At 58.3% G+C, this 57,671-nt stretch carries 49 protein-coding genes, 2 tRNA genes, 1 other RNA gene and 1 pseudogene (2 of these 53 running past the window's edge); 35 read left to right on the top strand and 18 right to left on the bottom strand.

Annotated elements, in window-relative coordinates; genetic code table 11:
* The 7 genes and pseudogenes from BLW01_RS07860 to argH all read right to left on the bottom strand — a co-directional run.
* Positions 1–259, bottom strand: the 5' end (the start) of a protein-coding gene (locus tag BLW01_RS07860; protein ID WP_092568941.1) for an HAD family hydrolase. The gene continues 476 nt to the left of window position 1, outside the view; the window shows 259 of its 735 coding nt (coding positions 1–259); its start codon is at positions 257–259; the stop codon falls past the left edge of the window.
* A gap of 3 nt (positions 260–262) precedes the next feature.
* Positions 263–1,186 carry a tyrosine recombinase XerC gene (locus tag BLW01_RS07865; protein ID WP_092568942.1) on the bottom strand — a complete coding sequence of 308 codons (924 nt, stop codon included), beginning with the start codon at positions 1,184–1,186 and terminating at the stop codon, positions 263–265.
* Positions 1,176–1,901 carry a DUF484 family protein gene (locus tag BLW01_RS07870; protein WP_092568943.1) on the bottom strand — a complete coding sequence of 242 codons (726 nt, stop codon included), beginning with the start codon at positions 1,899–1,901 and terminating at the stop codon, positions 1,176–1,178. The genes BLW01_RS07865 and BLW01_RS07870 overlap by 11 nt, the downstream gene beginning before the upstream one ends.
* A gap of 34 nt (positions 1,902–1,935) precedes the next feature.
* Positions 1,936–2,769, bottom strand: coding sequence for a diaminopimelate epimerase (gene dapF, locus BLW01_RS07875; RefSeq protein WP_092568944.1), 834 nt, complete (start codon positions 2,767–2,769; stop codon positions 1,936–1,938).
* Positions 2,769–4,046: a diaminopimelate decarboxylase gene (lysA, locus tag BLW01_RS07880; RefSeq protein ID WP_092568945.1), complete on the bottom strand. Its 1,278-nt coding sequence runs from the start codon at positions 4,044–4,046 to the stop codon at positions 2,769–2,771. Before lysA ends, dapF begins: the two co-directional genes overlap by 1 nt.
* A gap of 65 nt (positions 4,047–4,111) precedes the next feature.
* Positions 4,112–4,219 (bottom strand): annotated as a pseudogene (gene lptM / locus BLW01_RS18920) (LPS translocon maturation chaperone LptM); the annotation flags it as partial.
* A 1-nt stretch (position 4,220) separates the two neighbouring features.
* Positions 4,221–5,627, bottom strand: a complete 1,407-nt coding sequence (argH, locus tag BLW01_RS07890) for an argininosuccinate lyase (protein ID WP_092568947.1) — start codon at positions 5,625–5,627, stop codon at positions 4,221–4,223.
* A gap of 225 nt (positions 5,628–5,852) precedes the next feature.
* Here argH and hemC point away from each other — a divergent pair, with 225 nt between their 5' ends.
* The 5 genes from hemC to BLW01_RS07915 all read left to right on the top strand — a co-directional run bounded on the left by hemC (position 5,853) and on the right by BLW01_RS07915 (position 11,972).
* Positions 5,853–6,794 carry a hydroxymethylbilane synthase gene (hemC, locus tag BLW01_RS07895; protein ID WP_092568948.1) on the top strand — a complete coding sequence of 314 codons (942 nt, stop codon included), beginning with the start codon at positions 5,853–5,855 and terminating at the stop codon, positions 6,792–6,794.
* The gene (locus BLW01_RS07900) at positions 6,794–7,585 is read left to right on the top strand and encodes a uroporphyrinogen-III synthase (RefSeq protein WP_092568949.1); all 792 of its coding nucleotides are present in this window, start codon (positions 6,794–6,796) and stop codon (positions 7,583–7,585) included. The genes hemC and BLW01_RS07900 overlap by 1 nt, the downstream gene beginning before the upstream one ends.
* Before the next feature lie 25 nt (positions 7,586–7,610).
* On the top strand, positions 7,611–9,134 hold the full coding sequence (locus BLW01_RS07905) for a uroporphyrinogen-III C-methyltransferase (RefSeq protein WP_092568950.1): 1,524 nt from the start codon (positions 7,611–7,613) through the stop codon (positions 9,132–9,134).
* Positions 9,131–10,354 (top strand): heme biosynthesis HemY N-terminal domain-containing protein, encoded by a 1,224-nt coding sequence (locus BLW01_RS07910; RefSeq protein ID WP_092568951.1) that lies wholly within the window; start codon positions 9,131–9,133, stop codon positions 10,352–10,354. The genes BLW01_RS07905 and BLW01_RS07910 overlap by 4 nt, the downstream gene beginning before the upstream one ends.
* Before the next feature lie 250 nt (positions 10,355–10,604).
* A complete protein-coding gene (locus tag BLW01_RS07915) occupies positions 10,605–11,972 on the top strand; it encodes an NCS2 family permease (RefSeq protein WP_092569035.1) in 1,368 nt (455 codons plus the stop codon).
* A gap of 79 nt (positions 11,973–12,051) precedes the next feature.
* On the opposite strand, the gene ybiO is transcribed toward BLW01_RS07915, so the two are convergent.
* Positions 12,052–14,418 carry a mechanosensitive channel protein gene (gene ybiO, locus BLW01_RS07920; protein WP_092568952.1) on the bottom strand — a complete coding sequence of 789 codons (2,367 nt, stop codon included), beginning with the start codon at positions 14,416–14,418 and terminating at the stop codon, positions 12,052–12,054.
* A 183-nt stretch (positions 14,419–14,601) separates the two neighbouring features.
* Positions 14,602–15,153: a retropepsin-like aspartic peptidase RloA3 gene (gene rloA3, locus BLW01_RS07925; protein WP_092568953.1), complete on the bottom strand. Its 552-nt coding sequence runs from the start codon at positions 15,151–15,153 to the stop codon at positions 14,602–14,604.
* A gap of 147 nt (positions 15,154–15,300) precedes the next feature.
* Between rloA3 and BLW01_RS07930 the strand changes: the two genes are divergently transcribed.
* Together BLW01_RS07930 and BLW01_RS07935 are read left to right on the top strand one after the other, a co-directional pair.
* The gene (locus tag BLW01_RS07930; RefSeq protein ID WP_092568954.1) at positions 15,301–16,290 is read left to right on the top strand and encodes a Bug family tripartite tricarboxylate transporter substrate binding protein; all 990 of its coding nucleotides are present in this window, start codon (positions 15,301–15,303) and stop codon (positions 16,288–16,290) included.
* A gap of 108 nt (positions 16,291–16,398) precedes the next feature.
* The gene (locus BLW01_RS07935; protein WP_092568955.1) at positions 16,399–20,007 is read left to right on the top strand and encodes a putative bifunctional diguanylate cyclase/phosphodiesterase; all 3,609 of its coding nucleotides are present in this window, start codon (positions 16,399–16,401) and stop codon (positions 20,005–20,007) included.
* 147 nt (positions 20,008–20,154) lie between these two features.
* Here the strand turns inward: BLW01_RS07935 and ssrA are convergent.
* Positions 20,155–20,534: a transfer-messenger RNA gene (gene ssrA, locus BLW01_RS07940) on the bottom strand.
* Between the two features lie 54 nt (positions 20,535–20,588).
* Positions 20,589–21,074: an SsrA-binding protein SmpB gene (gene smpB, locus BLW01_RS07945; protein ID WP_092568956.1), complete on the bottom strand. Its 486-nt coding sequence runs from the start codon at positions 21,072–21,074 to the stop codon at positions 20,589–20,591.
* Positions 21,075–21,201: 127 nt separating this feature from the next.
* Between smpB and BLW01_RS07950 the strand changes: the two genes are divergently transcribed.
* Both BLW01_RS07950 and BLW01_RS07955 read left to right on the top strand, forming a co-directional pair.
* Complete coding sequence (locus BLW01_RS07950) at positions 21,202–21,639, top strand: type II toxin-antitoxin system RatA family toxin (RefSeq protein ID WP_092568957.1); 438 nt, start codon at positions 21,202–21,204, stop codon at positions 21,637–21,639.
* On the top strand, positions 21,626–21,979 hold the full coding sequence (locus tag BLW01_RS07955) for an RnfH family protein (protein ID WP_092568958.1): 354 nt from the start codon (positions 21,626–21,628) through the stop codon (positions 21,977–21,979). The genes BLW01_RS07950 and BLW01_RS07955 overlap by 14 nt, the downstream gene beginning before the upstream one ends.
* Here the strand turns inward: BLW01_RS07955 and BLW01_RS07960 are convergent.
* Positions 21,976–22,515: an outer membrane protein assembly factor BamE gene (locus BLW01_RS07960; RefSeq protein WP_092569036.1), complete on the bottom strand. Its 540-nt coding sequence runs from the start codon at positions 22,513–22,515 to the stop codon at positions 21,976–21,978. The genes BLW01_RS07955 and BLW01_RS07960 overlap by 4 nt on opposite strands.
* Before the next feature lie 72 nt (positions 22,516–22,587).
* Here BLW01_RS07960 and fur point away from each other — a divergent pair, with 72 nt between their 5' ends.
* Positions 22,588–23,031 (top strand): ferric iron uptake transcriptional regulator, encoded by a 444-nt coding sequence (gene fur / locus BLW01_RS07965; protein WP_092568959.1) that lies wholly within the window; start codon positions 22,588–22,590, stop codon positions 23,029–23,031.
* 95 nt (positions 23,032–23,126) lie between these two features.
* Here fur and recN read toward each other — a convergent pair whose 3' ends face one another.
* Positions 23,127–24,800, bottom strand: coding sequence for a DNA repair protein RecN (recN, locus tag BLW01_RS07970; protein WP_092568960.1), 1,674 nt, complete (start codon positions 24,798–24,800; stop codon positions 23,127–23,129).
* 205 nt (positions 24,801–25,005) lie between these two features.
* Between recN and grpE the strand changes: the two genes are divergently transcribed.
* The 10 genes from grpE to greA all read left to right on the top strand — a co-directional run bounded on the left by grpE (position 25,006) and on the right by greA (position 37,739).
* Positions 25,006–25,653, top strand: coding sequence for a nucleotide exchange factor GrpE (gene grpE / locus BLW01_RS07975; protein WP_092568961.1), 648 nt, complete (start codon positions 25,006–25,008; stop codon positions 25,651–25,653).
* 146 nt (positions 25,654–25,799) lie between these two features.
* Complete coding sequence (gene dnaK / locus BLW01_RS07980) at positions 25,800–27,731, top strand: molecular chaperone DnaK (RefSeq protein ID WP_092568962.1); 1,932 nt, start codon at positions 25,800–25,802, stop codon at positions 27,729–27,731.
* Between the two features lie 90 nt (positions 27,732–27,821).
* Positions 27,822–28,967, top strand: coding sequence for a molecular chaperone DnaJ (dnaJ, locus tag BLW01_RS07985; RefSeq protein ID WP_092568963.1), 1,146 nt, complete (start codon positions 27,822–27,824; stop codon positions 28,965–28,967).
* 142 nt (positions 28,968–29,109) lie between these two features.
* Entirely contained in the window at positions 29,110–30,366 is a 1,257-nt protein-coding gene (locus BLW01_RS07990) for an NAD(P)/FAD-dependent oxidoreductase (RefSeq protein WP_092568964.1), read from the top strand.
* Positions 30,367–30,447: 81 nt separating this feature from the next.
* Complete coding sequence (locus BLW01_RS07995; protein WP_092568965.1) at positions 30,448–30,729, top strand: DUF2218 domain-containing protein; 282 nt, start codon at positions 30,448–30,450, stop codon at positions 30,727–30,729.
* A 5-nt stretch (positions 30,730–30,734) separates the two neighbouring features.
* Positions 30,735–31,682 carry a DMT family transporter gene (locus BLW01_RS08000; RefSeq protein ID WP_229806504.1) on the top strand — a complete coding sequence of 316 codons (948 nt, stop codon included), beginning with the start codon at positions 30,735–30,737 and terminating at the stop codon, positions 31,680–31,682.
* Positions 31,683–31,738: 56 nt separating this feature from the next.
* A complete protein-coding gene (gene dapB, locus BLW01_RS08005; RefSeq protein ID WP_092568967.1) occupies positions 31,739–32,554 on the top strand; it encodes a 4-hydroxy-tetrahydrodipicolinate reductase in 816 nt (271 codons plus the stop codon).
* A 283-nt stretch (positions 32,555–32,837) separates the two neighbouring features.
* Positions 32,838–33,983: a glutamine-hydrolyzing carbamoyl-phosphate synthase small subunit gene (gene carA, locus BLW01_RS08010; protein ID WP_092568968.1), complete on the top strand. Its 1,146-nt coding sequence runs from the start codon at positions 32,838–32,840 to the stop codon at positions 33,981–33,983.
* A gap of 52 nt (positions 33,984–34,035) precedes the next feature.
* Complete coding sequence (gene carB / locus BLW01_RS08015; RefSeq protein WP_092568969.1) at positions 34,036–37,266, top strand: carbamoyl-phosphate synthase large subunit; 3,231 nt, start codon at positions 34,036–34,038, stop codon at positions 37,264–37,266.
* Complete coding sequence (greA, locus tag BLW01_RS08020) at positions 37,263–37,739, top strand: transcription elongation factor GreA (protein ID WP_092568970.1); 477 nt, start codon at positions 37,263–37,265, stop codon at positions 37,737–37,739. Before carB ends, greA begins: the two co-directional genes overlap by 4 nt.
* A 120-nt stretch (positions 37,740–37,859) precedes the next feature.
* Here greA and yhbY read toward each other — a convergent pair whose 3' ends face one another.
* Positions 37,860–38,186 carry a ribosome assembly RNA-binding protein YhbY gene (yhbY, locus tag BLW01_RS08025; RefSeq protein WP_092568971.1) on the bottom strand — a complete coding sequence of 109 codons (327 nt, stop codon included), beginning with the start codon at positions 38,184–38,186 and terminating at the stop codon, positions 37,860–37,862.
* A 136-nt stretch (positions 38,187–38,322) separates the two neighbouring features.
* On the opposite strand from yhbY, the gene rlmE reads away from it, so the two are divergent.
* The 15 genes from rlmE (at position 38,323) to pnp (ending at position 54,035) form a co-directional block, all read left to right on the top strand.
* Positions 38,323–38,991 carry a 23S rRNA (uridine(2552)-2'-O)-methyltransferase RlmE gene (rlmE, locus tag BLW01_RS08030; RefSeq protein ID WP_092568972.1) on the top strand — a complete coding sequence of 223 codons (669 nt, stop codon included), beginning with the start codon at positions 38,323–38,325 and terminating at the stop codon, positions 38,989–38,991.
* A 212-nt stretch (positions 38,992–39,203) separates the two neighbouring features.
* Entirely contained in the window at positions 39,204–41,183 is a 1,980-nt protein-coding gene (ftsH, locus tag BLW01_RS08035) for an ATP-dependent zinc metalloprotease FtsH (protein WP_092568973.1), read from the top strand.
* 160 nt (positions 41,184–41,343) lie between these two features.
* Positions 41,344–42,207: a dihydropteroate synthase gene (gene folP / locus BLW01_RS08040; protein WP_175529796.1), complete on the top strand. Its 864-nt coding sequence runs from the start codon at positions 41,344–41,346 to the stop codon at positions 42,205–42,207.
* A complete protein-coding gene (gene glmM / locus BLW01_RS08045) occupies positions 42,204–43,550 on the top strand; it encodes a phosphoglucosamine mutase (protein WP_092568974.1) in 1,347 nt (448 codons plus the stop codon). The genes folP and glmM overlap by 4 nt, the downstream gene beginning before the upstream one ends.
* Before the next feature lie 82 nt (positions 43,551–43,632).
* The gene (gene tpiA, locus BLW01_RS08050; RefSeq protein ID WP_092568975.1) at positions 43,633–44,382 is read left to right on the top strand and encodes a triose-phosphate isomerase; all 750 of its coding nucleotides are present in this window, start codon (positions 43,633–43,635) and stop codon (positions 44,380–44,382) included.
* Between the two features lie 5 nt (positions 44,383–44,387).
* Positions 44,388–44,750: a preprotein translocase subunit SecG gene (gene secG / locus BLW01_RS08055; protein ID WP_092568976.1), complete on the top strand. Its 363-nt coding sequence runs from the start codon at positions 44,388–44,390 to the stop codon at positions 44,748–44,750.
* 57 nt (positions 44,751–44,807) lie between these two features.
* Positions 44,808–44,894: transfer RNA gene (locus tag BLW01_RS08060), tRNA-Leu, on the top strand.
* Positions 44,895–44,987: 93 nt separating this feature from the next.
* Positions 44,988–45,064 (top strand) — tRNA-Met (locus BLW01_RS08065).
* A gap of 197 nt (positions 45,065–45,261) precedes the next feature.
* A complete protein-coding gene (gene rimP / locus BLW01_RS08070) occupies positions 45,262–45,720 on the top strand; it encodes a ribosome maturation factor RimP (RefSeq protein WP_092568977.1) in 459 nt (152 codons plus the stop codon).
* Positions 45,721–45,760: 40 nt separating this feature from the next.
* Positions 45,761–47,254 (top strand): transcription termination factor NusA, encoded by a 1,494-nt coding sequence (gene nusA / locus BLW01_RS08075; protein ID WP_092568978.1) that lies wholly within the window; start codon positions 45,761–45,763, stop codon positions 47,252–47,254.
* Between the two features lie 27 nt (positions 47,255–47,281).
* Positions 47,282–49,957, top strand: coding sequence for a translation initiation factor IF-2 (infB, locus tag BLW01_RS08080; protein ID WP_092568979.1), 2,676 nt, complete (start codon positions 47,282–47,284; stop codon positions 49,955–49,957).
* A gap of 11 nt (positions 49,958–49,968) precedes the next feature.
* On the top strand, positions 49,969–50,379 hold the full coding sequence (gene rbfA / locus BLW01_RS08085) for a 30S ribosome-binding factor RbfA (RefSeq protein ID WP_092568980.1): 411 nt from the start codon (positions 49,969–49,971) through the stop codon (positions 50,377–50,379).
* Positions 50,379–51,308, top strand: coding sequence for a tRNA pseudouridine(55) synthase TruB (gene truB, locus BLW01_RS08090; RefSeq protein ID WP_092568981.1), 930 nt, complete (start codon positions 50,379–50,381; stop codon positions 51,306–51,308). The genes rbfA and truB overlap by 1 nt, the downstream gene beginning before the upstream one ends.
* Positions 51,309–51,405: 97 nt before the next feature.
* Positions 51,406–51,675 (top strand): 30S ribosomal protein S15, encoded by a 270-nt coding sequence (gene rpsO / locus BLW01_RS08095; RefSeq protein ID WP_092568982.1) that lies wholly within the window; start codon positions 51,406–51,408, stop codon positions 51,673–51,675.
* Between the two features lie 227 nt (positions 51,676–51,902).
* Entirely contained in the window at positions 51,903–54,035 is a 2,133-nt protein-coding gene (gene pnp / locus BLW01_RS08100) for a polyribonucleotide nucleotidyltransferase (RefSeq protein WP_175529797.1), read from the top strand.
* 140 nt (positions 54,036–54,175) lie between these two features.
* Here pnp and BLW01_RS08105 read toward each other — a convergent pair whose 3' ends face one another.
* The 4 genes from BLW01_RS08105 to folK all read right to left on the bottom strand — a co-directional run.
* Complete coding sequence (locus tag BLW01_RS08105) at positions 54,176–55,354, bottom strand: acetyl-CoA C-acetyltransferase (protein ID WP_092568984.1); 1,179 nt, start codon at positions 55,352–55,354, stop codon at positions 54,176–54,178.
* A gap of 123 nt (positions 55,355–55,477) precedes the next feature.
* Complete coding sequence (gene panC, locus BLW01_RS08110) at positions 55,478–56,341, bottom strand: pantoate--beta-alanine ligase (protein ID WP_092568985.1); 864 nt, start codon at positions 56,339–56,341, stop codon at positions 55,478–55,480.
* A complete protein-coding gene (panB, locus tag BLW01_RS08115) occupies positions 56,341–57,132 on the bottom strand; it encodes a 3-methyl-2-oxobutanoate hydroxymethyltransferase (RefSeq protein ID WP_092568986.1) in 792 nt (263 codons plus the stop codon). Before panB ends, panC begins: the two co-directional genes overlap by 1 nt.
* A gap of 150 nt (positions 57,133–57,282) precedes the next feature.
* Positions 57,283–57,671 carry the 3' portion of a 2-amino-4-hydroxy-6-hydroxymethyldihydropteridine diphosphokinase gene (folK, locus tag BLW01_RS08120; RefSeq protein WP_092568987.1) on the bottom strand. Its footprint extends 109 nt past the window's final position, so the window shows 389 of its 498 coding nt (coding positions 110–498); its start codon lies off the right edge, out of view; it ends in the stop codon at positions 57,283–57,285.

Raw genomic sequence — 57,671 nt, forward strand, 5'->3', positions numbered from 1 at the left:
CGAATAGCGCATGCCGACGAATCCAGGTGAAGTCGCTACGACGGGTGGGATAAAGACGTGCAATGTCCTGACGCCTTGCCAGGTAGCTTTCGAGGGGAAAGTGATCGGCGAAACTCCCCTGCGTCGTGGTCAATTCGGGAAATCGCGCCGACAGGGCCTCGTTGAGCCAGGTGAAGTGACCGAGTTCGGCATGCTCCATGATCGGTTGGTTATCCCAGAGGGTGTCATCAAGGTCGAATGTGAGCGTATCGAGAGTCATGGGTCAATGATCAAGATCGGTGTCTTGTTTCCGGCGTCGGCGTGCTCGTGGGTGCGCTGCGTCATAGCTGGCTGCCAGGTGCTGCCAGTCCAGGCGAGTGTAGACTTGCGTCGTTGACAGATTGGCGTGACCGAGCAGTTCCTGAACGGCACGCAGGTCTTGACTCGATTCGAGTAAATGGCTGGCGAAGGAGTGACGCAAGCGATGCGGATGCAGGTGTTCTGCCAGACCGCGCTCCCTGGCGAGTTTGGCCAGCCGCTGCTGGATGGCTCGATGACCCAGACGATGACCGTGAGTGCCGACGAACAGGGCGCTCTCATCGGTGCGGGCGATACTGCTGCGCAAGGCCAGCCAGGCTGCTAAAGCGCTTTGGGCACGCCGGCCGACCGGGACCTGACGGGGTTTTCCGCCTTTGCCGATCACCCGGACACGCTGTCTTTGCAGGTGATCGAGATCCAGTGCGGCCAATTCGGCCAAACGTAACCCGCTGGAGTAAAGCAGCTCCAGCATGGCCTGATCGCGCCGTGCGAGGGGCGTATCGTCGTGCGGTGTGTCCAGGAATCGCTGCAGCCGGTCCACATCCACTGGATGTGGCAGGTGACGGGGTTGTCGAGGTGCTTGTGTCAGGGTCATCGGGTTATGGCTGAGCTGGCCTTGCTGAACCAGATGATCGGCCAAACGTGAGATGGCGGACCGGCGCCTGGCCAGGCTTCGGGGGGCCAGTCCACGGCTGCGCTCCTGGCCGAGAAAACGGCGCAGCATGCCGGCATCCAGCTCGCTCCAGTCGCTCACATCATGCGCACTCAGGAAGTCGACCAGCGCCGCGATGTCGTGCCGATAGGCCGTCACGGTCGCCGGGCTGGCGCGCTGGGCCAAGGTAGTGAAAAAGGGTGCCAGATCAGTGATCAGTGGCGAGTCATCTGTCATGGGGTTGTCCACCGAGACGTAACATCAACCGTGACAGTATTTCGCCCAGATACTCGATGAACAGGGTGTCCAGGCTGGCGCGGAAATGGTCGGGGTCGGCATCGGCCAGGACCAGGTAGCCTGACGACTCGCCAAGCGGTAAATGCGTGATGGCACATGAGCCGGCCTGACCTGGTGGCTTGATATGTGGCAGCAAACGTTTCCAGTCACTGATCGTTAGTTTGGTACAGCGGCTGGAACGCCCATCGAGCAATGCCGACAGCCGCGGTGCCACGCTATTGTCCAGTATGTGACGGGGGGGCTGCGGTGGCTGCGGTTCGCTGTCGGTCAACGCGGGAGGGCACCAGAGAGCGATCGACGAGATCTGGAATCGCTCACTCAACTGCGTGGCCACTGCCTGGGCCAGGGCGTCATTGTCTTCGGCTTCGAGCAGCGCCAGGACCAGTTCCCGCATGCGGCGATAATGGACTTCATTCTGGCGGGCCGACTCAAGCAACTGTTCCAGGCGTTCTTCCGCGACCTCGGCACGTCGGCGAAGATCATGGACCAGGCGTTCGAGCAACGATGTGGCCCCCTGGGTTTCAGGGTGAGGCACCTTGAGCTGTTGTAACAACCCCTCGCGACCGACGAAAAAGTCGGGGTGACGGGCCAGCCACTGGGCCACTCGGTCGGGGTCCAGGGTTTGCCGCGGTTCAGGAGCCTGGGCACGGGCCATGAATTGTCTCCTCTTGTCGTTAGGCGGTGCGAACTCACGTCAAGTGGACGCGACCGTCGAAAATGCGTTCCGCCGGTCCCGTCATGAAAAGATGCTGACCGGGACCCGCCCAATCGATGGTCAGGTCGCCTCCCAACAGATGTATCGTCACGGGGCTTGCCAGTCGCTCGCGACGGATGCCATGAGCCACAGCGGCACAGGCACCGGTACCGCAGGCCATTGTCTCGCCAGTGCCGCGTTCGAAAACCCGCAGGCGGGCTTCATGTGGGGACATGTACTGCAGAAAACCGACATTGACGCGTGCCGGAAAGCGCGCATGCGACTCGAGGGCCGGCCCCAGCCGGGCGACAGGCGCCGTGTCGACATCATCGACTTCGAGTACGACATGCGGGTTACCCATCGACAGCACCCCGGCCTGAATGCGTGCGTCGTCGACCGTCAGATCATGCACTATGTGGTCGTCAGCCGCATCGAAAGGCACAACCGCAGGATCGAAACTCGGTTCCCCCATATCGACAGTGACTCGGTCATCGTCTTCGACGGTCAAGGTCAAGGCTCCCGTCTGTGTCTCGACGTGGATCTCGCGCTTGTGAGTCAGTCGTTGATCGCGCACGAAGCGGGCGAAACAGCGAGCCCCATTGCCACAGTTCTCGACTTCTCCACCGTCGGCATTGAAGATGCGGTAACGGAAATCCATGTCTGGATTCTGCGGCGGTTCGACAATCAGCAACTGGTCGAATCCGATACCGAAATGGCGATCGGCCAGACGGCGGATCTGGTCGATGGAAAGCCGCGCTCGCTGCGTCACCAGATCGACGACCATGAAGTCGTTCCCCAGGCCGTGCATTTTGGTGAAATGCAGCAACATCAGTATGCCTCCGGTTCATCGGGTGGCAATAGTGACTCACCGGCCCAGAGGGTTTCCAGGCGCTCGCGTTGTCGTACCAGATGGACTTGCCGGCCGTCGACCATGATCTCGGGGGGGCGGGGGCGGCTATTGTAATTCGACGCCATGACAAAACCATAGGCCCCGGCTGAACGGACCGCCAGCAGGTCGTTGGCAGCAATTGCCAGATGGCGGTCTTTACCCAGAAAGTCGCCGGTCTCACAGACCGGTCCGACGATATCATAAGTCTCGGCCTCGCGTTCGAGGGTCGTGTCCACCGGTAGGATGGCCTGCCAGGCTTGGTAGAGCGATGGCCGGATCAGGTCGTTCATGGCCGCATCGACGATCGCGAAGTGGCGCGTTTCCCCGGGTTTGAGAAATTCCACCCGGGTCAGGAGGATGCCGGCATTGGCGGCGATCGAGCGGCCGGGTTCGAATAACAGCGTCATGTGATGACGGCCATGTTCGGCGAGTCGCTCGAGCAGCGCCGACGCGTAGTCGAAAGGGACCGGTGGCTGCTCGTCACGATAAGGGACGCCGAGGCCGCCTCCCAGGTCCAGGTGATCGATGGCGATGCCTTCGGCTTCGAGGCGCTGAAGCAGTACCAGCAGCCGGTCCAGGGCATCGAGAAAGGGTGACAGCTCGGTCAACTGGGAGCCGATGTGACAGTCCAGGCCCACGACATTCAGATGGGGCAGGAACTGTGCTCGCTGATACACGGCAAAGGCATCATCGACCGCGATACCGAACTTGTTGTCCTTGAGCCCGGTGGAAATATAGGGGTGGGTGCCCGCATCCACATCGGGATTGACGCGCAATGAGACAGGGGCTTTCCGGTCAAGGCGTCCCGCGACGGCATTGAGCCGTTCGAGTTCGGCACGGGATTCCACATTGAAGCATTTGATGCCGACCTCCAGCGCCCGCTCCATCTCGGCATCCTGCTTGGCGACACCGGAGAATACGACTTTCGCGGGGTCGCCGCCGGCAGCAAGAACGCGCTCCAGTTCACCCCGGGAAACGATATCGAATCCGGCCCCCAGGCGCGCGAGCAATCCGAGCACGGCGAGGTTGGAGTTGGCCTTGACGGCATAGCAGATCAGGTGTGGATGCGTGCCCAGAGCATCATCGTATGCCCGGAAGTGACGCTCCAGCGTCGCCCGTGAATAGACATAGCAAGGGGTACCGAAACGTTCGGCGATATCGGCCAGGGGGACGTCCTCGGCATATAGCACGCCGCTACGGTAGTCGAAATGGTCCATGCTCAGTTCCCGTCTGCCTCGTCCGTTTCATCAGTGTCATCATCGCTGGTGCCCTGCGGGTCGTAACGCTCGGCCGCCTCGTCGTCATCAGGCAGATAAAGCGGCCCTTTCTGGCCACAACCGGCGATGACGAGCAGCATGACAAGCAACGCGACGATTCCCAGTTGGCGCATGTCAGGTCTCCTGCCGTGTCATCGTGGCAAGGGCATCACGTGCCCGCTGAGCGGCGGCCCGTACCTGGTCCGGTGCCGTACCGCCAATGTGATTGCGAGCGGCTACCGATCCCTCGAGGGTAAGGATGTCGAAGACATCGGCCTCGACGGTGTCGGAGAATTGCTGCAATTCATCAAGCGACATCTCCGACAAATCCTTGTCATGGCGGATACCATGAGCAACCGATTGACCGACGATTTCATGGGCATCGCGGAAGGCCACTCCCTTGCGGACGAGGTAATCGGCCAGGTCGGTGGCGGTCGAGAAACCGCGTCGTGCTGCGGCGTACATGTTGTCCGCCTTGGCTTCGACGGCCGGAATCATGTCGGCAAAGGCGCGCAGTGAGCCCTTGACGGTATCGAGGGTATCGAACAGGGGTTCCTTATCCTCCTGGTTGTCCTTGTTGTAGGCCAACGGCTGGGATTTCATCAGAGTCAACAGGCTCATCAGGTGTCCGTAGACACGGCCGGTCTTGCCTCGCACCAATTCAGGCACATCCGGGTTCTTTTTCTGCGGCATGATCGAACTGCCGGTGCAGAAGCGGTCAGGGAGGTCGATGAAATCGAACTGGGCGCTGGTCCAGAGAACCAGTTCTTCGCTCATGCGAGACAAGTGCATCAGTAGCGTGCTTGCGAACGCCGTGAACTCGATCGCGAAATCCCGGTCACTGACGGCATCCAGGGAGTTTTCTGCGGGACGATCGAAACCCAACAGTTCGGTGCTGACATGGCGGTCGATCGGATAGGTGGTCCCGGCCAATGCGGCAGCACCCAGGGGCATGACGTTGACACGCTTGCGGCAGTCAAGCAGGCGCTCGTGATCCCGGGCCACCATCTCCTGCCAGGCCAGCAGGTGATGACCGAAGGTGACGGGCTGAGCGCTCTGCAGATGGGTGAAGCCCGGCATGATGGTATCCGCGTGATTCGCCGCAAGTTCGATGAGGCCTTCACGCAGGCGAACCAGTTCCGCCTCGATGGCATCGATCTCGTCACGCAGGAACAGGCGGATGTCGGTGGCAATCTGATCGTTGCGTGAGCGACCGGTATGCAATTTCTTGCCGACGATGCCGATCTTCTCGGTCAGACGTGCCTCGATGTTCATATGCACGTCTTCCAGCGAGATCGACCAGGGAAACGTATCGGCTTCGATTTCCTGCGCAATGTCGTTGAGCCCGTCGATGATGGCGTCGCGTTCGGCGTCGTCGAGCACACCGACACGGGCCAGCATGGTGGCATGTGCAATCGAGCCGCGAATGTCATGCTGAGCAAGACGTTGATCGAAACCGACCGACGCCGTGAAGCGTTCGACAAAGGCATCGGTGGGCTCGTTGAAACGACCGCCCCAGGATTGATTGGTTGATTGGCTCATCGAACGGAATATCCTGCGTTGTTGGGCCTGAACGTCTAACGTGAAATTGGTCTGGCAGTGTATCAGAGTCGGCGACGCAGGCCACGTAGCGAAGCGACACCATCCCCGCGCATTTTTCCTGCTTCCCCAGGTGCATTATGATAACAGCTGAATCGGAAGCCGAGGTCGCTTCCATCTCACTTGAGCGGGCCCAGGAAAGCCCCCGCTCGTCGACAGGAGAGAGCCGTGTCCGCCTATACCACCCTGCGCATCGCCACCCGTAAAAGCCGCCTGGCAATGTGGCAGGCCGAGCACGTTCGTGATCGCCTGATGACTGTCCATCCCGGACTTCACGTCGAGCTGGTGCCCATTTCCACGCGCGGTGACAAAATTCTCGACACGCCGCTGGCCAAGGTTGGCGGCAAGGGGCTGTTCGTCAAGGAACTCGAGGATGCCATGCTCGATGGGCGGGCGGATATCGCCGTGCACTCCATGAAGGATGTCCCGATGCATTTTCCTGAAGGGTTGGGGTTGTCCGTGATTCTGGAAGGGGCGGAGCCGACCGATGCCTTCGTTTCCAACCAATACGCCACCTTTGACGCCCTGCCCGACGGGGCGCGCGTCGGGACGTCCAGTTTGCGCCGAGGCCTGCAGGTACGAGAAGCACGTCCCGATATCGAGGTGCTGACGCTGCGTGGCAATGTCCAGACACGCTTGTCAAAGCTTGATAACGGCGAGTTCGATGCCATCATCTTGGCAACATCCGGTCTCAATCGCTTGGGACTGGGAGAGCGGATTACGGCCGAACTGGCTCCCGAGGTTTGTTTGCCGGCTTGTGGTCAAGGGGCCCTGGGTATCGAGTGCCGCAGTGATGATGCGGGGTTGATCGAGATGCTGGCACCATTGGACGATCCGGACACGGCGACCCGTGTGCGTGCCGAGCGTGCCATGAACACCCGGCTGGAGGGGGGGTGTCAGGTGCCGATCGGTGGGCATGCGGTGTTTGAGGAGGGAGGCCGTATCCTGTGGCTGCGTGCACTGGTCGGGACGCCGGAAGGGACACGGGTATTGCGAGCCGAGGGCCGTGGGGCGGCCAGTGAGCCCGAAGCCTTGGGACTGAGAGTGGCTGAGGATCTCCTTGAACAGGGAGCGGGTGAGATTCTGGCAGATGTCTACGGTAATGCCTGATGCGGGAACGGCCTCGGGTATTGGTGACGCGTCCCGGGAACCGGGGGGAGGTACTGGCAACCACATTGTCACGATACGGCCTGGACCCTCGGCCATTGGCGTTGATGCACCAGCAGGTGTTGCCGGAAACCGCCGCCATCCGGTCCGTCTGGTTGGATTTCGACCATTTTTCTCGCGTCCTGGTCGTCAGTCCGTTTGCTGCTGAATGTCTGGTCGAAGCGCTGGATCGTTACTGGCCGCAATTGCCGATCGGGCCAAGGTATTACGCCGTGGGCGCAGCGACAGCCGAGGTGCTGAACCGGGAGCTCGGCGTCAAGGTGCATTTGCCGCCGGAACATGTGAATGGCCAATCGGGACGTGAAACCAGTGAGGCCTTGTTGACGCTGCCCTCACTACACGGGCTCGCAGAACAGAAGGTCCTGCTGGTCGCCGGTGAAGGTGGTCGCACGACGTTGGCCGAGGCACTGTCATCACGTGGGGCCCGCCTGACCCGTCTGGCACTTTATCGACGTGTTTTCACGGCGCCGGATGCGGCCATGCAAAGGTGCCTTGCTTCCGCTGATTTCGATGCCTTGATCGTGAGTAGCGGCGAACTTCTCGAACATCTGGCAGGATGGTGTGATATTGCAGCGTTGAACCAACCGCTAATCGTATCCAGTCATCGGTTGGCTACACTGGCAGGCAACCTGGGATTCGCCGCCCCGCATGTCGCTGACAGTGCGTCGGCGACCTCGCTGGCGGCAATGACCGCTCGGGTATGTGGCTTGGACGGGGGCGATGTCGATCAATGATGATCTTGAAAAGGGCTAGCGACAGATGAGCAAGCAACGAAACGATCAGGACGAACAGCAAACGCCCTCGCAGCAGGAGCCGAACGGTCCGGATCAGGAGAACACGGAAACTGACTCGACGCCGCCATCGTCCGATAGCGCCGAATCAACGCCCGGATCGAGTTCGGAGCAGAAGTCCAGGTCGTCGGGCGCGGCATCTTCGTCACAGGAATCGGCCCAAGCGGATAAACACGCCACCGGTGACGATGCCAGTTCCAGCAAGGCATCGGCGTCGGGCCAGTCATCTCGTCAAGCGAGCAGCAGGAAAAAGGCGCCGCCCAGTGCTTCCGGCAAGTCCAAGTCCTCTCGATCGCAGCAGGCCGGTGGCAAGAGCGATAGTGCCAAGAGGGCGTCCTCCCAGGCGTCGGGTGAATCCTCCACCTCATCTTCCGCGGCAAGTCGCACTTCATCGTCGTCAGGGGCTGGGGGGCAGTCAGGGGCCCGACAGCCGAGTGATAGCCAAGGGGGAGGCGGTGGCAACAAGACCGGTATCATCGCCCTGGTGCTGGTGATTGTGTTGGCGGTCGGCGCTCTCGTTGCCGGCTGGTGGGGATGGCAGCGTCTCGACCAGCAAGAGCAACGTTTAGCGCAAATGGATGCTAATGCCGAGGCCATCAGTGAACTGGAAACTCGACTTGAAGAGAGCAACAGCGAGCGCCAGTCCGAAATGGACGAGGCCCTGTCGTCACTGCGCAATGATTTCGACGATTATCGTAGCGAGATGAACAGCACCCTGGACGATGTGCTTGAAGACCTCTCCAGTGAACAGGATACCGACGAGCGCGAGTGGTTGCATGCCGAGGCTGCCTATCTGTTACGGCTTGCCAATCAGCGTTTGCAGCTCGAGCGTGATGCCGAGGGAGCCGCTGCGCTATTGCGGACGGCCGATGAACGTTTGCGCGAAGCTGACAACCCTGCGCTGACGCCGGTCCGTCGAGAGATCGCGTCCGAACTGGCCGAACTGGAATCCGTGCCGAAAGTCGACCGCACGGGGTTGTATCTTTCTCTCAACGCACAACAGGAGCAACTCGCCGGATTACCGCTCAAGCAGGATGTCGAAGCCCAGACGGTCGAAGGTGAGGATGGCCAGGGGCCGACAGGGGGGTGGCAGGAACAGTTGGCCCATTTTGGTGCTGAACTCAAGGATCTGGTGACGGTTCGACGCCACGATCAAGCGCTGGAAGCGCTGATTTCGCCCGAACAGGAATCCTATCTGAGGCAGAATGTACGTCTGCTGATTGAACAGGCGCAATTGGCCCTGCTCAAAGAAGAAGAAGCGCTGTATGAGGCCAGCCTCGAAAAGGCTATCAACCTGGTGGAGACCTATTACGATACCGAACGGGATGGCGTTCAGTCCGTGCTTGACCGGCTAGCATCGTTGCGCGAAGAGGCCGTACGCCCCGAACTCCCCGATATCAGTGGCTCTCAGCAGGCCCTGTCATCCTTCATCGAACGTCGCTTTGAAAACGATGGCGATCGAGAAGCGGACGAACAGGGGGATGAGGAATGAGAAAGCTGATCCTACTGATCGTCGTCGGTCTCGCCGTCGGGGCCCTGTTCGGTCAATTGATGCAGTCCGTGCCGGGATACTGGCTGGTTCGTGTCGGCGATACGTCGATACAGACATCATTCTGGTTTGGCCTGATACTGCTGTTGGCAACGTTTCTGGTCCTTCACTTTACGCTGCGCGTGTTGATGCGGCTGCGTCGCCCGGTCAGTCGGTTCAAGCTGTGGAACAGTCGAGCGCGGCACCGGAATGCGATGCGCCGGACGGTGCGCGGCCTGGTAGCCTTGGCCGAAGGCCGCTGGAAACGCGCCGAGAAATCGTTGGTCAAGGCCGCCGACGACTCCAGCACCCCGTTGGTCAATTATCTGTCTGCAGCACTGGCGGCGCATTACCAGGGACGTTATGACCAGGCGGATACGCTGCTCAAACGAGCCCACCTCAGTACCGAAGGTGCCGATACTGCGGTCGGTATGGTGCAAGCACAACTGATGCTCGACCGGCAGCAATTCGAGGAAGCGCTGGCAACGCTGACTCGGCTGGATCGTCAATTGCCTAACCACCCCCAGGTGTTGAAGCAGCTCAAACAGGCCTATCTGAGCGTCAACGACTGGGATGGCCTGCGTCGTTTGATGCCGCGCATGGCGTCCCAGCAGTTGATTTCCCAGGAAGAGCAACATTCGCTGGAACAGCGGGCCTATCGTGAGTTGCTCATGCAGGCGTCTCAACATCCCGAAGATATCGAGCGCGTCCGCAACCTGTGGGCCGATATGCCCGACTATCTGCGTGGCGATGTCGATCTGGTGGTGTTGTATGCCGAAGCCCTGATTCGAGGAAACGAGGAGGGGCTGGCGGAGCGCCTGTTGCGCCACTCTCTGAAAGAGCACTGGGATTCCCGTTTGGTGCTACGCTATGGATTGCTGAATGTCGATGCCGGTCGCCAGCTCGCCTATGCCGAAAAATGGCTGCAGGAGCGCCCCAACGACCCGGATCTTCTGTTGACGCTGGGCCGCCTTTCGCTCCGCAATGCCTACTGGGGCAAGGCGCAAGAGTATTTCGAGGCAAGCCAACGCCAGCGTCCGAGCGGTGTCGTCTGTGCCGAACTTGCCAGGCTCTATGCCAATCTCGGTGAACACAACAAGAGCCAGCTCTATTATCGGCAGAGTGTCGAACTGCTCGATAAATCGTTGCCGGCACTGCCTCAGCCGAGCGACGAGAATCTCTAGAAGCCGCTGTTTTCATCTGATCGATTTGCTCTCCTGGGCGCCGCAAGGTGCCCTTTTTTTAACGCCTCTGCGCGGAAACGATGCACTTATTTGGTTTTCTGATAGGCAATATCAGTCTCATGAGTTGTCCAATTGGTCAGGTGTTGCCTAGTCTGTCCCAAGCATATTGACCATGTGGTCAATATTGGCGTGTGCAAGCCGGTTGACCGGTATCACCAATGCCCATTTCAACAACAAAGGGACCATGACCATGCAACACCCATCGACTGCATCCGCCGAGACGCCGCGGTCAGGCGCGTCGCATCCCGGGAAGTGGCTGGATGCCTACTTCAACGTGAGCCGTCGCGGTTCAGCGGTCAAAACGGAGATACTGGCCGGGATTGCCACTTTCCTGGCCTCCATGTACATCATCGTTGTCAATCCGGCGATTCTGAGCGATGCGGGAATTCCGTTTTCTGCAGCACTATCCGCGACCGTCATGATCAGTTTCATGAGCAGCCTGGCGATGGGGCTTTATGCGCGTAACCCCATCCTCGTGGCACCGGGTATGGGCATGAATGCACTGTTCACATACACCCTGGTAATGGGGGCCGGGCTTTCCTGGGAAGTCGCCCTGGGGTGTGTATTCTGGTCGGGAGTCCTGTTCGCGATCCTGGCCATGTTCAACGTTCGACAGGCCATTATCGAGGCGATTCCGGAGTCACTGCGCTACGCCATCACCTGTGGCATTGGCTTGTTCATTACTTTCATCGGGCTAAAGAACGCGGGATTCATCGTCGGTAGTGAAGCCACACTGGTTTCGCTCGGGTCGCTGAGTCCGTCACTGGTGACCTTCTTCATCGGCATGATGGCAACTGTCGTTCTAGTGATCATGCGTTTCAACGGTGCATTGATCCTGGGTATCGCACTGACGACGCTGCTGGCGGCGCCCATGGGACGCTTGTGGGGTGAAGAAGTGCTGGTTGAATGGGGCGGCATGATGGCCTGGCCCGATTTCAGTGCGGTCATGCAGGTGGATATCTGGGGAGCGCTGAAAGTCGCTTACTTGCCTTTCATCTTCGTCATGCTTTTCACCAATTTTTTCGATGCGCTGTCTTGTTTCATGGCGCTCTCTGAATCCGCCGACCTCAAGGATGATCAGGGTAATCCGCGCAATCTCAAGCGCTCCATGACCGTTGATGCGTTTGCCTCGATGATTGCCGCCCCTTTGGGGACGAGTGCGGCACAGACGTTCATTGAATCCGGAGCCGGTGTCGCACAGGGAGGGCGGACCGGACTGGTGGCGGTGGTCATCGCGCTGCTGTTTCTGCCATTCCTGTTTCTTTCGCCACTGCTTTCGCTGGTGCCGGGAATTGCAACGGCCCCTGCGTTGGTGCTGGTCGGGTTATTCATGCTGGCGCCTGTCGGCAAGATCGACTGGTCACGCTATGATCAAGCGTTTCCGGCGTTCCTGGCCATTATACTGATGCCGTTGACATATTCGATCACGCTGGGGATTGCGTTCGGCTTCCTGAGTTTCGTGATCATCAAGGCATGCACAGGGAAGCTGGCCGAGATCAAGCCGGCAATGTGGATATCGGCGGCATTGAGTATCGTCATGCTGGTGACGGCCCACTGATGAACATCCGAGGTGTCCATACTGACGGGGGCCGCCGACCGGCAGCCCCCGTTGTTGGCGTGGATCCTGACATTAACCGCTATGAGGGCTCGTCGACGTCATCGCCATCCGGCTTATCATGCGACGCGTCGCCGATGTGGTCGACATCCTCCTGACGGTTTCCTGCGGTGGTCGACGAGGTTTTCGGCGAGCGTTTCGAGCCATCGAGCAGCCGGAGGTTGGCGGCCGGGGCACTGCCATCCTTGTCTTCGCCGAAATACAGCGTGGTATGCGGAAAGGGGATCTCGATGCCGGCTTCGTCGAAGCGCATCTTGACCAACCGATTATAGGCGCGACCCACAGCCCACTGGTCGCCGGGTGTGGTCTTGATCACGACACGAATATTGACCGAGCTGTCGGCCAGGGCGATGACACCCGCGACTGTCAAGGGCGCGAGCAGTTTGCTGCCATGTTCTTCGCTGGCCTTGAGATCCTCGAATGCCTGTTCCAACTGCGCTATTGCTTCGTCGATATTCTCGCGATAAGCGATACCGTATTCGCCAACATGGTTGCCGAACTCGCGCATGTAGTTGGATACCGTATCGACGCTGGAGAAAGGCACGATGTGATAGGTGCCCGAGAGATCACGAATTGCCACCGAGCGGATGCTCAAACGTTCGGCGGTTCCGGTAATGCCGCCGACCGTCACGACGTCGCCGGTATTCATGGCGTTTTCGACCTGAATGAAGACTCCAGTGATGATGTCCTGCACCAACTTCTGTGCCCCGAAACCGATGGCCAGACCCAATACACCGGCACCGGCGATCAGTGGACCGATGTTGATGCCGATCTCCGACAGCACGATCATCGCCGTGATGGTGATGATGGCGATCGCCAGTGCGTTGCGGAACAGGCTGAGCAGCGTCTTGGCACGAGCGGAGGGTTCGCCGCCACCGGTCTCGGGGTTGAGACGGTGCTCTATCAGGCTCGCCAGAGCGATCCAGACGACTAACGCCAGTACGATGATGAAGAAGGCGCTGAACAGATTGCCGGTCAACGCGCGTCCCGCTTCGGAGGCGTACCAGGCAGCCAGATCGAAGGCGTTCCAGGCATTGAGCGTCATCATGACCACGACGATCAGGATAACGGCCCGAATGATGCGCAGTATATTGGGCACGTAAGCGTTGAGCCGCTTTTCCAGCATCGGCAGCTTGTCGCGTAGTGCGTCGGATAGCTGAATCCGTCGCCCGATCGTCTGTGTCAGCAGGTTGGACACCAACGCACCGACACCGATGATGATCAGGGTCTTGAGTGTAGCCATCGCCACGAAAGGCAGGGCATCTTCAGGACGGAGCAGCGTGACCAGCAAGACCATCAGGAAGTACGCGATAGCAAACCCGTGCCAGAGTTTGGCCAGCAGGTTCAGGGAGACCCGCGTGGCATGCATGCTGGAGCGTTCGGCGGCCCGTTCAATGGAGTGACGCAGATAAAGCCGATTCTTGAGCACCACGCTCACGGCGTAAATGAAGGCACCCAGCATGATCAGGGTACCGATGGCCTGGCCGAGAGCTGTAGAGACATAGAAATTGATCAACGGCACGACCACCAACAATCCGTAACCGACCAGGCCGATCAACCGGGCAAACCAGGTGTTCCAATAGGAGGCATCGGTTGCCGAAATCGGCAGCAAACGCAGGCCTTCATAGCGGGAAGCGAACAGCATGCGCAAGCCTGCCTTGAGCAGTTCGATGACCAGGAAGGCATTGAGGAACAGCGACGCTCGTGTCGATAGCTCGCCGCTTTCGCCGATGGCAAAGGTGGCAATCAGGCTCCCGCCGACGTAGGCGAGCAGGACGATCAGTACATCGACAACGGCGGCCATCCCGACGGCAAGTACCAGTCGCAGTACAGGGGTAAGCCGGCTGCCGGAGGTCGACCATTGACTGATACGGGTAAACAGGGAGCGTGCCAGATAGCGGAAAACCAGAAATACCGCGATGGTGGCAATGATCACCAGGCCGAGATTGATCGCGGCCGATGTGAACGCACTGGCATCGAATGAGCTGGCACTCGCTGCAGCGGAGTCGGCGCCGAACAGGCCGGCGATGGCGGAAACCAATTGACTGAACTGGCTGCCGAGGTCGCCGACAATCTGGCTCGAGGTTTCCGCCAGTCGACGTGGCAAGGAGACCTCTTCGGCCGTCTGATCGCTGGGCGCTTCCGAAGCGATCCCGGTCGAGGCGTCGTCAGAGGATGGTTCGAGGTGGCCCTCTGTGTCTGCGAGTTGCCGCAGGTCGTCAATTAACTGGTTTCGGGCCTCTTCATTTTCCAACAAGTCCGCCAGTGTCGCGTAGGCGGGGGCATCGGCGGTGCCTTCGTCCTGTTGGGCCTGCGCAGTAGGGACGATCAATAGGGTGGTGATGAGCAACCAACCAATCAATAACGCCAGAGAACGTAGTTTCAGCACGCTGCGACCTCCCTATTCGCGTGGAATCGGACTCGGTGCCACCCCGAGAGGCACCCGGGAGCCGGAAATATGTATTGGTATCCTAGGACGTTGGCGTGTTCCACGTCATGGTCTCGATCCAGTCATGAAACAACAATTGTACAGATATTGTACATGAAGCGACTGTCAAGCCAAGAACTATCCTCAATCTTCATCCTCTTCGTAAGGCTGGACCGGGGAGTCCTCATCACACTCGGGATCCGTCGTGAAGGTTTCACGCACATCCAGTACGCCGAGATGTTTGATGGTGCGACGGCCGAGGAGAATGGGATAATGCATGTTGCTCCGGTCACGCAGGCTGAAATCCTCTTCGTAGATCGTATCACCCATGCAGATGTCCATGATGACTGTCGGTCGCCGTGACTCACCGCCGGCACCGCGCAGGATCAAGTTGCGATTGACCTCCTTCTCGAGAGTTTCGGAAGTCACTTCCCCTGTTTCTTCATCCTCCAGTTCGATACGGAAGCGAACCCACTCTTCACCATCCTTCTCGAATCGTTCGATATCCCGGGCATCCATCGACGAGGTGAGAGCGCCACTGTCCAGCTTGGCTTTCACCTCGACACCCCATGGCTCGACAGTCGTCTTCTCGACCCAGCCGAATGTCTTGTCATCACCCGCTGCCGCAACGCCGGTGAAAGCAAGCAGCAGCGTGCTTGCAGCAGTGAGTAAGGAAAAGCGCATACGATGAAGCATCGGACCTCCTTCGATAGGGCGCATGACGCAATGACCTGACTAATCCTGCCGGAATAATGGGGCAACGTATAGCCGTCGTGTCTGCTCGCTTTTCCGTTTCATCATATGAGGACTATCGTATACTGGTTGTGAACACGATGTCTGGCCATGACGAAACAAGGAAGTGCGATGCGCCGTGCCGTTGCTGTCTGTGCATGTATGATTCTCGCCGTGCCGGGTGGTGCGGTGCCGGTGCAGGCGGAAGAGGATTATCCGGACCGGGCCATTCGCCTGGTGATTCCCTTCGGTCCGGGCGGAGCGACCGACGTGCTGTTCCGACGGGTGGCCGATTGGCTCGAGACGTCACTGGACACACCGATCGACCCTGTCAATGTGTCCGGCGATGCAGCGATTCGGGGGGCGAGCGATGTCAAGGAGGCGACCCCCGATGGTTATACGTTGCTGGGTAGCCATCAGACATTGTCGCTCTCCTATCTGTATGGCAAGGCCGATTTTTCTTATGAGGCCTTTGCGCCTGTGGCTCTGCTGATGCGCACGATCAACATCCCCGCCACACGGGCGGATCACCCCGTGGACGCGGCCGATGGGATCGCTCCCTATGTCGCCAAGCATGGTGACAACGTTCGATTCGGCATGATCGAAGGCTCGACGGATCATTTCTTCTGGCTGCATTTCTTCGAGGAAGCCGGCATCGATCAGGATCAGGTGGCACTCGTGGGATACCCTGACACGGCATCCCAGATTGCCGCTCTGATGACGGGGGAAATCGATTTCTCGATGCTCAACCTGCCTTCCGGTGGTGAATTGTTCGCATCGGGCACGTTAACGCCTTTGGGCGTGGCCGATACACAGCGGCTACCCACACTGCCGAGCGTGCCGACCCTGCAGGAGCAGGGAATCGACATGGTGAATACGACCGACCGGGGGCTGTTCGCTCCGCTGGGGACACCGATTGAACGACGAGACGTGCTGGTGTCGGCGCTTCTGCAGGTACTCGATGACGATATGCATCGCCAACGACTGGAGCGGGAATTCGGCACCCGTATTCATGTGCAATCGTCGGGAGACTACTCGCGTGTGCTGGATGAGCAGTTTCGTCGCCTGGAAGAGTTGGCGAAAGCGATCGATTTCGACTGACTCACTCTCAAGTCATGACCGCAATGGCCGATAGCATAGGGGAGGTTCCCACGATAACGCCCGCCATTTCCTGATCACCCGTACTATCGGGGAGTTCTTGTTCCACCCATGCCATTCAAGACCCGCGATATAGCTCTCGATACCGGCCTGCTCATGGTAGCCGCTACCTTCATTCTCATGGGAGTGGGGGGATTGCTGGCTAATTCCGTGGAAACCATGAGTTATTCGCTCCGGACTCTGGTGGTTTCGGATGCGGCCTTGTCCACGCTACTCGCCGGCATCGCGCTAGTGGCGACGATTCAGCGCAAGCCCTGGATTCGCTGCATGGCGGGCGCCGCTCTGTTGGCCGTGATGGCGTATACGCTGATTCACAATGTGATGGTTGGCGGCAATGTCTCGGGATTGTCATGGATCAGTGGTGAACAGCGCATTTCCTCGGCCGCCGCCTTACAGCTGCTGCTGGTGGCAGGCTGCCTGGTCATGGGGGTCACTCACCCATGGAAGAGACGGCTCTGGTCGGCAATGGGGGTGTTGCTGCTGGGGTTCGGGGGAATCTTGCTGATCTGGCTGTTTCTGCCGTCGGGAGAGACGCGATGGGCCAGTGTATATGCGTCGTCACCCTGGGTGGCGGTTCTGTACACCTTGTTGTTCGGGGTGGCCATGGTGGCTGTCGGCATCCGTTATCCGGCACGTGATATGCATTTGGGTCGCATGGCCATTGCGGTTTGCGTCCTGGGCGTCACAGTGAGCAGCTTGAGCTGGTACCTGGTCACGTGGCAGCAACAGCACTCGCTTCATGAACAGGCGGATTATTTACTGGATAATCTCCAGTTGAATATCGAGCAGGTCATGGAAGCCCGACTGACCCGGTTGCAACGGATGGCTGAGCGTTGGGAGCCCGGGGAGCATCCACAGGGTAACGAGGGCTTTCTGCGTGACGCCGAAAATCATCTGCGCGATATACCGAGTCTGGGAGCCGTCGCCATTCTGGACGAGGCGCAGCAATGGGTAGTGGGGCGAGCTCGAGACGCGGCGAGCCGCGACTGGTTGAGTCGCCAGGTTGCCAAACGCGATATCGAAGCCTGGATGATGGCGCCGTTTTCGCAACCACGCTTGATGGTGCCCGACGAGAGCGGAGGCGCCGTCGCTTTGCTGGTGGCACCGATCCCTGGGCAGAACTATCAACTGGTGGCGATGATGGATTTGCCCTTGTTGCTGGAAAATCAGTTGCGCGCTCAATTGGGCCCATTTGAAGTCACTGCCAGCCGGGGCAATTCGGTATTGCTCGATATGGTAGCGGCTGGATCGTCGACGGTATCGGAGGTCCCCGATCTCACAACCCTGGAACAGCGATCGGTCGGTATGCCGGGTGGTCCGGTGCTGGACTTGGGAGTCCATCTCGCGCCGGAACGCAACTGGCTAATGGCCGGAGGCGTATCCACCGGTGTGATCGGAGTGGGACTGACAATGAGCTACCTGCTGGGCTTCAGTCTGGGGTTGGTCAGACTGGTGATGATGCGTTCACGAGCCTTGATGGTGACCCAGCGTTCACTCGAGGAGCAGCAGCACATTCAAGCACTGATCGTCCGGGAGGCACCGTTGGAGAGAACGCTGGCCTCGGTGTGTCGTATGCTCGAGAAACAGCTTGCGGGGGTGCACTGTGCCGTCATGATGAGTGACGCTGAGGGCAAGACACTCCGCTTGGCCTCTGGGCAACGTCTACCGTTAGCCTATCAGCAAGCATTGGCCCGTTTGCCGATAGATCCTTGTCAGGAGGTCAGTAGCGCCGCCGCGTATCATCGTCGTCCAATCATCTGCCACGATACCCACCGGAATAGCCAGCCGGACATCAATCATGACTTGACTCGTCAACATGGCTTCCGTGCCTGTTGCTCCTACCCTGTGGTCGCGACGGATGGACGGCTTCTGGGTACATTTGCCACGTATAGCGATGCGCCGTCTTCCCCTTCCCGCGATATGCTTGAGGCGATCCGAAAAGCTGCTGGGTTAGTGGCGCTGGCGATCGAGCGACATCAGGATCGCCGTTCCCTTTGGGAAAGTGAGCAGCGCTATCGGTCACTGTTCGTCTACAACCCGGATGCCGTGTTCTCGTTGGATCTCGAAGGACGGTTCGTGACCGCCAATACCACCTGTATGGAATTGACCGGTCGTGCGGCGGACACTCTGGTAGGGGCATCCTGCTTCTCGTTGGCGACGCCGGGCCAGCAGGACATTCTGGAGACCCATTTTCGTCATGCTGTCGCCGGTAACCCTTGTCGCTATGAGATCGAAATCACCGATCAATACGGGGAAACCCATATACTCGACATGACACATCTGCCGATCATGGTCGATGGTCAAGTCCATGGTGTTTACGGCATCGCCAAGGAAATCACCGAGCACAAGGCTCACCAGGCCCAACTGGCATACCATGCCAGCCATGATTTCCTGACCGGACTGGCGAACCGGACGTTTTTCGAAGGGCAGTTGAACGAGGCCTTTCGGCGTGCCCGCCGACAGAACGATCGGCTGGCCGTCCTGTTTGTCGACCTCGACGAATTCAAACCTATCAATGATAGTCTGGGGCATGATGTCGGTGACCAGCTATTGGTCAATGTCGCCTCGCGCCTGACCGGTGCCATGCGCAGCACGGATATCCTGGCCAGGCTGGGGGGTGATGAGTTCGTGATTCTGATGGATGGATTGACGGACGAAGCGGAGGTCAGCCGTCTCGCTACACGCCTGTTGCCTTTGATCTCCAGTCCCTATCGCATCGCGGGTCATGAACTGTACTTGAGTTGCAGCATCGGTATTGCCGTCAGCGACGAGAAAATCGTGCAGCCTATGGAATTGATCCAGCAAGCCGATATGGCCATGTACAAGGCCAAGAGTCAGGGGCGTAATGCCTATCAGTGGTATACGCGGGAAATCACCGATAAAGTGAATGCCCGTGTCGCGCTTCGCAACGAATTGCAGGAAGCGATCGACAATGCCCATTTCGTGCTTCATTACCAACCACTGCTGGATCTGGACGGTCGTGTCGTAGGTGTCGAGGCACTAATACGTTGGCCGCATCCCGAGAAAGGTTTCATTCCCCCCGACCAGTTCATTCCCCTGGCCGAAGAGACCGGCCAGATCATTGCCATCAATGAGTGGGTCCTGGATCGAGCATGCCGTGATGTCTTGCAGTTACGTGAGCAAGAGCTGGGGGAACTCGTGGTCTCCGTCAATCTCTCGCCGTTGCAGTTCCGGCGGTCCCGCTTCCTCGACAACCTGTACCAAACGCTTGCCACCACCGGCCTGCCTGCTAGACAGCTCGAACTCGAATTGACGGAAGGTATCCTGATGGATGATGCCGAGTCGGCAATCAGTATCCTGCATGAATTACGGCGATTGGGGATCAGTGTCGCCATCGATGATTTCGGCACGGGCTTTTCCAGTCTGAGTTACCTGAAACACCTGCCGATCGGCAAGATCAAGATCGATCGCACCTTCATTCGCGATGTGGAAAGCAATCGTCATGACGCGTCCATCGTTCAGGGGATCGTCTCCATGTCGCATCATCTGGGGCTGACCGTTGTAGCCGAAGGCGTGGAGACCGAGGCGCAAAAGGCATGCCTGATGCGTTTCGGCTGCGATATTCTGCAAGGCTATCTGTTCGCCCGCCCGATGCCGCTAGATGCGTTGATCACGTACCTCTCGTCGCAGGAGGCATGAGAGCGACAAGGCCCGTGCTCGTCTATCCATCCCCTGTGGCAGCTGGATTGCCAATGTGTCATCAAGCGTCCAGACACAAGAAAGGGGCCTGAAGGCCCCTGTCCATGCGGTTTCTGAAGTGTTGTGGAACTTCCTGAAACTTCGGTTTGGTGGAGGCGGCGGGAATCGAACCCGCGTCCGCCGGTACTCGCCCATCGGCTCTACATGCTTAGTTTCGTCATTTGCTTTAACGCCGCTGACTCCGACGAACAGGATTCAGAAGCGCGATTCTCCTTCGATTTAACGACTGACGGGGAGACGCCGTCAGACGCGATCCCATTAATCTTGGCTCGTATCCCGTCCGTGATGAATGGGCGCATCACTTTCGGGCCAGGCTAACAACTAGCAGCTGTTACGCTGCCAGTGCGCCTTGAGCGTAGTTGTCGTCGTTTGCGACTATTTTATCGTGATGTTGGATTTACGAGATACATCACGCTCTCGGCATGCACCTCAGGGGTTGTCACCGGCGTCGAAGCCATGTCGCCCCCGTAATGCTTACGATACCAGATGGGGATGGTGACGCGCCAGATCAAGGGGCTCGATCAATTGCTTTCACGCATGATACGAGCGCGTTGCCGGTTCCAGTCACGCTCCTTCTCGGTAGCGCGTTTGTCATGCTGCTTCTTGCCGGTGACCAATGCCAGTTCGCACTTGACCAAGTTCTTTTTCCAGTAGAGCTTCAATGGCACACAGGTATGTCCCTTATCCTGGGTGCGTGAGAAGATCTTGGCGATCTCCTTGCGATGCAGCAGCAGCTTGCGAGTCCGCGTGGGATCGGCCACTTCGTGCGTACTGGTGGTGTTGAGCGGCGTGATATGACTGCCCAACAGCCAAGCTTCGCCATTCTTGACCAGGATATAGGTGTCAGTAAGCTGTGCCTTCCCGGCGCGCAGGCTCTTGACCTCCCAGCCGCTCAGTGACAGGCCGGCTTCGAAGGTCTCATCGATGTGGTATTCAAAGCGAGCCTTCTTGTTCAGCGCGATGACGTTGCCGCCCGGGCCTTTGCGCTTGCCTTTCTTGTTGGCCATAGGACCTCATGTGTTGATATGCCTCGACTCCCCCTTCGACATGGGGGGAAGCGTGATACCATTCAAGGTTTGATGGGTAAACTATCCATGATACGCCCAAGGCCTTGTAAAGTCAGCGGAGAGGTACATGCCAACGGTCAATCGTTCCGCCCTGGTGCGGCACACTCCTCAGGCCATGTTCGACTTGGTCAATGATTTCGAGCGCTATCCCGAGTTTCTACCTGGCTGTCGTGATGCACGATTGCTGGAGCGTGATGAATACCACCTGGTCGGTGAATTGACCTTGGCGAAGGCTGGTGTTGAACAGAGTTTCACCACGCGCAACGACCTTTATGAACCGGAGCGGATCGAACTGTCGCTGGTCAGCGGTCCGTTCCGTCGATTGCGCGGGAGGTGGCTGTTCACGCCGATGGGAGAAGAGGCCTGCAAGGTCAGTCTCGAAATGGAATTCGAATTCGCCAACCGTATTTTGGGTATGGCCTTCGGCAAACTGTTCAAACAGGTCGCAGGGCAACTGGTGGATTCGTTCACTCGACGCGCCGACGACATCTATGGTTCCTACTGAACGACCGGACATCGAAAATGGCGAGGCCTTCCTGTCTGTCGAGGTGGCCTTCGCCCTGCCAGAGCGCCAGAAGATCGTCAGTCTGGAAGTGTCGCCGGGCACGACGGCACGGCAGGCCGTCGTGCAGGCTGACATGCCCCGCCATTTTCCTGACTTGCCGGAGTCGACCTTTCTGAAGGCCGATCTCGGAATCTTTGGTCAGGCGCTGCGTGACCCCGAATCGCATGTATTGCGTGACGGGGACCGGGTCGAAATCTATCGTCCGTTACTCATCGACCCCAAGGAGGCCCGTGCCCGGCGTGCGGCCGAGACACGTTCAGCCAAACGTGGGCAGCGTTAGAAACCGCTGGACGATTCCGATTCGACCGAGTCGTCACCACCGCTGGAACCACCGATCGGTTCATCTTCGCTGGATGTCTCGCCTCCGCTGGGTGCAGTGCCGGGACCTGGAGCGGGTTCCGGCTCGTCCGGATTGGACGGCATGGCTCCCTGGGGATCGGCCCCCTCAGGTGCGGGTCCGGCTTCCTGGTCGGTGGGCAGCTCGATGTCACTGTCCATGTCGCCTTGTGCATCGATATTGGCCAGACGGTCCCCTTGGAAGGTCAGCGTCAACCGGCGCTTCTCTACGTCTCCATATGCCTCATCGAGGTAGAAGACATAGTCCCACTGGCTGGCATCGAAGGGGGCTTCCAGCAAGGGAGTGCCCATGATCGATTTCACCTGGTTGCGGGTCATGCCGGGTTGCAGCTGCGAGATCATCTCCTGATCCACTAGGTTGCCCTGGGGCAGGTCGCGTTTATAAACGCCGAAATAGCTGCATCCGCTGGTCAATGACAAGGCGGCAGAGAGGGTAATAATGGTAATCAGCTTTTGCATTTGAGCCCGTTCTTCACTATCGTGGATTCGGTCGATCATACCCGACACTACACGTTACTGCGAAGGGCGACCATGGCTGATCAGAACCATGAATTGCGTAAGGCGGGTCTCAAGGTCACCCTGCCACGCGTGAAAATACTGCAGATCCTGGAAAATGCCCCGGATCAGCATCATTTGAGTGCCGAAGATGTCTACAAGGCATTGCTGGATGCGGGCGAGGACGTCGGTCTGGCGACGGTGTATCGCGTACTGACTCAATTCGAAACCGCCGGTTTGGTGATTCGTCACAATTTCGATGGTGGTCACGCGGTGTTCGAACTGTCGCAGGAAGAGCACCATGATCATATGGTGTGTCTGGATAGCGGAGAAATCATCGAGTTCTTCGATGAGGCCATCGAACGTCGTCAGCAGGAGATCGTCGAGGAGCATGGCTATGAGCTCGTCGATCATGCTCTGGTCCTGTATGTCCGCCCCAAGGGCTCCAAGGTGACGCGTCAGGAAACGATCAAGAAGTAGTATCTGCACTGCCTCGAGCGGCCAGGCGCCATGACACCGACTGTCTGAGAGGCTGATCGGTGTCATGGCGTTTTTAGGTGGTTGCTACAGTGGGCTCAGTGCGGGTTGTTCTGACTGGCTTCGAGCATCTCCCGGGCATGCGCAAGCGTACGGTCGGAAAGTTTGATGCCCCCGAGCATGCGTGCGAGCTCACGGACACGACCCCCGGAGTCGAGATGTGCTATCTGCGTCAACGTGGTCTCTTCTTCGGCTTGCTTTTCGATATGCAGGTGCTGATGTGCCTGGGCCGCGACCTGTGGCAGATGGGTGACGGTCATGACCTGTCCATGCTGGCCAAGGCGCTTGAGCAGCTGTCCGACAATTTCCGCTGTCGCGCCGGAGACGCCGACATCGACCTCGTCGAACACCATGGTGGGAGTCGTGGAGTGCCTGGCGGCGACGACCTGGATGGCGAGGCTGATACGCGAGAGCTCGCCGCCTGATGCCACCTTGTTCAACAGTCGCGCCGGTTGCCCCGGGTTGGCGCTGATCAGGAAGCGTACGTGATCCAGTCCTTCCGGCCCTGGCTTGTCCCGAGCACTGACGTCTACGTCGAAGGAGGCCTTTTCCATGGCAAGGAAAGCCAGCTGCTCCTGGACTTCCTGCCCGAACCGGGCAGCGGCCTGGCGGCGTGCTTCACTGACACGGCGCGCTTGTTCGCGCCACTGCTCCCGCAATGACTCCACTTCTTCAGTCAAAGCGTCAAGGTCGTGATCGCTTCCCTCCAGGCTGGCAAGTTCGTCATGCAGGCGCTTATGCAACTCCGGTAACTCTTCGGGCAGGACCTGATGCTTGCGAGCGATTCGGTGCACTTCGCTCAGGCGTTCCTCGACCCAGGCCAGCCGCTCGGGGTCCAGTTCGGTAGCACCTATGAATCGATGTAGTTCGTGGGATGCCTCTTCGATCTGAATCTTTGCGTCTCCGAGCATCGAGAGCGCGTCAGCGAGGGGACCGCGATCGCTCCCGGGCAATGACGATATCCGGCTGAGGGCCTGATGCAGCAGAGACATCGCGCCGCCTTCATCGCTGTTGCAGCAGTCGGAGGCGAATTGGGCTTCGCGTAGTGATTCTTCGGCATGTGCGAGCGACTCCTGTTCACGCTCTAGTGTATCGAGCTCGCCCTCGGACAACGCCAACTGATCGAGCTCTTCGACCTGATAGCGTACTAGCTGACGGCGTGCCTGGATTTCTTCGCCATCCTCCGATAGCTGCTTGAGACGCTGCCGTCGTTCGTGCCATTGCCGATACAGGGCGGCAAGGGAGGCGACCTCCGCGGTGTGGCCGGCGAATTCGTCGATCAGGCGCAGATGCGTTTCATCACGTAACAGGGCTTGATGGGCATGCTGGCTATGAATGTCGATCAGATGCTCACCCAGCGCCTTGAGGTCGGCTATTGCCGCTGGTTGTCCGTTGATCCAGGCCTTGGAGCGGCCGGAGGCAGTGATGACGCGACGTAACAGGCAGTCGTCCTCGGCGAGTTCGCGCTCGGCGAGCCAGCCTCGTGCACCGGGCAGTGCCGTAATGTCGAACCGGGCCGATAGATCGGCGCGTTCACATCCATGACGAACACTGCCGGCGTCGGCCCGGTTGCCGAGGCACAGGCCTAGAGCCCCAAGCAGAATCGATTTGCCGGCGCCGGTCTCCCCGGTGATCGCCGTCATCCCGTTCTGCAGTTCCAGGTCGAGACTGTCGACGATGGCGTAATCTCGAATGGCGAGCTGTACCAGCATGGTCGTATGCCCTCCCGTCAAAGGCCGATCGAAGCTGTCGGCAATACCGATTCTGTGTGTTTATACAGTAGTTGGTGGGTGGCGGCAATGCGCAGCGTGATCTTGTCGTGATCCATGGCTTGAGATCACGACAACCATCCCCATATAGCCAACAACATTCGCTATCAAGCGATTACGCCCATTGCGCATGCTTCAGGAGATCCACATGGCGAAAGAACCTCAGAGCCCGCTGGAAGACGAACTCGCGCGCGAAGAAAGCGACGCCGAACCGCAGGCCACCGAGGGTGAGCCGGATGATGCCGCCGAAGCGGCCGATACGCTCGAGGAAGGGCGAGACACCGAGGCCGAAACCGCGGCAGAGCCGGAGACAGAAGAGGATCCCGATGTGCTGGCGGCCAAGGTGGAAGAGCTCGAAAACAGTCTCGCCGAAGCCAAGGATCAGGCAATGCGGGCGGCTGCCGAGGCACAGAATGTGCGTCGTCGCGCCGAGCAGGAAACCGAAAAGGCACGTAAATTCGCATTGGAAAAATTCGTCCAGGAGCTGCTGCCGGTCGTCGACAGTCTGGAGAAAGCGCTCGAGTCCATGCAGGACGGTGCCAGCGAGGCGCATCGTGAAGGCGTGTCGATGACGTTGAAACTGCAGCTCGATGTGCTGGCCAAGTTCGGTGTCGAGGTGGTCGAACCGGAAGGCGAGCCCTTCGACCCGCAATACCACGAAGCGATGGCCATGGTGCCCAATCCTGATGCAGAGCCCAATACGGTGATGGAGGTCATTCAGAAAGGGTATCTGCTCAATGGCCGGTTGGTGCGCCCGGCGATGGTCGTGGTCAGCCAGGCCGCCGATTCCGAATAGCAGCATTGTGTGCCGGATTCGGTCAGGGCAGTGCAAATAAAGGCGGGCACAGACTTGAAATGACGAGTCAAGCCCCCACATAGACGACAACTCCGTGGCGAAGGCCACGCATACTGGATCAAAGCAACGAATTTCGAGGAATATCTATGGGACGCATCATCGGTATCGACCTGGGGACAACCAACTCCTGTGTCGCAGTTCTCGACGGTGACAATCCGAAAGTCATCGAAAATGCCGAAGGTGGCCGCACCACACCGTCCATCATCGCTTACACCGATGATGGGGAAATTCTGGTGGGGCAGGCTGCCAAGCGGCAGGCGGTCACCAACGCACAAAATACGCTGTATGCCATCAAGCGCCTGATCGGTCGTCGTTTCAGCGACGATGTGGTGCAGAAAGACATCAAGATGGTGCCGTACAAGATCACCGAGGCTGATAATGGCGATGCCTGGGTGGAGGTCAAGGACAAGAAGCTGGCGCCGCCGCAGGTCAGCGCGGAAGTGCTGAAGAAGATGAAGAAGACTGCCGAGGACTATCTTGGTGAAGAAGTGACCGAAGCGGTGATCACTGTACCGGCCTACTTCAACGATTCTCAGCGCCAGGCGACCAAGGATGCCGGTCGGATCGCCGGTCTTGAGGTCAAGCGCATCATCAACGAGCCGACGGCGGCTGCGTTGGCCTACGGCATGGACAAGTCGCGCGGCGACAAGACCCTTGCCGTCTACGACCTGGGTGGTGGTACCTTCGATATCTCGATCATCGAGGTCGCGGATGTCGATGGCGAGACCCAGTTCGAGGTTCTGGCCACCAATGGCGACACCTTCCTGGGTGGCGAAGACTTCGACATGCAACTGATCAACTACCTGGTCGATCAGTTCAAGTCGGACAGTGGCATTGATCTGTCAGGCGACAATCTGGCCATGCAGCGTCTCAAGGAAGCTGCCGAGAAGGCCAAGATCGAGTTGTCCAGCGCGCAGCAGACCGATGTCAATCTGCCGTACATCACGGCGGACAACACCGGGCCGAAGCACCTCAATGTCAAGGTGACTCGGGCCAAGCTGGAATCGCTGGTCGAAGATCTGGTGCAGCGCTCACTGGGGCCGTGCAAGACAGCGCTGGCTGACGCTGGGCTATCCAACTCCGAGATCGACGACGTGATTCTGGTCGGTGGTCAGACGCGCATGCCGCTGGTACAGAAGAAAGTGGCCGAATTCTTCGGCAAGGACGCTCGTAAGGACGTCAACCCGGACGAGGCCGTGGCTGTTGGTGCGGCGATCCAGGGTGGCGTGCTCGGCGGCAACGTCAAGGATGTGCTGCTGCTCGACGTCACGCCGCTGACATTGGGTATCGAGACGCTGGGCGGCGTGATGACGCCCTTGATCGAGAAGAACACGACGATTCCGACCAAGAAGACCCAGACCTTCTCGACGGCGGACGACAACCAGACCGCCGTGACCATTCACGTGCTGCAGGGTGAGCGCAAGCAGGCCGGCCAGAACAAGTCGCTGGGCCGTTTCGATCTGGCCGACATCCCGCCTGCACCGCGCGGCGTGCCGCAGATCGAGGTGGCGTTCGACCTCGATGCCAACGGTATCTTGAACGTGTCCGCCAAGGACAAGGCGACCGGCAAGGAACAATCGATCGTCATCAAGGCTTCCAGTGGTCTGTCGGAAGAAGAAATCGAACAGATGGTTCAGGATGCCGAAGCGCATGCTGACGAAGACAAGAAGTTCGAGGAGCTCGTGCAACTGCGTAACCAGGCCGACGGCATGGTCCACGCTGCCCGCAAGACGCTCGAGGAAGCCGGCGACAAGGCGACCGATGAAGAGAAGCAGGCGATCGAGACTGCAATCTCCGAATTGGAGGAAGCTGCCAAGGGGGACGATCAGGAAGCCATCCAGAGCAAGCTGGATGCCCTGACCGAAGCCTCCGGCAATCTGGCCCAGAAGATGTACGCCGAACAGGGTGAAGGCGCTCAGGCGGAAGGTGGTCAGGCAGATGATGCCGGCACCAAGCAGGAAGATGACGTGGTTGACGCGGAATACGAAGAAGTCAACGACGATCAGAAGAAGCAGTAACCACGACGTCCAGGCCAAGGATAACGGCAGCGCGGGAGGCAACTCCCGCGTTGGCGTTTCCGCAACGGGCAAACGGAGGCACATGGATCCATGTCCAAGCGTGACTACTATGAGATTCTGGGCGTCGAGCGCGGGGCCGATCAGAAGGAGATCAAGAAGGCCTATCGTCGCCTCGCTCAGAAATATCACCCAGATCGTAACCCCGACGATAGCAGTGCGGCGGAAAAATTCCGCGAGGTCTCCGAAGCCTATGAGGTGTTGACCGACGACGAGAAACGCGCTGCTTATGACCAGTTCGGCCATGCCGGTGTCGATGGCGAGGCCGGTGGCGGATTCGGCGCTGGTGGTTTCGGTGGTGCCGGGGCCGGGGGCTTCAGCGATATTTTCGGTGATGTATTCGGTGACATCTTTGGTGGCGGTGGTCGACGCCATCCCAATGCACCGCAACGCGGTTCCGACCTGCGTTACAACCTTGAGCTCGACCTCGAGGATGCCGTAGCCGGTACCAGCGTGGATATCCGCGTGCCACGCCATGTCGAATGCGGTCGTTGTGATGGGGATGGCGCCGAGCCAGGTTCTACCAAGGAGACCTGCCCCACGTGTGGCGGGCATGGACAGGTGCGAATGCAGCAGGGCTTCTTCGCTGTACAGCAGACCTGTCCGACCTGCCACGGCAGCGGTCAGCATATCAAGGTGCCTTGTCATGAATGTCATGGCGAAGGGCGTGTCCGGGAAACCCGTACCCTGTCGGTGAAGATCCCCGCCGGTGTCGATACCGGGGACCGTATCCGTCTCAATGGTGAAGGTGAGTCCGGTATCAATGGTGGCCCGCCCGGTGATTTGTATGTGCAGGCATCCATCAAGCCTCACCCCATCTTCCAGCGCGATGGCAGGCATCTACAGTGCGATGTGCCGATCAACTTCGTCGATGCGGCGCTCGGCGGCGAGCTGGAAGTGCCGACCCTCGACGGTCGGGTCAAGCTCAAGATTCCGCCGGAAACGCAAACCGGCAAGTTGTTCCGTCTCAAGGGCAAGGGAGTCAAGCCTGTCCGTGGTGGTGCGCCTGGCGACTTGCTGTGCAAAGTGGTGGTGGAAACCCCGGTCAAGCTCAATGAAGAACAGAAGGAACTGTTGCGCAAGTTTCAGGAGAGCCTTGGCGAGAACAACAGCCACTCGCCCAAGAAGAGCAGTTTCTTCGACGGTGTGAAGAAGTTCTTCGAGGACATGAAACCGTAACACGCGAGCGAAGACCCGGTCCGCCGCTTTTACAAGGCCTTTGTCACATGCTGGCAAAGGCCTTGTTGCTGTGGGGCCAAGGCTTTGCCAAGCGGAACAGTCATCGGCGATGATGGTGACATAGCCTTCAAGGACGTTTGGCATGACCCACGATACGATTGTTCTGGGGGCCGGTATGGTCGGTACCTCGGTAGCTTATCACCTGGCTCGACGCGGGCGTTCCGTGGCGCTGGTGGACCGGCAATTGCCCGGGCAGGCCACCTCCTTTGGTAATGCTGGTATCATCCAGCGTGAAGCCGTTCAACCGCATCCCTTCCCGCGCGATATCGGCACGCTCATGCGCGTGCTACCCAATCGGCGCATCGATATTCGTTACCGTCCCAAGGGAATGGCCGCCTCTGCCGGGCCCCTGTGGCAATATTGGCGTCATTCGGCACCTGCCCGCTATGCGGCTATCGTCAACGAATATGCGACCCTGATTCGGCACTGCACCCGCGAACATGAGGTCATGATCGAGGCGTCCGGGGCCGAGTCTCTGGTATGCAAGACCGGATGGCTGGAAGGGTTCCGCTCGCCGCCCGTATTCGATGAGGTGCTTGCCAATGCCCGGACTCTCGAGCGGTGTTTCGGCGTCACTCATGAGGTACTCGATCAACGGGCGCTAGGGAATGCCGAGCCGCACTTGGCAGATGAGTTGATCGGTGCTGTCCATTGGACCAATGCCTGGACGGTGCGTGATCCCGGTGCGTTGGTGCAGTCTTACGCTCGCGCGTTCGCGGGGCTAGGAGGTGCCATTGAGCATACTGAGGCACAGCGGCTGGATCCCACCGCCAACGGATGGCGCCTGATGACACGTGACGGCCGGCTGGAAGCCTGTGACGTCGTCATTGCTGCCGGCCCCTGGTCATTGCAGTGGTTGGAGCCGCTGGGCTATCGCCTGCCGTTGTTCCCCAAACGCGGCTACCATATGCATTACGCTCTCCGGAAGGGGGCTCGACTCTACCATTGGTTGATGGACTTCGAGTCGGGGTACCTGTTGGCCCCGATGCAAAACGGCGTGCGTCTGACGACCGGTGCCGAACTGTCCACGCTGGACGCACCGATTCGTACCGGACAGCTCGAAGCGGCAGAAGCCGTGGCACGCCGACTCGCTCCGTTGGGCGAGCGTCTGGATGCCGAGCCCTGGCGGGGGGACCGTCCCTGCATGCCGGACATGAAACCTGTCATTGGTTCAGCGCCTCGCCATGGTGGCTTGTGGTTCGCGCTGGGGCATGGGCATCAAGGTTTCACGTTGGGCCCTGTGACCGGCCGTCTACTCGGGGAAATGATGTCGGGTGAGCCGACCTTGGTGGATATGACGCCATTCCGTCCTGAGCGGTTCGGCGGTGCAGGACGTTGAGATTTTTGTCGGCTGACATCTGGCATCAGCAGGGGCAACGGTCATACGCTAGGTGCTGATACATAGTGATTGGAGACCGTCATGCCGATTTCTCGAGCCAATATCATGACTGATTCCGGGTTGGTCCTGATGCAGCGCCTATGCAAGCACTGGGGCCACAAGCTGGATGTGGAGAAGGATGACAAACAGGCGCGGGTCGTGTTCGACGAAGGGACATGCTTGATGCAAGCCGATGAGGATAAATTGATCGTGGCGCTCGAAGCGTTGGATGATGCCAGTCTCGATCGTCTCGAGCAGGTGGTCGATGAACACCTGGCTCGGATGGCAGGCAGGGGAACCTTGGATATCGTCTGGGAAAACTGAACGGGATGGCCTTGGCTTCCCATGCCCCTTCCCGGCCTCCTGATGCGTCAGGGGGTGTACTCCGAGCACATCTCGGCATGCTGTGCTGGTCATTACTGGTGGGCTTGTCCTTCCCGGTTGTCGGCTGGCTAAGCGATTCTCTGCCTCCCTTGTTGTTGACCTCGCTACGCTTTGTCATTGCGTCCCTGGCGCTCTCACTGTTGGTTCGACGAGCGTCGGATTGGCGTCCCCATGCCCGGGCGATGGGGCTGTACGCCTTGATGGGACTGTGTCTTGCCGGCTTCTTCGGGGCCATGTTCTGGGCAGCGCATCATGCTACAGCGGTTTCCATGTCGACGCTGTTCGTCAGTGTGCCGTTGCTGGCCTTTTTGATGGGCTGTCTGGCGGGTGTCGAGCGCATCGCCTGGCGCTTGCCGTTGGTGCTGGCCCTGGGGGCTCTGGGAGCCTTGGGATTGGCCTGGGCTGAGGCGCGTCAAAGTGACGGTGCCGGATGGCGTTTCGGTATCGGCGAGGGGGTGTTCTTCCTGGGCTGTTTGTCGTCAGCGCTTTATCCGGTGTTGAGCAAGTGGGGACTGAGGCGAGGGTGGCTTTCTGCTTCGGCAGCCGTGCGAACGTTCTGGAGCCTGGCAGTGGGCGCAGTGCTGATCGGCTTGGTGGGGCTCGGTATCGAGCCGGTGACTGCGTTAACCGAGATGACGCTAAGCGATGCCTTGCTGCTGATCTATCTGGGAGTGGGGTCCAGTGCCCTGACTTTTTGGTTGCAACAACGTGCGACGGCAGTGCTGACACCGGGAGCCGTGACAGCCTACAGTTATCTGGTGCCGTTCGTATCGATGATATTGTTGTTCATTCGAGCGCCGGAACGGATCGATTGGATATGGGCGCCGGGGGCCATACTAGTGTTGGGCGCTGTCATGCTGCTGATACATGGCGGCAGTGATGCGCCCCGTTAGGTGGCTCGCATTTGTTATACTGCCAGCATTCCACGCCTTACCGAGCAGGAGATTGCATGACCCGTATTGCCATAGTGGGTGTCGCCGGTCGCATGGGCCGAGTGCTGACGGCGGCCGCGTATCAGGATAGTGACGCCACCCTGGCCGGCGGTACCGTGAGGCCGCAGAGTTCATTGGTTGGTGCCGATATCGGCGAATTGGCGGGTATCGGCCGCCTGGGCGTAACGGCGGCGTCATCGTTGACCGATATTGCGGAAGACATCGATGTGCTGATCGATTTCTCGACCCCCGAACTGACGCTCGCCAACCTGGCTTTCTGTGCCGAGCATGGCAAGCGCATCGTGATCGGGACGACCGGATTGAGCGATGCGCAATTGGTTGAACTGGACAGCTATCGTGACCGAGTGCCGATGGTCTTTGCACCGAATATGAGCGTCGGAGTCAACCTGACGCTCAACTTGCTTCAGACAGCGGCTACCGCGCTGGGCGATGAAGGTTACGACATTGAAGTCGTGGAGGCACATCATCGTCACAAGGTGGACGCGCCGTCAGGTACCGCCCTGAAAATGGGAGAGACGGTTGCTCAGGCGCTGGGGCGGACCCTCAAGGAGCACGGCGTTTTCGAGCGGGTCGGCCAATGCGGACCACGTCGTGACGACGAAATCGGCTTTGCCACGTTGCGGGCCGGTGACATTGTCGGCGAGCACACGGTCATGTTCGCCACCGAGGGCGAGCGTATCGAGATCACCCACAAGGCATCGAGCCGGATGACGTTTGCCAAGGGGGCCGTTCGGGCAGCGCGCTGGGTGGCCGAGCGGCCGAACGGGCGCTACGATATGCAGGATGTCTTGGGTTTGAAGGCTGAGGGTTGAGCCAAGGCTAGCCACAATGACGGAAATCCTGTAGAATTCTTAAAATTTTTTGGCCGGGCGCAGGGTGAAAAGCCGTGTGGGCGCTTGTTGAGTCGGGCCACCAGCATTCCGAGCGAATGACAACAAGCGGGATGAAACCGGTCTTGATATCGGCTTTCGTCCCGCTTTTTTACGACCCTCTCGGTCCTGTCCTTGGCTAGCGTTGCCGCCTAATCAGAGTTTATGAGTCCGCATCGAGACTGCGACCTTTTGCAGTCTCGAGTCAGCATGGGAGGAAGTTGCGTTGAATAGACCCGCGATACTGGCCTTGGAAGATGGCAGCGTGTTTCATGGCACGGCCATCGGCGCCGATGGGCAAACCAGCGGCGAAGTGGTATTCAATACCGCGATGACCGGTTATCAGGAGATTCTGACCGATCCTTCCTATACCCGACAGATCGTTACGCTGACGTATCCTCATATCGGCAACACCGGCGTCAATCATGAGGATGTCGAATCCGGCGCCATCGCTGCCGCAGGGCTGGTGATCCGGGACCTGCCGCTGCTGGTCAGCAGCTTCCGCTCGGAACAGTCACTCTCCGATTATCTGAAGAGTCAGAATGTGCTTGGTATCGCCGATATCGATACCCGCCGCCTGACGCGCTTGTTGCGAGAAAAGGGGGCTCAGAACGGTGCTATTCTGGCGGGACCCGAAGCCGGCAGCGATGATGCCGAAGCCCGCGCCCTTGAAGTGGCCAGGGCATTTCCAGGGCTCAAGGGAATGGACCTTGCTCAGGTTGCGTCGTGCCAGTCGCCCTATGAATGGCATGAGGGCGAGTGGGCACTGGGGACAGGGTACGCCGACATGGCATCGGCCGAGCGCCCTTTCCACGTCGTGGCATACGATTACGGCGTCAAGCACAACATTCTACGCATCCTGGCATCTCGGGGGTGCCGTCTGACTGTCGTACCGGCTCGTACCCCGGCATCGGAAGTGCTCGCCATGCATCCTGATGGTGTCTTCCTGGCCAATGGTCCCGGCGATCCCGAGCCTTGTGATTATGCCATCGAGGCCATTCAGGCGATCCTCGACACCGAGATCCCGGTGTTCGGTATCTGTCTGGGCCACCAGTTGCTGGCACTGGCCAGCGGTGCCAGGACAGTGAAAATGAAACATGGCCACCATGGGGCCAATCATCCGGTGCAGGACCTGAAGAGTGGTCAGGTCATGATCACCAGTCAGAATCATGGCTTTACCGCCGATGAGGCGACCCTGCCGAGTCATCTGCGTGCTACGCACCGCTCACTGTTCGATGGCACTCTGCAGGGTATCGAACGTACCGACCGACCGGCTTTCAGTTTCCAGGGGCACCCCGAAGCGAGTCCCGGCCCGCACGACGTCATGCCGTTGTTCGATCGTTTTGTCGGGATGATGCAAGCACGTCGCTGAGTGAGTGCTGCCGAACCATCCGTTTTTCACGAATCCAGCTGCGGGAACCGTCATGCCCAAGCGTACCGACATCAAAAGCATTCTGATTATTGGCGCAGGCCCGATCGTCATCGGTCAGGCCTGCGAATTCGACTATTCCGGCGCCCAGGCGTGTAAAGCATTACGCGAAGAGGGTTTCCGGGTCATCCTGGTCAACTCCAATCCAGCGACGATCATGACCGACCCTGTGATGGCCGATGCCACCTATATCGAGCCTATCACCTGGGAGGCGGTCGAGAAGATCATCGCCAAGGAGCGCCCGGATGCCTTGCTGCCGACCATGGGCGGTCAGACTGCGCTGAACTGCGCGCTGAATCTCGATAAGCACGGCATTCTCGCCAAATACGGTGTGGAAATGATTGGCGCCAATGCGGACGCCATCAACAAGGCCGAGGATCGTGATCTGTTCGACAAGGCGATGCGGAATATCGGTCTCGAATGCCCCAAGGCCAAGGTGGCCCATTCCATGGATGAAGCATGGACTATCCAGAGCGAATTCGGGTTTCCGGTCATCATCCGTCCTTCATACACCATGGGGGGATCCGGTGGAGGCGTGGCCTATAACAAGGAAGAATTCGAGGAGATCTGCGAACGCGGGTTCGACCTGTCGAACAATCACGAATTGCTTATCGATGAGTCGCTGCTGGGCTGGAAGGAGTACGAGATGGAGGTCGTGCGCGATAAGCACGACAACTGCATCATCGTCTGTGCGATCGAGAACTTCGATCCCATGGGGGTGCATACCGGCGACTCGATTACCGTCGCTCCGTCGCAGACGCTGACCGACAAGGAATACCAGCGGATGCGTGATGCGTCGTTGGCGGTATTGCGTGAAATCGGTGTCGAAACTGGTGGGTCCAATGTGCAATTCGGTGTCGACCCCAGTACCGGGCGGATGGTCGTTATCGAAATGAATCCGCGGGTGTCGCGCTCGTCAGCGTTGGCCTCCAAGGCGACCGGTTTCCCGATCGCCAAGGTCGCGGCCAAGCTGGCAGTGGGTTACTCCCTGGATGAGTTGTCCAATGACATCACTGGTGGCGTGACTCCGGCCTCATTTGAGCCGTCGATCGATTATGTGGTTACCAAGGTTCCGCGTTTCACATTCGAGAAGTTCCCTCAGTCCAATGATCGGCTCACCACCCAAATGAAATCGGTGGGTGAAGTCATGGCTATCGGTCGGACGTTCCAGGAGTCACTGCAAAAAGCGTTACGCGGTCTGGAAACGGGCAATGATGGCCTGGATCCCAAACTTCATCAGTTCGATGAAGAAGCCATGGCAGTGATCAAGCGCGAACTGCAGACGCCAGGCGCCGAGCGGATTTTCTATATCGCTGATGCGATGCGCGCCGGGTTGAGTGTCGATGAGGTGTTCGCCTTGACCAATGTCGATCGCTGGTATCTGGTGCAGCTTGAGGATCTGATCAACACAGAGTCCGAGGTAAGTAAGCGGTCATTGGCCGAGTTTTCCGCTCGGGACTTGTTCCTGCTCAAGCGTAAAGGCTTTTCCGATGCCCGGCTTGCCAGCCTCCTCGGTGTCTCGGAGAAGGAGTTGCGAAAGCGGCGGCAGAAGCTCGGGGTTCGGCCTGTCTATAAGCGTGTCGATACGTGTGCTGCCGAGTTCGCATCGAGTACTGCCTACATGTACTCGACCTATGAGGAAGAGTGCGAGGCTGATGTCAGCGACCGCCAGAAAATCATGGTCCTGGGCGGTGGTCCCAACCGTGTCGGTCAAGGAATCGAGTTCGACTACTGCTGCGTGCATGCTGCTCTGGCCATGCGTGACGATGGTTTTGAGACCATCATGGTCAACTGTAATCCGGAAACGGTGTCCACTGACTACGATACCTCTGACAGGTTGTATTTCGATCCAGTGACCCTGGAAGATGTCCTCGAGATCGCTGACAAGGAGCAGCCCGTCGGCGTCATTGTGCAATTCGGTGGACAGACTCCCCTCAAGCTGGCGCGTGAGCTCGAAGCGGCCGGTGTGCCGATCATCGGTACCACGCCGGATGCCATCGATCGTGCGGAGGACCGTGAGCGTTTCCAGCAGATGATCGACAAGCTGGGGCTTAAGCAGCCGCCTAATGCGACGGCACGCACCTTCGAAGAAGCTTTTTCCAAGGCTGAGGCCATCGGCTACCCGTTGGTGGTAAGGCCCAGCTATGTACTGGGCGGGCGTGCCATGGAGATCGTCTACACCCCGTCCGAGTTGGAAGGGTATATGACCCACGCCGTCAAGGTGTCCAATGACAGTCCGGTCCTGCTGGATCACTTTCTGAATGCCGCTATCGAGATCGATATCGATGCGGTGTCCGACGGTCAGCAGGTCGTGATCGGCGGTATCATGCAGCACATCGAACAGGCCGGTGTACATTCCGGCGACTCCGCCTGCTCGCTGCCACCTTATTCGTTACCTATGGAAGTCCAGGATCGGATGCGCGAGCAGGTCAAGCGCATGGCCGTGGAGCTCAATGTGGTCGGGCTGATGAACGTTCAACTGGCCTGGCAAGATGGCGAGGTCCACGTTATCGAGGTAAACCCTCGAGCCTCGCGCACCGTACCGTTCGTGTCCAAATGCATCGGAGTGTCGCTGGCTCAGGTTGCAGCACGCTGCATGGCCGGCAAGACGCTGGCAGAACAGGGATTCGAGCAAGAAATCATTCCTGGCTATTACAGCGTCAAGGAAGCTGTCTTTCCGTTCAACAAGTTCCCTGGAGTGGATCCGATCCTGTCACCGGAGATGAAGTCCACCGGTGAGGTCATGGGTAGTGGTGAAACATTTGCCGAAGCTTTCTACAAGGCGCAACTGGGTGCCGGGGAGGCGATTCCCGACCTGGATGGGGACCGCAAGGCGTTTCTGTCCGTGCGTGATCCTGACAAGAAAGGCGTTCTCGAAGTCGCGCAATCTCTGCTAGGATTAGGATTCACTCTATGTGCTACTCGCGGTACCGCCCACGCCCTAGAGGCTGCCGGGCTTCCCGTCGAGACCGTCAATAAGGTCTACGAAGGGCGTCCGCATATCGTCGATCTGCTCAAGAACGACGAGGTGGCCTATATCGTCAATACAACCGAGGGTCGTCAAGCGATCAACGACTCTGCGGTTATCCGCCGTACAGCCCTGGCGCGCAAGGTGCCTTATGCTACAACGCTGGCAGGTGCCCGTGCTGTATGTATGGCATTGGAATATGGCAAGGAGATTTCCGTGCGGCGGTTACAGGAATTGCATGCAGGAGCCAATCAATGAATAAGGTGCCGATGACCGTCGCAGGCGAAGCACGCCTGCGCGAAGAGCTGGAAAAGCTCAAGAGTGTCGAACGGCCCCGGGTGATCAATGCGATTGCCGAAGCGCGTGAACACGGTGATCTCAAGGAGAACGCCGAATATCATGCGGCACGTGAGCAGCAGGGATTCATCGAGGGCCGTATCCAGGAGATCGAGGGTAAGCTGTCCAGTGCCCAGGTGATCGATGTGACCAAACTACCCAAGACCGGCAAGGTGATCTTCGGTGTCACGGTCGAGTTGATCAATCTGGATACCGAAGAAGAGGTCAGCTATCGGATCGTCGGTGAAGATGAAGCTGACATCAAAGCCGGTATGATCTCGGTGACGTCGCCGATTGCCCGCGCCCTGATCGGCAAGGAGGAAGGGGATGTCGTTGCCGTCAAGACACCGAAAGGCGAAGTCGAATACGAGATAGGCAGTGTCGAGCATCTGTGACCTTCGGTCGGCCATAAGCTGCAAGCCGTAAACCGTAGACTAGCCCCCGCGGCATGAGCCGCGGGGTATTTTGTTTTGTTCACGGCTTATCACTTTTGATTCAGAGCATGGAGTGTTAGCTCAGCGGCGGCCGTGATGGTTCTCGAATCGCTGGATATTGGAGAGTTTAGGGTCGGCTCGAGGGTTGGTCCGGTAGAGCAGGGCTGTCTTGCCGATCACTTGCACGGCTTCTGCGCCGCTGTCGGCGACGAGCTGTTCCACCATGGCGGTGCGGTCTTCGCGATCGGATAGTGCGATCTTGACCTTGATCAGCTCATGGTCATCGAGCGCGCGCTCGAGTTCTGCTTGCAACCCTTCGGAAATGCCGTGTTCCGAGACGGTGACGATAGGGTTAAGATGGTGGCCGATGCGGCGCAGCGCTTTCTTTTGTTGCTGTGACAAGCTCATGGTATCGTGTTCGTTCCTGTATTGCCGGTGCGCCATGGTAAGGTGAAAGCATCGATAGCGAAAGGTGTGATGTCGGCAAGTGCCTTCCTCAATGCTGTGATCATGAATAACCGACGTTCGAACTCCAGGTGGCGTTGTGGCACGTTCATCCCAGTCCAGTAAAGCGGCCAAACCCGGTAGTGGCGGAAAACGTCGTGGTGGTTGGCTCAAAGAGCATTTTGATGATCCCTATGTACAGCGTAGCTGGCAGGAGGGGTACAGGAGTCGGGCCAGCTACAAGCTGCTTGAGATTGATAAACGGGATGCGCTGTTCAAACCCGGCATGACCGTGGTTGATCTCGGTGCCGCTCCGGGTGGGTGGAGCCAGATTGCCGCGGAGCGTGTGGGTGAAGATGGCTGTGTCGTCGCTTCGGATATCCTCGATATGGATGCCATCCCACAGGTGACGTTCATTCAGGGGGATTTTACCGAGGAGGAAGTGCTCGAAGCGATTCTGACTGGCCTCGATAAGCGCAAAGTCGACCTTGTGATCTCGGATATGGCCCCCAATATGAGTGGTATGGCCGCCATCGACCAGCCACACGCGATGCATTTGTGCGAACTGGCATTGGATCTGGCGCATCAAGTGCTGTCACCGGGGGGCAGCTTTCTTACCAAGGTGTTTCAGGGCGAAGGTTTCGATGACTATCTCAAGACGCTGCGACGGGATTTCGATAAAGTAATGACACGTAAGCCCCAGGCGTCCCGAGATAGGTCAAAAGAGGTTTACCTGTTGGCGAAAGGCTTTCGCGGCTGGGCCTCCTGACATGGTAAGCGACATGGTATGATGAAAATGCCCTGCGTCAGAGTGGCGTCGGGTTGTTGGCAGGCATAGTTACGAACTAACGTGTTGATAGACAGACAATGAGCTGCGGGTATGTCACCCTGACGTATCCGAGAGAGTTGGAACGCTGCCAGCTTAGGTGGTGTCGAACGTCATGAGGCTGGTAGAGCGATTTTGGCAATGAGGGTACACCCTTGAATGATATGGCGAAGAACCTGATCCTGTGGTTGGTCATCGCAGCCGTGTTGCTGACGGTGTTCAACAATTTCAGTGTGGATAACTCTCCACAGGCGATGAGTTATTCACAGTTTGTCGAGCAGGTACAGGAAGATCAAGTTCGTAGCGTCACCATCGATGGCTACAAAGTGACGGGTGAGCGCGATGACGGGTCGCAATTCCAGACGATCCGTCCTGCAGCGGAAGATCCCAAATTGATGGATGACCTTCTGGCCAATGATGTGACTGTGGTTGGTAAGGAGCCTGAACAGCAGAGCATCTGGACCCGACTGCTGATTGCCAGCTTCCCGATTCTGATCATTCTGGCGATCTTCATGTTCTTCATGCGTCAGATGCAGGGAGGAGCCGGCGGCAAGGGTGGCCCGATGAGTTTCGGGAAGTCCAAGGCCAAGCTGTTGAGCCACGATCAGGTCAAGACGACTTTTTCCGATGTCGCTGGTTGTGATGAGGCCAAGGAAGAGGTCGAGGAACTGGTGGACTTCCTGCGTGACCCGTCCAAGTTCCAGCGTCTGGGCGGCACGATCCCGCGAGGTGTACTCATGGTCGGTCCGCCGGGCACGGGTAAGACCCTATTGGCCAAGTCCATCGCCGGCGAGGCCAAGGTGCCTTTCTTCTCGATCTCCGGTTCCGATTTCGTCGAGATGTTCGTGGGTGTCGGTGCGTCCCGCGTTCGTGACATGTTCGAGCAGGCCAAGAAACAGGCACCCTGCATCATCTTCATCGACGAAATCGATGCAGTAGGCCGTTCGCGGGGTGCCGGCATGGGCGGCGGCAATGACGAACGTGAGCAGACTCTCAACCAATTGCTGGTCGAAATGGACGGTTTCGAGGCGAACGAGGGCATCATCGTCATCGCCGCCACCAACCGCCCCGATGTGCTTGACCCGGCTCTGCTGCGTCCAGGCCGCTTCGATCGTCAGGTCACTGTGCCGCTGCCGGACATTCGGGGCCGCGAGCATATTCTGGGCGTGCATCTGCGCAAGGTGCCGCTGGGTGACGACGTCAAACCACAACTCATTGCACGTGGTACGCCCGGTTTCTCCGGGGCCGATCTGGCCAATCTGGTCAATGAGGCGGCACTGTTTGCTGCCCGACGTAACAAACGCTTGGTCAGTATGGAAGAGCTGGAAATGGCCAAGGACAAGATCATGATGGGCGCAGAGCGCCGGTCGATGGTCATGACCGATAAAGAGAAGCTCAATACCGCTTACCATGAATCCGGACACGCGATCATCGGCTTGGTGATGCCGGAGCATGACCCGGTTTACAAGGTAACGATCATTCCGCGTGGCCGGGCACTGGGTGTCACCATGTTCCTTCCTGAAGAGGATCGTTATAGCTTCTCTCGACAACAGCTCATCAGCCAGATCTGCTCCCTGTTTGGCGGACGTATTGCCGAGGAGATGACGTTGGGGCCCAATGGCGTCACGACAGGGGCGTCGAACGACATCAAGCGTGCTACCGAGTTGGCGCATAACATGGTTGCCAAGTGGGGCCTATCCGAGGAGATGGGGCCGGTCATGTATGATGAGGATGAGTCCCATCAGTTCCTCGGTGGCCCGGGACAAGGCGGTAAGCTCAAGTCCGGCGAGACGACGACCCGACTCGACAAGGAAGTCCGTCGTATCATCGATGAGTGCTACGAGAAAGCTCGGCAGATCCTGGAAGATAATCGGGACAAGCTTGATGCCATGGCTGAAGCGCTGGTTCAGTACGAAACCATCGATGCCGATCAGCTCAAGGACATCATGGAGGGCCGCAAGCCGCGCCCTCCCAAGGACTGGCATGGTGACGACATGGATGGCGGCTCGCCAATTACGGGGCAGCCGGCATCCGAGCCGGAAGCGCCCGAGACGGATGATGGTGAAGAAGAAGAGGACGATGACGGCCCGCGCCGCCGACCTTCGGATCCATTGGGTGGTCCGGCCGGTCATTGACGGTGGAGGCCTCCAGTGACAATTGATGGTTGCTGAAGCGGGGGCGCCCGATGGGCGCCCCCGCTACGTCAGGCGACTTGAACCTGTTCAGGGCGCCCCTTACAGTGATCGCCTTCATGCGAACGATAATGTGGGACAGTCCATCATGGGACAGGGGGTCATGAGCGATACACCATCTATGAACATGCTTCACTGCGGTCGGCATTGGTTGGATATCTCCTTTCCCCGGGTCATGGGGGTTCTCAATGTGACACCGGATTCCTTTTCCGATGGCGGTCGCCACATCGCTGTGGATGACGCGTTGCGTCATGCTGAGCGGATGCTGGCCGAAGGTGCGGCGATCATCGATGTTGGCGGAGAGTCGACCCGACCGGGAGCCTCGCCAGTGTCGCCGCAGCAGGAACTGGATCGTGTTGCTCCGGTCATTGAAGGGCTTGTGAGGGAACTTGACGCGCTGGTTTCGGTGGATACCAGTGCGCCGGAAGTCATGAAAGAGGTGACCGCTCTCGGTGCCGGCATGCTGAATGACGTTCGTGCTTTGCGTCGTGAGGGCGCACTGCAGGCGGCGGCACGCTCTGGCTTGCCGGTATGTGTCATGCATATGATTGGCGAGCCGGGAGACATGCAGGATGCTCCCCATTATGATCAGGAGATAGAGAGTGCCGTCGAACAGTTCCTGGCCGATCGAATCGGTGCGTGTGAGGCAGCCGGGCTGCACCGGGAGAGACTCATCCTCGATCCCGGTTTCGGGTTCGGCAAGACGGTCGAACACAATCTACGCTTGCTAAACAGGATGGATACTCTCAAGCGGTTCGAGCTGCCGATATTGGCAGGGATGTCCCGTAAAAGCATGATTGGCAAAGTGCTGGAGCGTCCCGTGGAAGAGCGACTTTCGGGCGGGCTGGCACTGGCCACGCTGGCCGTGGAACGAGGGGCCCGCTTGCTGCGCGTTCACGATGTTGGCCCTACCGTGGATGCAGCCAATATGACGTGGGCCGTGCTACAGGAAGGCTTGGAGCCATGACAAGACGCTACTTTGGAACCGATGGGATTCGCGGTACGGTCGGCCAGTATCCGATCACCGCGGATTTCGTGCTCAAACTGGGGTGGGCCATGGGACGAGTCCTGTCTCGTGACGGGCGTGCCAAGGTACTGATAGGTAAGGATACACGTATATCCGGCTACATGTTTGAATCGGCATTGGAAGCCGGGCTATCCGCTGCCGGTGTCGATGTGTCACTGCTCGGACCGATGCCGACGCCTGGTATCGCCTATCTGACCCGGACCTTCCGTGCCGATGCCGGTATCGTGATTTCCGCCTCGCACAATCCGCATGGTGATAACGGCATTAAATTCTTTTCCGCTGCGGGCACCAAGTTGCCCGATGAGGTCGAAGACCTGATCGAGCAGCAGATAGATGAGCCGCTGGAAACCGTGGCAGCGGATCAGTTGGGCAAAGCGGTGCGTATCGATGATGCAGCAGGACGATATATCGAGTTCTGCAAATCGACCATACCGGATCGCGTCAATTTGCACGGCCTGAAGGTGGTTCTCGATTGCGCTCACGGAGCCACCTATCATATTGCGCCCAATGTGTTTCGTGAGCTGGGTGCCGAGGTCACGCAGATCGGGTCGAACCCGGATGGTCTGAATATCAACCAGGCCGTGGGGTCGACGCATCCTGCCGCATTACGGGCTGCAGTGATCACTGAAGGTGCCGATCTCGGCATTGCATTTGACGGTGATGGTGACCGTGTGCTGCTTGTGGATGCCGATGGGCGTGAGATCGATGGAGACGACATTCTCTATCTGATAGCGCGTGACCGCCATGCCCGAGGTGAACTGGGTGGCGGCGTCGTTGGCACGCTGATGTCCAATTTCGGCCTTGCTGCGGCATTGGAAGCTATGGGTGTTCCCTTCGAGCGCGTTAAAGTCGGGGACCGTTATGTCATGGAACGGCTACTCTCCAATGGATGGCAACTGGGTGGCGAGTCGTCTGGGCATATCGTGTGCAGACATGTCCAGACGACGGGCGACGGCATCGTATCGGCACTACAGGTGTTGGCAGTCATGGTTCGGGAAGATGTTCCTTTGGCACAACTGCTGGAGGGTTTCGAGAAAGCACCGCAAGCATTGGTCAACGTTCGTCTTTCACCGCAGACCGATCGGGCGGCGCTGATGGATAACGACGAACTCAAGGCATCGGTCGCGGTAATGGAAAAAGAGCTGGGTGGCCAGGGGCGTGTGTTATTGCGTCCCTCAGGGACGGAGCCTCTGGTACGTGTGATGGTCGAGGGGCGTCCCCATCTGGATGTAGAAGCCCTGGCAAGGCGCCTGGCTGGCGATGTCGAAGCGCTGATCAACTGATCCCGGACTATTGCCAATGGGATGTTGTCATGATAGGGCGGCTCCGATACCATTTCGCTCCACTCGAGAAAGAGGTTTATTCATGCGCTCGCCACTGATCGCCGGTAATTGGAAGATGAATGGCTCGTTGGCGTTGGTGGAACAGTTCGGTGAAGCCTTCGCCGATGCCAATGTACCTCCCGATGTCAGTATCGCGCTCATGCTGCCATTTCCCTATCTGGCCGTTGCCCAGCGGGCACTGTCCGGTACGCCGATGGCTTGGGGAGGACAGACGCTACATGACCAGCGTTCCGGTGCGTTCACTGGCGAAGTCAGCGGATCGATGCTGGTTGAGTTCGGAGCGCGCTATGTCCTGATTGGGCATTCTGAGCGGCGGGCGATGTTTCATGAAGATGACGCCGCCGTGCTGGCACGGGTTTCCGCGGCGCTGGATGTTGGCCTGACACCAGTGGTCTGTGTTGGCGAAACATTGGCGGAGCGTGAGGCGGGACGCACGGAAGACGTGGTCCTTAAGCAGGTAGATGTCGTGTTCTCCGGCATCGATGCCGAGGCTCGGGAGCGGTTGGTGATTGCTTACGAGCCGGTATGGGCAATTGGAACCGGTAAAACGGCATCCCCGGATCAGGCGCAGGCCATTCATGCCTCGATTCGCGCTCATGTTGAACAATACTCGGTCGCGCTGGCCGCGGGCCTGCATGTGTTGTACGGCGGTAGCATGAAGGCTGCCAATGCCGCCGAACTGCTTGCGCAGCCCGATATCGACGGCGGCCTGATTGGTGGTGCATCACTTCAGGTCGACGAATTTTTAGCCATTTGTCAGTCAGCAGGTTGAATTTCATGCAAGTTGCCGTTCTCATGCTTCATGTGGCGATCGCTATCGCCCTGGTCGTCCTTATTCTGCTCCAGCAGGGCAAGGGCGCCGACGCTGGTGCCTCCTTTGGAGGTGGTGCGTCCCAAACCGTATTCGGCTCACGTGGCAGTGGGGGATTTCTCGCCAAGATGACCGGTGCCTTGGCAGCGACATTCTTTGTGACATCGCTGGCACTTGCGTATTTCGCCTCCCAGACGGCCGATGCGCCGGTTGAGGGGATTCCGGATACGCAAGTCATCGAGCAGAGCGGGTCTGAGCAAGAAGAGGTTGACGATACAGCCGGTGAAGAGGATAATGCCGCGCCAGTGCTGGAGGACAGCAGCGACTAAGCAATATGGTGTCATTGTCGCTGTCGTATCCCTCTATATCCAGTATTGAGAGTTGATGCCGAAGTGGTGGAATTGGTAGACACGCTATCTTGAGGGGGTAGTGACCTTACGGTCGTGCGGGTTCAAGTCCCGCCTTCGGCACCATAGGTGACCATGCTGGAGTCACTTAGAACCAAGATTGGTATATGGCCAAGCTTGACATTTCAGGCGATTGCGTATAAGCTCGCCGACCTGTGATGCGGGGTGGAGCAGTCTGGTAGCTCGTCGGGCTCATAACCCGAAGGTCATCGGTTCGAATCCGGTCCCCGCTACCATTTTGGCGAGTCTTGGCCAACTTGGTATGAAAGGTTTCTTGTAAAGAGCCCCTTCCAGCGAAGGGGCTTTTTGTTAGCAGCTCATCTGTTGGCGGTCCGTCTGTTGGCAGGCTGTGCTGGGATCACGCCAATCAGCCACCTAGCTTCCTTTCATCTCCTGGCCAGGTGCCTAATACAGCGGCTGTAGGAGTCTGTCTGTGGCAATCAATGATACGGCGCTTACGGTGCTTGTCGAGCCAGTAGTTACGGCGATGGGGTTCGAACTCTGGGGAGTTGAGCAGTACCAGGGCAAACAACCTCGCGTGGTGGTCTACATTGATAGCGCCGATGGTGTGACGGTAGATGATTGCGCCGATGTGAGCCGGCAAGTCAGTGCCATGCTTGATGTCGAAGAACCGGTTGCGGGGAAGTATCGACTGGAAGTGTCGTCACCGGGCTTGGATCGGCCGTTGTTCACACTCGAACAATTCGCACGTTTCAAGGGGCATGTGGCAGTTCTCAAGTTGCGAGTGCCCTTCGACGGACGTCGTAAGTTTCAGGGACTTCTGGCTGGTACTGAGGGCGATGAGGTGCTGCTGCAACTCGACGGCGAGGAGTATTGTTTTCCCATCGAATCCATCGATCAGGCGCGGGTGGTACCCCAGTTTGGCGAATGATTTCGTTACGTAAAGACGGCTATTCCGGCGAGGCAATGGCATGAGCAAAGAAATTTTAATGGTCGTGGACGCGATCTCGAATGAGAAAGGTGTGCCCCGCGAAGTGATCTTCGAGGCAGTGGAATCTGCTTTGGCTAGCGCGTCTCGTAAGCGCTTCGAGAACGAGGAAGCGGCGGTTCGTGTAAAAATCGACCGGCAAACCGGTGAGTACGCGACATACCGCTACTGGACTGTCGTGGAGGATGACGACTTCGAGACGCCGGATTACCAGATCAAGCTCTCCATCGCTGAGCAGCGTGATCCACCCTTGGCTCTCGGTGAGGTCGTTGAAGAGCGTATCGAGAATGCCATCTTCGGCCGTATCGCCGCCCAGACCGCCAAGCAGGTAATCGTCCAGAAGGTGCGTGACGCTGAGCGCGCGGAGGTGGTTCGTCAATACATGGACCGCGAAGGCGAACTGGTCGCAGGCATTGTCAAGAAGACGACGCGAGACGGCTTGGTCATCGACCTCGGGGAAAATGCGGAAGCGTTTCTGCCTCGCAATGAAATGATCCCGGGCGAACGCTATCGTCTGAATGAACGTGTTAGAGCCCTGTTGGTGAAAGTGGATGCCGATGCGCGAGGCTCGCAGTTGATTCTGTCGCGTACCAGTCCGCAGTTGATCATTGAGCTGTTCAAGATCGAGGTGCCGGAAATTGCTGAGCAGCTCATCGAAATCAAAGGGGCTTCTCGCGATCCGGGCTCCCGGGCAAAGATCGCTGTCAAGACCAATGACCGGCGTATTGATCCGGTGGGTGCCTGTGTTGGTATGCGCGGCTCCCGCGTCCAGGCTGTCTCCACCGAATTGCAAAACGAACGGGTCGACATCGTCCTTTGGGATGATAATCCCGCTCAGTTGGTCATCAATGCCATGGCGCCGGCGGATGTCGCCTCGATTCTCGTCGATGAAGACAACCATTCGATGGACGTCGCTGTTGCCGAGGATAACCTGGCTCAGGCTATCGGGCGTAACGGCCAGAATGTCCGCCTGGCTTCGGAGCTGACAGGCTGGAAGCTCAATGTGATGACAGAGGACGAGGCTGAAGGCAAACGCGAGCAGGAGATTGATAGCCTGGTCGAGTACTTCATCAATCATCTCGAGGTTGATGAGTCGCTGTCGCGTGTGCTGGTCGAGGAGGGATTCACTTCTCTGGAGGAAGTGGCCTACGTACCGCGCGAAGAAATGCTGGAAATCGAAGATCTCGACGAAGACCTCGTCGAGGAGTTGCGTGCGCGCGCCAAGGACGAACTACTTAATCTGGCGATTGCCTCCGAGGAGGCTCTCGATGGGGCGCAACCTGCTGATGACCTTCTTGACATGGAGGGTATGGAGCGTCATTTGGCCTTCATCCTGGCCAGTCGCGGGATCGTCACCATGGAAGATCTTGCCGAGCAGTCGGTGGATGATCTCAAAGACATCGACGGAGTGGATGAAGAGCGCGCCGCGGCATTGATCATGACTGCCCGTGCGCCCTGGTTCGAGAGCGAACAGTAAACTGGTCACGGGCTCAGGAGGGTCGTAATGTCAGAAATGACCGTAAAAGATTTTGCAGCGAAGGTGGGGCGTGAAGTGCCTCGTCTGCTGGAACAGATGAAGGAAGCCGGACTTCCGCATAAGTCCGAGGGCGATGCCGTCTCCGAAGAGGATAAACAACGTCTCCTCGATTATTTGACCAAAAGTCATGGTGGCGGTCGGGGCTCTCGCAATCGCATTACCCTGACGCGTAAGACAAAGAGTCGCATCCGTTCAGGCGAGCGGGGCAAGACGATCGAAGTACAGGTGCGCAAGAAGCGTACCTACGTGAAGCGTGGCGAGGAAGAGCAGGAGCAAGCTGCTGTCGAGTCACAGCCTGAAGATACCGGGCCACGTCAGTTGGTTGGTGATATGGCGGATTCCCGGCAGCAGGCTGAAGCCGAAGCGCAGGCCGTAGCAGCGGAAGCCGCTGAATCGGAGGCTTCGGAAGCTAGCGAGGCGGCAGCGGAATCTGTACCGGAGCAGCCCCCGGTTACCGAGGCCACTCAGAGTCAGACTGCGGAGCAATCTGACGCTGTGACAGAGGTCAGCGAGGCGAAAGGCGAAGAGACGCCACAGGAAAGTGAGTCGGTATCTCAGGCACAGGAGGCTGCTGCGCCGTCCCCGACCGAGCCTGAAATCCCCGTGCCGGAACTGGATGAAAGTGCCAAGGGCGGCGAGGAAGCCGGTAGTGCACCACCCAAGGAACATCGTGGTGATGCGCGCCGTGCGCCCAAGAAAGCGAGCGGGAAAAAAGGTCGACACGGTCGCAGTGACGATGAGGATCGCAGTGAGCGCGAAGAACGCCGTCGCGGTGGCAAGAAAACTAAGCGTGCCGAGCGCCGTGGCAACCGTCGAGGTGGCCGCGATGGCAATGGCGGGGGCAAACATGGGTTCCAGAAACCGACCCAGCCTATCGTACGTGAAGTGACGATTCCCGAGTCCATCAGTGTGGCTGAGTTGGCCGACAAGATGTCGATCAAGGCCAATGAGGTCATCAAGGCAATGTTCTCGATGGGAGCAGCCGTCACCATCAATCAGACCATTGATCAAGAGACGGCGGTGATCGTGGTCGAGGAGATGGGACACAAGCCCAAGTTGGTCAAGGACGATGCGCTGGAAACCGAGGTGCTCGAGGCCATCTCCTACGAAGGCGAGGAGGTCGCCCGTGATCCGGTGGTCACTGTGATGGGGCACGTCGACCATGGCAAGACCTCACTGCTTGATTACATTCGTCAGGCCAAGGTGGCGACTGGTGAGGCCGGGGGTATCACGCAGCATATCGGTGCCTACCACGTGGAAGCGGAAAAAGTGCAGGGTAACCACGGTGGTGTCACCTTCCTGGACACGCCGGGCCACGCTGCCTTCACTGCGATGCGCGCCCGCGGCGCCAAGTCCACTGACGTGGTCATCCTGGTGGTGGCTGCTGACGATGGTGTGATGCCACAGACCATCGAGGCGATCGAGCACGCCCAAGCGGCAGAAGTGCCGATTGTCGTGGCGGTCAACAAGATGGATAAAGAAGGCGCGGATCCGGACCGGGTCAAGAATGAGCTATCCCAGCACGGCGTGATATCCGAGGAGTGGGGTGGCGATACCCAGTTCGTCTACGTATCGGCGCAAACCGGCGATGGTATCGATGAGCTGCTTGAGGCCGTGTTGCTCGTTTCCGAGGTTCTGGAACTCAAGGCGGTGCCGGAAGCGCCGGGCAAGGGCGTCGTTGTCGAATCGCGTCTGGATAAAGGTCGGGGACCGGTGGCTACCGTGCTCGTCCAGAATGGAACCCTTCGTAAGGGCGATATCGTTCTTGCCGGTCTACATTATGGCCGAGTACGCGCGCTGACCAACGAGCTCGGCCAGCAGGTCGAAGAAGTCGGTCCGGCGATGCCTGTGGAGATCCAGGGCCTTGATGGCACTCCGGATGCGGGGGATGACTTCATGGTCGTGGCCGATGAGAAGAAGGCTCGCGAAGTGGCCAACTTCCGTCAAGGCAAGTATCGCGAAGTTCGCCTGGCCCGCCAGCAGAAGGCCAAGCTGGAGAATATGTTCAGCCAGATGGGCCAAGAAGAGGTTGCCAAGGTCAATATCGTGCTCAAGGCTGATGTCCAGGGGTCGCTTGAGGCGATTAGAGGGGCGCTTGAGGACCTGTCGACCGATGAAGTGCAGGTGGCTGTAGTATCGTCCGGTGTCGGCGGTATCACGGGGACCGATGCCAACCTGGCACTGGCATCCGATGCCATTCTGATCGGCTTCAACGTGCGTGCTGATGCCGCTGCTCGTGAAATCATCGAGCGTGAGGGGCTGGAGCTACGTTATTACAGTGTCATCTACCAGTTGATCGACGAAGTCAAGCAGGCCATGAGCGGCATGCTCGAGCCAGAGTGGAAAGAAGAGATCGTCGGTATCGCTGAAGTCCGCGATGTCTTCCGTGCACCCAAGATTGGTGCTGTGGCTGGCTGCATGGTGGTCGAGGGTACGGTCCATCGTCACAAGAAGATTCGCGTATTGCGTGATAACGTCGTTATCTATGAAGGTGAGCTGGAATCGCTGCGCCGTTACAAGGACGATGTCAACGAAGTTCGTAATGGCATGGAGTGTGGTATCGGCGTCAAGAACTATAACGATGTCCAGGTCGGCGACAAGATCGAAGTCTTCGACCAGATCAAGGTCGAGCGAAGCCTGTAAGGCGGGTATTCATGCGCGAATTCAAACGAACCGACCGTGTCGCCGATCAACTGCAAAAGGAACTGGCGGTGCTGATCCAGCGTGAGGTAAAAGATCCGCGCCTGGGCATGGTGACGATCAGCGGCGTCACGGTGAGTCGGGATCTCGGCTACGCCGATATCTATATCACGCTTCTGGGTGAGAACGATGTTGAGCGAGTCGAGGAGAACATCGGCGTTTTGAAACGGGCGCGCGGCTTTCTGCGCAGTCAGATCGCGCGTCGTATCAAGCTGCGTCACGTGCCCGAATTGCGCTTTCATTACGATGAAAGCATTGTGCGTGGTGAAGAACTGTCGTCACTGATTGATGAGGCGGTGGCGAGCGATAAAACACGCCATGCCGATGAAACGGGCGAGGATGAGGACAATGAGGAAGGGCGCTGATGGCAAGGCGTCGTCGTGGATTGCCGGTCGACGGTGTCTTGTTGTTCGATAAACCGGCTGGTGTATCGAGCAACCATGCCCTGCAACGGGTCCGGCGCCTGTTCCGCGCTCAGAAAGCGGGACATACCGGAACGCTGGATCCTATGGCGACCGGTCTACTGCCGATTTGCTTTGGTGAGGCGACGAAGTTTTCTTCCTTTTTGCTGGAAGCCGACAAAGTCTATCTGGCCCGGGTCCGACTCGGTGAGGTGACGACGACCGGTGATGCCGAAGGAGATATCGTTGAGCGCCACGAGGTGCCTGAGCTGTCCACTGAGAGGCTGAGAGGCGCCTTAGCGGCATTCCAGGGGGATATTGAGCAGGTCCCCCCTATGCACTCTGCGTTGAAGCAGGGAGGCAGGCCGCTCTATGAATTGGCTCGGGAAGGAAAAACGGTTGAACGTGAAGTTCGTTCCGTGACGGTTTATGATATGCGCCTTGTATCGTATGGTGCCGGTGTGCTGGAGTTCGAAGTATCCTGCAGCAAGGGAACGTATGTTCGCACATTGGCGGAAGATCTCGGTCGCTCATTGGGGTGCGGTGCCCATTTGACGGCGTTACGTCGACTCAAGAGTGGGCCGTTCGATGGCGCTGACATGCAATCGCTATCGGCGCTGGAAGCATTGCATGATCAGTCCAGCCTTGAGGCAACGTTATTGCCGGTCGACTCGCTGGTTGCCCATCTGCCATCGCTGGTGATCGATGAGGTGCCCGCGTCGCGGTTGCTGCACGGCCAATACGGTCATGTCGATACACGAGGTTTGGCGCAGGAAACACTCGCCAGGCTTTATCATGATGATGCCTTTCTCGGTTTGGGCATGGTCAAGGGGGCGGGGGCAGTGGCTCCTCGCCGTTTGAAGAATACGACCGCAGAACTCGGCGGTGTATAATGAGCCATCGACAGATGGCTATTCAGTCGCAGGAGGCTGCAAATATGCGTGGTCTCCGACATTCACCATTCAGGCATATTGCATACTGGAGTAACAGATGGCACTGACTGCTGAAAAGAAGGCCGAAATCGTCAAAGAGTTCGGCAAGGATGATAATGACACCGGTTCACCGGAAGTCCAGGTGGCGCTGCTGACGGCCAACATTGATGGTTTGCAGGATCACTTCAAGGATCATAAGCAGGACCACCATTCGCGTCGCGGCTTGATTCGCATGGTCAATCAGCGTCGCAAGCTGCTGGACTATATCAAGCGCAAGAATTATGAGCGTTATCAGTCCATTATTCAGCGCCTTGGACTGCGTCGCTGATTTGGCGATCGACTATTCAAGAGGGGGCTCTCGTCAGCCCCACCGCCAGGCAAGCTGATGTACGAGCCTGGTGCTTTCATAACAGGCAGCCCTCGAAAAGGGCTGCCTGTTGTGTTTGGTGTCTGGCTTTTTGCAGCTATGTATGGCTCAGAATGCGAGGAACTCCTAAAATGGTCGCCGAGTCAAAACGACCCAAACATGAAACAGACAAGTTGAAGGATGTTGCCGTGAATCCGGTCAAGCAAAGTTTTCAGTACGGTCGCAGTACCGTCACTCTAGAAACGGGCCGCGTCGCTCGACAGGCCACTGGCGCCGTGCAGGTGACCATGGATAATACCGTGGTATTGTGCACCGTGGTTGGCAAGAAGGACCTGAAGCCCGGGCAGGATTTTTTCCCGCTGGCGGTGTTTTATCAAGAAAAGACCTACTCGGTTGGCAAGATTCCCGGTGGCTTCTTCAAGCGAGAAGGGCGTCCCACGGAGAAGGAGACGCTGACCTCACGCCTGATCGATCGACCCATTCGTCCACTCTTTCCCGATGGGTTCATGAACGAGGTGCAGGTGATCTGTACCGTGTTATCCGCCGATCGCAATCAGGATCCGGATATTGCTGCCTTGATCGGCACCTCGGCAGCGTTGGCGATTTCCGGGATCCCTTTCAATGGCCCCATCGGAGCCGCACGTGTCGGCTTTACCGAGAACGACGGCTATTTTCTCAATCCGACCGTGGAAGAACTCGCGTCCTCTGAACTGGACATGGTCGTCGCCGGGACTGAAAAGGCCGTGTTAATGGTCGAGTCGGAAGCCAAAGAGCTTACCGAAGACGAAATGCTGGGAGCGGTACTGTATGCTCACCAGGAAATGCAGGTGGCCATAGCGGCGATCAATGAGTTGGTCAAGAAGGCTGGTAAGCCGAAATGGGATTGGCAGCCTCCGACGGAAAATACCGCCTTGAAAGAAGCCATGAAGAGCCGCTTCGAGAATAAAGTGGGTGATGCTTACCGCATTACCGACAAGATGCAGCGCCAGGAAGCGTTGTCCGCTATCAAGGCGGAAGCCATCGAACAATTGGCTGGCGAGCAAGATGGTCAGTTCGATGCTGACGAGATTGCGGATGCCTTTTCCAGTCTTGAAAAGCGAGTCGTTCGTACACGGGTCACGAATGGAGAACCCCGAATTGATGGGCGCGACCACAAGACTGTGCGTCCCTTGGATATCGATGTCGGTATCTTGCCCAAGACACATGGGTCAGCGCTGTTTACACGGGGCGAGACCCAGGCCATGGTCGTTTCGACCTTGGGCACATTACGGGATGCCCAATTCATCGAGTCGCTGGAAGGCGAACGTAAAGACCGTTTTCTGCTGCATTACAATTTCCCGCCGTATTGTGTCGGTGAAGCCGGCTTCATGGGAGGCCCGAAGCGTCGTGAGATTGGCCATGGCCGTTTGGCGCGCCGGGGCGTCGAAGCGATGCTGCCGAATGACGACGACTTCCCCTACACCATCCGGGTCGTGTCCGAGATTACCGAGTCCAACGGCTCCAGTTCCATGGCGACCGTATGCGGTACATCACTGGCGCTGATGGACGCTGGCGTGCCTCTCAAGGCGCCTGTCGCCGGCATTGCCATGGGATTGGTAAAAGACGGAGAAAAGTTCGCAGTACTGACCGATATCCTCGGTGATGAAGACCATCTTGGCGATATGGACTTCAAGGTTGCTGGTTCGGCGGAAGGCGTGACTGCTCTGCAGATGGATATCAAGATCGAGGGCATTAACGAAGAGATCATGGAGACAGCGTTGCAGCAGGCGCTCGAGGCTCGCCTCCAGATCCTTGGTGAAATGAACCAGGTGATCTCTCAAAGCCGTACCGAAGTCTCGGAAAATGCACCGTCGATGGCCACGATCAATATCGATCCTGAGAAGATCCGTGATGTGATCGGCAAGGGCGGTGCGACCATCCGCAAGCTGTGTGATGACACTGGCGCCTCCATCGATCTTGATGATGATGGCACCGTGCGTATCTATGCTGACGACAAGACGGCTGCCAAGAAGGCAATCGACGCGGTTCTGGAAATCACCGCCGAAGCGGAAATCGGCAAACTCTACAAGGGAAAGGTCGTGCGCATCGCCGATTTCGGGGCGTTCGTCAACATCATTCCGGGTACCGATGGGCTGGTTCACATCTCGCAAATTGTGCCCGAGCGTGTCAATGATGTCCGTGATTACCTGAATGAAGGTGATGAGGTCATCGTCAAGGTGCTCGATATCGATAATCGCAATCGCGTCAAGCTCTCTATCAAGGAGATTACTGACGAAGAGCGGAGTGCGTTCGAAGCCGAAACGGCCGATACGGAACTCTAAGCCTCCATTTGCTGGAAGCTGTCAATAAACGGAACCCTCATGGTCAAAAACCATGGGGGTTTTTGTATGACGAGTCTAAAAGTCAATGCCCCTGCGGTGGAGGCCCGCAAGGGCACGCTTTTATCGCTGGTAGCTGGCGCTTAGCGTTCGATGGCTAGCGCCACACCCTGTCCGCCACCGATGCATAAGGTGGCAAGCCCTTTCTTGGCATCACGGGCCATCATTTCGTGCAACAGTGTTACCAGAATACGACAGCCGGAAGCACCGATAGGATGGCCCAGGGCAATCGCCCCGCCATTGACGTTGACCTTGCTGGCATCCCAGCCTAACTCCTTGTTTACTGACAGAGCCTGGGCGGCAAAGGCTTCATTGGCTTCGACTAGGTCCAGGTCGTCCAAACGCCAACCTGCCTTTTCGAGGCAGCGACGAGTGGCAGGCGCCGGCCCGATTCCCATGATGGCTGGGTCAACGCCGGCATTGGAATAGGCGGCAACACGTGCCAACGGCTCCAGGCCCAGCGAACGAGCCTTATCGGCACTACACATCATCACCACGGCAGCACCATCATTGATTGATGACGCATTGCCTGCGGTGACCGTGCCATCCTTTTTGAAGGCCGGTTTCATGTCAGCCAGCTTCTCGGCTGTGACACCGGCACGGGGTCCTTCATCGGTCGCAACGACGACAGGGTCACCTTTGCGTTGCGGAATTTCGATGGGAACGATTTGGCTGTTGAACTTGCCCGCGTCCATGGCAGCAATCGCTTTCTGCTGGGATGCGGCGGCAAACTCGTCCATCTGCTGGCGAGTGACACCATATTTGTCGGCAAGATTCTCGGCGGTTATGCCCATGTGATAGTCGTTGAAGCTATCCCACAGGCCGTCATGAACCATGGAATCCAGGGCTTTCCAGTCGCCCATACGCTGGCCGGTACGTGAGTGAGGCAGCACATGTGGTGCGAGTGACATGTTCTCCTGGCCACCGGCAATGATGAGTTCGGCATCACCACAGCGAATGGCTTGTGTCGCCAGGTGGAGAGTCTTCAGGCCCGAGCCGCAGACCTTGTTGATGGTCATGGCAGGAATGGCATCGGGCAGGCCCGCCTTGATAGAGGCTTGGCGCGCAGGATTCTGGCCGACTCCAGCTGTGAGTACCTGGCCGAGCAGCACCTCGTCGACTTGCTCGCCTGATACCCCGGTCTGATTCAACAAGTCTTTGATGACATGGGCACCCAGATCACTGGCGGGTATGCCGGAAAGCGAGCCGCCGAAGGTGCCGACAGCTGTGCGTCGGGCTGCAACAATCACCACGTCTTGCATAAAAGCGTCCTCGTAACGTAGGTGGGAACTTCTAGCATAGGTGAGTCTTGTGCGCCGCGACAATGGGTGGCGGGAGAAAACATGACATTGTGTTTTTCTAATACAGGAGCACTGCCGTATGACTCAGTCGCCTTGATCCCCGGGCAGTCGAACGGCCAGGTTGTCGATCAGCCGGGCTGGCCCGAGATGAGCTGCTGCCAGGAGGACGCCATGAGTGGTGCCGGATTGTACCGGCTCCAGGTTGTCAGCTTGGCGCAGCTCAAGATATTCGGCCTTGAACCCTGCCTCGGCAAGCTGTTGCCTTGCGGTATCCAGTGTTGCCGTCATGTCGGCACCCGCTTCCAGGGCCGTACGGGCTTCGACCAGCGTATGATAGAGGAAGGGGGCCTGACGACGTTCCGGTTCGTTGAGATACCCGTTACGTGAGGACAGGGCAAGGCCGTCCGTGGCCCGAACCGTGGGGACACCGACGATATCGATAGGCATGTGTAGATCAGTGACGAGCCGACGAATGACGGTCAGTTGCTGATAATCCTTTTCTCCAAAGCAGGCCAGATCAGGTTGCACTAAATTGAACAACATGGAGACGACGGTAGCCACACCATCGAAATGACCCGGACGACTGGCGCCACAGAGTCCTTCGCTGACACCGCGGACAACGACCTTGGTGTGTGAGGCAAGACCTCGTGGGTAAAGGCTTTCCGCAGAAGGGGCGAACACCAGGTCGCAACCGGCTGTCTCCAGTGCTTCACGGTCAGCTTCGAATGTCCGTGGGTAGGTGTCGAGATCTTCACCGGGACCGAACTGCATGGGGTTGATGAAGATCGTGGCGACGACGATGTCGGCACGGTCACGTGCAGCGCCAACCAACGCCAAATGGCCATCGTGCAGGTTACCCATGGTGGGTACCAGGCCGATTATCTGGCCACGCTCACGGCTCTCTGTCAGTATCTGACGCAATTCGCTGATCTCTCGTACGGTACGCATTAGAAGCTGTGCTCCGTAGCCGGGAAACGGCGCGTCTTGACGTCTTCATGGTAACGACGGAATGCTGATGCAACATCACCGCTGTCAGCGAGGAAATTCTTTGCAAACCTCGGAACCCGTCCTGGTGTTACGCCGAGCACGTCATGCATGACGAGTATCTGACCATCAACATCCGGGCCGGCGCCGATACCGATGACGGGGACCTCGACAGCTTCATGGACCGCCTGTCCCAGTGAAGCTGGCACGCATTCGAGCAGGATGACCGAGGCGCCGGCATCGACCAGGGTGCAGGCATCGGCGATGATCTGCTTCGCTTGTTGCTGATCACGGCCTTGCACCCGATAGCCGCCAAACTGATGGACAGACTGTGGTGTCAGCCCCATATGGGCGCATACCGGCACTCCGCGCCGTGACAACTCCCGGATACCGTCTGCCAGCCATGCCTCGCCTTCGATCTTGATCATTTCCGCACCGGCGCGCATCAGGACGCCGGCGTCCTGTAGCAGCTGCTCGGTGCTGCTGTTGCTCATGAAGGGCAGGTCTACCATCAATAGACTGCTCTCCTTGCCACGAGCCACGCACTGCGTGTGATAGCGAATATCTTCGAGTGTGACTGGCAGAGTGCTGTCATGGCCTTGCAACACCATTCCCAGTGAGTCGCCTACCAATAACACCTCGATACCCGCGCTACTGGCCAGGCGGGCAAAGGAGGCATCGTAGGCGGTTAAACAACTGAAGGGTTCATTAGCACTCCTGCAGGTTTGCAGTGTGCTCAGAGTGACCGGTTTCATAGGCGTGCTGTCTCGTCGTTATTTTCCGGAGACCGAGGTTTGGTTTCTGGCCCTGTCGCTTGCGTTTGCCGCCGTTCACGTTGCGACAAGTGTTACGTGGCCTGGGTAGTTTGGGCGTATTGGTAACATCGATGATAAATGACTCTACCTTCACGGTAACAGTACTCGCAAGTCGTCATTCGCGTATTTGTCTGCCAAGGTGGCGACATCGATATCTCCAGGCAATGTGAGATTGCCAGCAATATCCGCCAGTGGTACCAGCACGAACGCACGTTCATGCATATGAGGATGAGGTAACACCAGCCTTGATGTCTGCATTCGGGTGTCGCCATGAAGGAGCAAGTCCAGATCGAGGGTGCGGGGACCCCAGTGGCGAGAACGCTCTCGACCGTGACGCTGTTCCAGCGCCTGCAATTGATCGAGTAGAGCCAGAGGAGAGAGCTGCGTGATAACTTCCACCACTGCGTTAACGAAGTCGGGTTGATCCTGTGGGCCGACAGGCTTGCTAGCGTACAAGCGCGAGCATCTGGTCAGGTGTG

The organism is Aidingimonas halophila, from assembly GCF_900106955.1.
In the GTDB taxonomy this organism is placed as follows: Bacteria; Pseudomonadota; Gammaproteobacteria; order Pseudomonadales; family Halomonadaceae; genus Aidingimonas; species Aidingimonas halophila.

Excerpts from the sequence above, each read along its gene's own strand:
- BLW01_RS07865 (WP_092568942.1), bottom strand. The coding sequence starts at position 1,186 with ATGACAGATGACTCGCCACTGATCACTGATCTGGCACCCTTTTTCACT.
- BLW01_RS07870 (WP_092568943.1), bottom strand. The coding sequence starts at position 1,901 with ATGGCCCGTGCCCAGGCTCCTGAACCGCGGCAAACCCTGGACCCCGAC.
- dapF (WP_092568944.1), bottom strand. The coding sequence starts at position 2,769 with ATGTTGCTGCATTTCACCAAAATGCACGGCCTGGGGAACGACTTCATG.
- lysA (WP_092568945.1), bottom strand. The coding sequence starts at position 4,046 with ATGGACCATTTCGACTACCGTAGCGGCGTGCTATATGCCGAGGACGTC.
- argH (WP_092568947.1), bottom strand. The coding sequence starts at position 5,627 with ATGAGCCAATCAACCAATCAATCCTGGGGCGGTCGTTTCAACGAGCCC.
- BLW01_RS07900 (WP_092568949.1), top strand. The coding sequence starts at position 6,794 with ATGCGGGAACGGCCTCGGGTATTGGTGACGCGTCCCGGGAACCGGGGG.
- BLW01_RS07905 (WP_092568950.1), top strand. The coding sequence starts at position 7,611 with ATGAGCAAGCAACGAAACGATCAGGACGAACAGCAAACGCCCTCGCAG.
- BLW01_RS07910 (WP_092568951.1), top strand. The coding sequence starts at position 9,131 with ATGAGAAAGCTGATCCTACTGATCGTCGTCGGTCTCGCCGTCGGGGCC.
- BLW01_RS07915 (WP_092569035.1), top strand. The coding sequence starts at position 10,605 with ATGCAACACCCATCGACTGCATCCGCCGAGACGCCGCGGTCAGGCGCG.
- rloA3 (WP_092568953.1), bottom strand. The coding sequence starts at position 15,153 with ATGCTTCATCGTATGCGCTTTTCCTTACTCACTGCTGCAAGCACGCTG.
- BLW01_RS07930 (WP_092568954.1), top strand. The coding sequence starts at position 15,301 with ATGACGAAACAAGGAAGTGCGATGCGCCGTGCCGTTGCTGTCTGTGCA.
- BLW01_RS07935 (WP_092568955.1), top strand. The coding sequence starts at position 16,399 with ATGCCATTCAAGACCCGCGATATAGCTCTCGATACCGGCCTGCTCATG.
- smpB (WP_092568956.1), bottom strand. The coding sequence starts at position 21,074 with ATGGCCAACAAGAAAGGCAAGCGCAAAGGCCCGGGCGGCAACGTCATC.
- BLW01_RS07950 (WP_092568957.1), top strand. The coding sequence starts at position 21,202 with ATGCCAACGGTCAATCGTTCCGCCCTGGTGCGGCACACTCCTCAGGCC.
- BLW01_RS07955 (WP_092568958.1), top strand. The coding sequence starts at position 21,626 with ATGGTTCCTACTGAACGACCGGACATCGAAAATGGCGAGGCCTTCCTG.
- BLW01_RS07960 (WP_092569036.1), bottom strand. The coding sequence starts at position 22,515 with ATGCAAAAGCTGATTACCATTATTACCCTCTCTGCCGCCTTGTCATTG.
- fur (WP_092568959.1), top strand. The coding sequence starts at position 22,588 with ATGGCTGATCAGAACCATGAATTGCGTAAGGCGGGTCTCAAGGTCACC.
- recN (WP_092568960.1), bottom strand. The coding sequence starts at position 24,800 with ATGCTGGTACAGCTCGCCATTCGAGATTACGCCATCGTCGACAGTCTC.
- grpE (WP_092568961.1), top strand. The coding sequence starts at position 25,006 with ATGGCGAAAGAACCTCAGAGCCCGCTGGAAGACGAACTCGCGCGCGAA.
- dnaK (WP_092568962.1), top strand. The coding sequence starts at position 25,800 with ATGGGACGCATCATCGGTATCGACCTGGGGACAACCAACTCCTGTGTC.
- dnaJ (WP_092568963.1), top strand. The coding sequence starts at position 27,822 with ATGTCCAAGCGTGACTACTATGAGATTCTGGGCGTCGAGCGCGGGGCC.
- BLW01_RS07990 (WP_092568964.1), top strand. The coding sequence starts at position 29,110 with ATGACCCACGATACGATTGTTCTGGGGGCCGGTATGGTCGGTACCTCG.
- BLW01_RS07995 (WP_092568965.1), top strand. The coding sequence starts at position 30,448 with ATGCCGATTTCTCGAGCCAATATCATGACTGATTCCGGGTTGGTCCTG.
- BLW01_RS08000 (WP_229806504.1), top strand. The coding sequence starts at position 30,735 with ATGGCCTTGGCTTCCCATGCCCCTTCCCGGCCTCCTGATGCGTCAGGG.
- dapB (WP_092568967.1), top strand. The coding sequence starts at position 31,739 with ATGACCCGTATTGCCATAGTGGGTGTCGCCGGTCGCATGGGCCGAGTG.
- carB (WP_092568969.1), top strand. The coding sequence starts at position 34,036 with ATGCCCAAGCGTACCGACATCAAAAGCATTCTGATTATTGGCGCAGGC.
- greA (WP_092568970.1), top strand. The coding sequence starts at position 37,263 with ATGAATAAGGTGCCGATGACCGTCGCAGGCGAAGCACGCCTGCGCGAA.
- yhbY (WP_092568971.1), bottom strand. The coding sequence starts at position 38,186 with ATGAGCTTGTCACAGCAACAAAAGAAAGCGCTGCGCCGCATCGGCCAC.
- folP (WP_175529796.1), top strand. The coding sequence starts at position 41,344 with ATGAGCGATACACCATCTATGAACATGCTTCACTGCGGTCGGCATTGG.
- glmM (WP_092568974.1), top strand. The coding sequence starts at position 42,204 with ATGACAAGACGCTACTTTGGAACCGATGGGATTCGCGGTACGGTCGGC.
- tpiA (WP_092568975.1), top strand. The coding sequence starts at position 43,633 with ATGCGCTCGCCACTGATCGCCGGTAATTGGAAGATGAATGGCTCGTTG.
- secG (WP_092568976.1), top strand. The coding sequence starts at position 44,388 with ATGCAAGTTGCCGTTCTCATGCTTCATGTGGCGATCGCTATCGCCCTG.
- nusA (WP_092568978.1), top strand. The coding sequence starts at position 45,761 with ATGAGCAAAGAAATTTTAATGGTCGTGGACGCGATCTCGAATGAGAAA.
- infB (WP_092568979.1), top strand. The coding sequence starts at position 47,282 with ATGTCAGAAATGACCGTAAAAGATTTTGCAGCGAAGGTGGGGCGTGAA.
- rbfA (WP_092568980.1), top strand. The coding sequence starts at position 49,969 with ATGCGCGAATTCAAACGAACCGACCGTGTCGCCGATCAACTGCAAAAG.
- truB (WP_092568981.1), top strand. The coding sequence starts at position 50,379 with ATGGCAAGGCGTCGTCGTGGATTGCCGGTCGACGGTGTCTTGTTGTTC.
- rpsO (WP_092568982.1), top strand. The coding sequence starts at position 51,406 with ATGGCACTGACTGCTGAAAAGAAGGCCGAAATCGTCAAAGAGTTCGGC.
- BLW01_RS08105 (WP_092568984.1), bottom strand. The coding sequence starts at position 55,354 with ATGCAAGACGTGGTGATTGTTGCAGCCCGACGCACAGCTGTCGGCACC.
- panC (WP_092568985.1), bottom strand. The coding sequence starts at position 56,341 with ATGCGTACCGTACGAGAGATCAGCGAATTGCGTCAGATACTGACAGAG.
- panB (WP_092568986.1), bottom strand. The coding sequence starts at position 57,132 with ATGAAACCGGTCACTCTGAGCACACTGCAAACCTGCAGGAGTGCTAAT.